Genomic DNA, 57,671 nt, shown 5'->3' on the forward strand with positions numbered 1-57,671 from the left:
ACGACCTCGCCCGAAACCCGCACCCCGGCATTGCGGAATTCGCCGCGCACGAACTCCACCCGCTCGGCCGCCTTCGTCAACTTGGCGCAATCGTGCACCTGTGCACCCGACTTCTGCAGCGCAGGGGCCAGCGCCTTGGCCCGACCGCCCCCGGAGTGCAGCACCACGAGCACCACACCTTCGGGCGGATCCGTGGCGGCGTCGGTGATCACCGCGACCGCCTCCTTACCCGCCTCCGCGGCCGACTCGAGCACGATCACCCGATCCTCGGCGAACAGCGAAGGGCTCAACAACTCCGCTAGCTCCGCGGTACTGGCATCCCCGGCCCGCAGTCGATCAACGGGTACCGCATCGGGGTCCGGCGCATTGGCCCGCACCTGCGCCGCAATCCCCGCGATGGCCCGTTCGATCAACAGCTCTTCATCGCCGAGCACCAGGTGCACTGCCGCAGTCCGTTCGGTCACGACTGCACCTCGCTGGCGCTCGGCTCCGTCGTGCCCGACGGTGCTGTGTCTTTGGTTCGCTCGCTGCGCTCGCTCACACGAGCATCCTACGGTCCGCCACCGACACGTCCGCACACCTCACAGGCACCTCCGATTTGTCACCGTCCGTGTTCGAACTCGGGCCTCCCGGTCGTCTGGCTGTCCTTCCTTCATCCACAACCAGGCGCTGTAGTCGGCAGATAACTGTCCCGACTTCGGCCGGACACGGGTCCAACGAAACCCCGCGCTCGCAAGCTGCCCGGGTCCATCAGCTTTGTCCAGATCGGCGCGCAGACTATCGGGACGGCGATCTGGCTCGTCGAATGGTTACGGTTCGCAGCTGGCGACCTTCACCCAGGACCAGTACGTCGCCTTGTTGATCGGTCCGCGCGACGGCGACTCCCAGCGCGGCCAGATCCGCGAGCACACCGGGGTGCGGATGGCCGAAGGTGTTGTCGGCACCGACGCTGACCAAGGCGAGTCGAGGGTGGACGGCGCCGATGAATTCCTTGGTGGTCGTTCGGGAGCCGTGGTGTGGCAGCTTCAGAACGTCGGCCTGAACAGCAGCACCCGAGTGGAGCAGTCGTTGTTGCGCCGGTGCCTCGATATCGCCGGTGAGCAGAATTCGGCCCGCGGGAGTCGTGGCGGCGATGACAATCGAGCGGTCGTTGGCGTCGTCGGTGCTCGGCGGGCCGGTCGGGCGGTGCGCGAGTGGGGCCGGGGCCAGTACGTTCAGTTCGATAGTGCCGAAACGCAATACCTGTCCCGAGGACAGCTCCAGCACCGGGATGTGAGCCTGCGCTGCGAGACTGGCGACTTGCTCCGGACCACTGACCGATGCGCCCCGATCTCGTGGGGAACGCGGTGCGTTGGACGTGCCCGTCGACTCACCTGAATTCGCCTCGGATCTGGTCGAATTCGATATTCGCACCTCGCCGGTGCTTGCGGATTCGACGTTGACCGTTGTTCCGGACAGCTCGCCAGGCCCGACACCCAGGGCATCGACCTTCCGGCCCTGTAATGCACCGGCCAGACCAGCGATGTGGTCGGCGTGCGGATGTGTCAGCACGAGAAGCGAGATCCGGTTGATACGCAAACGATTCAGACAGGTCCGCATGGTGCGCGGATCCGGACCGACATCGATGACCACCGCCGTGTGATTACCGACAGACAATGCGAGTCCGTCACCCTGTCCGACATCACAGACGGCCAATACCCACCCAGCAGGTGGCCAACCCGGATGCCAGACTCGCACCGGAATCAGCACGACCGCGACGCCGAGCAGAACGGCAGCGGCAAGACGACGCATTACCGCTGACCGCAATGCCAGCACAACGAGAACTACTGCCGCACAGGCGATAGCCCCGCCGGTGAGCCCACCGCGCACGGAGATCTCCGCGCCGGGCACATTCGCCGCATGTTCGGCGACGAACAGCAGCCACCACAGTGGCGGTTGCGCGCAGCGCAGTATCAGTTCGGCCAGCGGAGGCCAGGCCGCGGCGAGCGCGGTGCCGATCGCCCCGAGCACCGTGATCGGTGCGATTACCGGTTCGACCAGGATATTCGCGAGGATCGCGACCAGACTGAGCCGTCCGGTCAGCGCGACCACCAGCGGTGTCGTCACCACAAACGCAGCGGCCGATACCGCGACGATCTCGGCCGGCACGCGCCACCAGCCGCGGGCGCGCAACCAGTCCGCCCAACTCGGCGCCAACAGGATCAGTCCGGCGGTCGCCAGTACCGACAGTCCGAATCCGGCACGCACCGCCAGTTCCGGCCACAGCGCGAGCAGGCCGATGACCGCCGTGCAGAGCGCGGGCAATGCCTGCTTGCGGCGTCCGGTTATCAAGGCGAGCAGGGTAATCGCACCCATTGCCCCCGCCCGCAGCACACTCGGGTCCGGACGTGCCACCACAATGAACATCAGCAGTGCTGCCGCCGCGACCGCTGCACCGACGCGCGGGCCCAGGGTGAGCAGCCGCACCGCACCGAGTACAACCGCCAATAAGATCGTGAAATTGGCCCCGCTGACCACGCATATATGTTCCAGCCCAGCGATTTCGAACTCCGCACGGACTTCGTCGGACAGCGCGGACGTGTCGCCCACCACCAGCGCGGGCAACAGCCCGGCCTGCTGTTCGGGTAGCACGCGTGCGGCCGAGGCGAGGTCGGTGCGCACTGCCGCAGCGACCCGTTGCCACCAGGGCAGCGCGCCGACCACCACCGGCGGTCCCTGGGCACGCAGCGTGGCGACGGTGAGATCGCGGTGCCACGGCAGCTCAGGTTTGGCCCGAAACTCCACCGCCCGTCCGGGCAGCAGCCCGTCCCAATCCGCACCGGACCCGAGAACCACCACGGTGCCACCCGCCCGCACCGTCGAACCGCCTTGGCGGTAATCGCGCAACTGTGCCCGCACCGTCCACCGCTGCTCACCCCCGAATGCGCTGGACCGCACCGGTTTCGGATCATCGATGGGTGTGACGACCACACGCACCGAAGCCGCTGTGTTACGCAATGGATGCGTCGCCACCCGGTGCTCGCGCCACGCCCCGGCCACCGCGAACCCGGCACCCAACAGCAGCGCTGCAAGTGCGGCAACGGCGACCACCCGCCATCGCTCACTGGGATGGGCCACCGCCCGCAACAGCACCACCCAGAGCCCGATCGCCAGCAGCACCAGCACCGACGCCAGCACCAGACCAGCCACCCATCCCACCGTCAGTGCGACAACCGTTGCACCCCAGCAACTCAGTGCCGCGGGCAGCAACCGTGCGTCGAGCACCGGTACCGTCTCCATCGACGGCCCGCCATCCTCGGCAGCCCGGCGATCGATATCGCCCGGTCCGTCCGACACACCCTCGAATGCGGTCATACCGTAACCAGATCGCGCAGACGTGCGAGGCGGGCCGGGCCGATGCCGTCTACCTCACCGAGTTGGGCGACATCGGTGAATCGTCCATTCGTGGTGCGCCAGGTGACGATTGCGCGGGCGGTGACCGGGCCGATGCCGGGGAGGGCGTCGAGTTCGGCTTCGGTGGCGGTATTGAGGTCGACTTTACTCGACGGGCGTTGTGCCGCAGCAGAATTCGAAGCTGAGCCGCCTGGCGGTCGTCCGCCTGCACTGATCGTGGTGCTGCCGAGTTGCGGCCCCACGTTCGGACCACTTGGACCAACGAGAACCTGGTCGCCGTCTTGGAGACGCTGTGCGAGGTTGAGTCCGCTCAGATCCGCGCCGTCCTTGGCACCACCAGCGGCGGCGAGTGCGTCGGCGACCCGTGCCCCGGCGGACAATCGAACCAGGCCGCCGCGATGAACCAGGCCGACCACACTGATCACTAATTCCGTTGTGGGACTGGTGGTTACCGGCACGACCGACGGTCCCGCTCCGGATGATGCCGCCATGCCGACACCGGACAGCCCAGCCGGTACCGTGCCGGTGCTGATGCGTACCGCCGACGGCAGCGGCACCGTCTGCGCGACCGGTCGCTCACGCAAAACCACGACGGCCGCGACGACCACCGCCGCCAGTCCGACCGCGACGAGCGTCACCAGCCCACGCCACCCCGGATCCAGTCGAGTCCCCCGAAATCGTTCCGGCACAAGCCGATCCCGCCAAGCCGAGCGCCGCTGCGGCACATCCAGCCAACTCGGTGTCCGCACCTCGCCGACCCCGTCGTCATCATCCTCGAGATCGGAGCTGGCCGCCTCGGTAGAAACCTCGGGATCGGACTCCACCGCCTCGGATAACTCCTCGTCATCCCACCGCCCACCTCGAACCGGCGGCTTGCTTCGCACCGATCGCTTTCCGGACCTCGACGAACGCGGCGAACTTCGGCACAGCTCAGCGTCGGTACGCGCCGGACTTCCGGCACCGATCGTTCGGTTGGCACCGACTCGCTCGGTCAACACGCTCAGTCGTCGGCGAATCCGCTCGCGCTCGTCATGTCGGGACATGGCGGCGACGCTAGTCCCGCGGCAAGATCGGGAATCAGTGCCGACCAGGCGAAATAAAAAGTCTGTTGATAACTCCGAGCCTGTGGATAACTTCGCCCGCTGGATCAGGTTCGCAAGGCGATGAGTACCGTCGTGGTGAACCGAACCATGAAGGAACCGCCCGCCGCATCAATGGCAGCCCCGACACCTTCCAGCACCTCTTCCTGTGTGGCAGAGGAGAATTGGGCATGGCCGCCGGTCGTCGGCAATTGATCCAGCCACTCGTCCCGGGTGTACGTCCGCTCCCAATCGAACGTCCACTGCTCGGGTTCACCGAAGCCACCCGCCGCCCGAATCCCCTCGATCGCCTTGTCGGACGGCGTCGCATACGTGGTCGTCGCCCCCGCCGCCCAACGGGCAGCGAGCGAGTCGGGGACGACCCGTTGATAAACCGCGGCAAAGGCTTTGGCCAAGTCCGTCGGCGGTTGGCCCGCATTCCAGAACACGGCAAGCCGTCCACCGGGTCGCAGCACTTCAGCGGCCTTCGCGGCGCCCGCGACCGGGTCCACCCAGTGCCAGGTCTGCCCGGAGATGACGGCGTCGAAGATTCGCCGCGCCGGGTCCCAGGCTTCGAAGGCAGACACTTCGACCTCGAAACCGTACTTTCGCGCCCACTCACCCATCCGCGCATCAACCTCCACCCCCAATACATGGCAACCCGCCGCCCGGAACTGCCGGGCCGCGATGCCGGTGCCGATGCCGACATCGACGATCTCAGGTCCGGGGGTGGCGGCGACGATCGCATCAACCATGGCAGCCGGATAGCTGGGACGTGCCCGGTCATAGCGTTCCGGATCCGAGCCGAACGATTCGGCCAGCTCACGGGCTCGATGGGATTCGCGTTGGTCGGAGGACGTAGGCTCCGAAGGTACAGTGGGCATGCGCCCACCATAGTGGGCACATGCCCACTTGCCAACGGGTGCGTCCGAGAAAAGGAGATACCGTGCCGACAGGCGTGGCCATGCGTGATCCGCGCGAGCAGCTATTCGAGGCTGCCGAACGAATCCTGTTGCGAGACGGTCCGAATGCACTGACCAGCCGCGCTGTCACCACCGAGGCAGGCTGCGCCAAGGGCGTCCTGCACCGGCACTTCGCCGATTTCGACGCCTTCCTCGCCGACCTCGTACTCGACCGCATCGGCCGAATCGATCAGCAGTCCGCTGCCCTGCGCGAATCCGCAGGCACCCGCACGGTGACCGACAATCTCACCGACGCCCTGACCACTGTCTTCGAATCGGTCGCGGTAGCCATAGTCAGCCTCGTCACCTTCCGCGACGAACTCCGCACCCGCCTGCGCCAGGTCCGCCCCTCCGGCGTACCCGTACTCACCGAAGCAACCACCATGCTCGCGACCTACCTCACCGCCGAACAGTCGCTGGGCCGCATCACCCCCGAGGCCGACACCGACACCCTCGCCCTGACCCTCATCGGCAGCGCCCACCTCCTCTTCGCCGACCGCAGCAACCCCACACCGACCTCCGAAGCCACCCGCAAAGTCGTAACCACCGTCATCGCAAGCACTCTCAGGTGAGATGGCGGGTGTCACCGAGGCTGACGACCTGGCGGTTGCGGAAGTAGTCATCCTCGCGCAGCTCCGTGATACTTCCCGGAGCAGCATGCAACCGCGCGTAACCGAGTGATTCGATCGGCAACATCGTCCACGCCGCAACGCTGAAAGTGATTGCGCCACCGTGTGTTACGACGATCTGACGATCGCAGTCGCGCTCCCGGATCGCGTCCATCGCCGAATAGACGCGCCGCGCGAATGCGGCAATGGTCTCCGATCCCGGTATGCCTTCATCATGGCCCATTCGCTCCCCGACGGCGGGCGGCCGCACGAATCGCTGATCCAGCCATTGCTGGGGCTTACCCTCGGCCTCGCCATAGGACTTCTCGCGCAATCGCGGATCGAGAATCGGCGGCACATGCAGCAAATTGCCGATCACAGCCGCGGTCTGCGCCGCGCGCTGTAGATCCGATGTGAATAACTCAACGCCGACCTGCGCCGGAATCCTCGAGCGAAGCGCATCGGCGATCGCATCCGCTGCGCGCAAACCGGCAGGCGTGAGCTGCGCGTCGTACCACCCTCCCACCAAGCCCTCAACGTGATGTGTCGACTCCGGATGAGCGATGACATAGATGATTCGCACGAGCCGATCCTCGTCGACGTGGTCGTGACTTCGGCGACCAATCAGCTATCAAGACCAATCGGTACTATTCAACTGATTGTCATCTCCGGCGAAAGGCCAGGCGATGGTGTCGAGGCGAATGTGACAAGGCTGCCCCGGTATGCGGCGATGCTGGCGCTCGCGGCCGACCTCCCCAGCGATGACCAACGCTGGGCATACGAGGTGAAATTCGACGGTATTCGTGCCATTGGGCATGTCGACCGCGACCTGCGCCTGATCTCACGCAACGGCAACGACATCACTCCCGCGTGGCCCGAACTCGCGGATCTCGCCCCGGCAACCCCGCCCTTCGTCATCGATGGCGAAATCGTCACCTTCACCGCCGACGGCCGCAGCTCCTTCGAGGCGCTGCAACCACGCATGCACCAGCGCAATCCCGCAGCGATTCGAAGCCTCGCCAAATCCGTTAAAGCGACTTACCTCATCTTCGATCTACTCCATATCGGCACGCGCTCTCTGATCGATCTGCCTTACGAGCAGCGGCGGCAACTGCTGGAACAACTCGACCTCCATGGCCGGCACTGGCGGGTTCCGCCGCGCCTGCACGGATCCGGCGCCGACGTCCTCGCCGAATCTCGACGGCTCGGCCTCGAAGGGATCGTGTGCAAGCGACTCGACAGCCCCTACCTGCCCGGGCGACGCAGCCCGCTCTGGACCAAGGTCAAGAACGTCAACGACCAGGAAGTCGTCATCATCGGTTGGCGCCCGGGTACCGGCCGCCGGGCCGGGCGCATCGGCTCATTGCTCATGGGCATCTACGACAACGCCGGAAAACTGATCTATATCGGCAACGTCGGCACCGGATTCACCCAGGCGATGCTCGATGAGCTGAAAGCGAGACTCCAACCGCTGCAACGCAAAACACGCACCGTCGACACCAGCGTTCCCGGCGCCATTTGGGTCGAGCCCCAGCTTGTCGGTGAAGTGTCGTTCACCGAATGGACCGGTGACGACCGACTTCGACACCCGTCCTGGCGCGGACTCCGTCTCGACAAGGAACCACGACAAGTGAGACGAGAGTATATTCCTTGACAGTTATATAACTGATGGGGAATAGTCGATCGCGTGACGACGCCGAAGGCATTTCAGGCGCTGGCCGAGCCGAATCGGCTGGCCATCCTCGAGGTACTGCGCGAGGGAGAGCAACCGGTGGGAGTGTTGGCGCAACGGTTGAGCCTGAGCCAGCCCGCAGTGTCGAAACATCTGCGCATGCTCAAGGATGTCGGGCTGGTCGAGGTGCGCTCGGATGCCCAACGTCGCCTCTACCGCATCAGGCTCGAACCGCTGGTCGAACTCGACGACTGGCTCGAGCCCTACCGGCGGTTGTGGAGCGCGCGCCTGGACCGACTGGAAGAACATCTCAACCGACGGAGGCAATCGTGACCGACGCCCAGCTGATTACCGATGGCGCACGACCGGCCGTTCGACTGGAGCGCCAGCTACCCGACCCACCGAAAGTGGTGTGGCAGGCCATCACCCAGCGAGAACAGCTCAAATCCTGGTTCCCCTGCGACGTCATCGTGGATGGCGGGGTCTGGCAAGTTGGCGCCGCGATAACCTTCCGCTTCCCGAGCGATGTCGCCGACATGACGCTCAGCGGCGAGGTGTTGGCCGTGGACGAGCCGAATCTTTTGTCCTTCACCTGGGGCGAAGAGACCCTGCACTTCGAGCTGACCGAGCACGAAGGCGGTACCCGCCTGGTGCTGGTCGACGAACTCCCGCCGGGCGCGGCAGCACGCAATGCCGCGGGTTGGGACGAGTGCCTGGACCGCCTTGTCGGAGTTGCGCCGGCACCCGATGCCTGGAAATCCCGCTTCGCGGTCTACTCGGCGGCATTCGAGTCGGCTCTCGGTCCCCAGGTAGGCCCACCCGCCGATTACAAGGGCTGACCCGAAAGAATGATTCCTCTCCGGATGAGTGGGTCCGGACCGGATCCGGGCCTGCTCAACCGGAGAGGAATCCTGGGCATCCCGAGTTCTGTTGAGTGTCGGCACATGGCATCTACCTCCATTTCATTGCTGGGACCGAATAGACGGATCTAGGTGAACAGCCTGGTGACGAAGGCGTTCATGTTGTCGCGGACCCGCTCGATCTTGGTCTCCTCGGTGATGAGATCTTCGCGGTACCGATTGCCCAGCGCGGGCGTTCGCTTACCGCGCGCGTAGAGCGAACACGCCAGATCGGTGCACATATAGGTACCGACCGAGTTGCCCCGGCGTCCGGATTCGCCCGCCTTGTGCGCGGTCATCAGCGAGACGCCCCCACCGGTGTGCGCGGTCAGGCAGATCGCGCACATCTGGGTCCGGCCGGATCCGCCCGTTTCGTAGCGCAGCGCGACGCCGATGATGCGGTCGTCCTGCGGCACAACAAGATAGCCGCGGCCGGGTAGCGACGGATCGCTCCAGCCGAGAAAATCCAGGTCATCCCAGGGCTGTGCGTCCAGGTCCCGAGGCACCGGCAACTTCTTGGCGGTCGTCTTGGAGCAGTTGATGAACGACGACCTGATGTCGCGTTCGGTGACGGCTTTCATGACGGCATCGACTCCTTCGATCGGTTGACAAACCGAAGGAACGCTACAGCTGGTCATTAGCCCAGGCAACGGAATTTCCAGCTCATACGCGGCGCATTACCGAAACGACCTTCCCCAGCACCACTGCCTCGTCACCGTCGATCACGTCGTAGGCCGGATTGCGCGGTTCCAGATAGACATGGCCGTTGCGACGACGATAGACCTTGACCGTCGCCTCCCCATCGATCATCGCGGCGACGATGTCACCGGAATGCGCCTCGTGTTGTTTGCGGATCACCACCAGGTCGCCGTCGCAGATCGCCGCGTCGATCATCGAATCGCCGCGCACGCGCAGCCCGAAAACCGTTCCGCGCCCGACGAGTTCACGCGGCAGCGTCATCATGTCGTCGGCGTGCTCTTCGGCGAGGATGGGTGTACCCGCCGCGATATCGCCGACGACAGGAACCGCGACCGAATCCTCGGCCTGCTCCGGAGCCACCGATGCTTGCAGGAACATGCGCACATCGATCGGCCGCGACATGGTCTCGCTGCGACGCAGAAATCCCCTGTCCTCCAAGGACTTCAGATGCTTGGAGACCGAGGACGAGGACCGCAGCCCGACGGCATCGCCGATCTCCCTGGTATTCGGCGCGTACCCGTACCGCAGCACCCAGTCCCGGATCGTGGCGAGGATCCGCTGCTGACGCGGCGGCAGGGTCGAGGTGTCGAGGTGCTCGAAGGCATCGTGGTCGTATCCGGTCACCCGGGAATCCTAGGTGCGCGCGGACAATTCTCCGCTTTGTCACATCCGGCCCGCCTGCGTCGTCATACCGGTGAAGAGCAGCACATGGGAACTTTGGAGGAATCATGACGACCATCCTGCTGACCGGCGGCACCGGCACACTCGGCCGCCACGTCACACCACTGCTGGTCGAAGCCGGTTTCAAGATTCGTATGCTCAGCCGCAATGCCCACGAATCGACCGACGGCATCGAGTTCGTGACCGGAGATCTGCTGGCGGGTACCGGCGTCGAGGCCGCAGTCGACGGCGCGGAGATCATCCTGCACCTCGCGGGCGGCCCTAAGGGCGACGACATCGCGACCCGGCATCTGGTCGATGCCGCCGCCAATGCGGGCGTGCAGCACATCGTCTACATCGGCGTGATCGGCGCCGGGAAGCTGCCGATCGGCTACTTCCGGGCCAAGTTCGCCGCCGAACAGGCAATTATCGAATCGGGTGTGCCGTACACCATCCTGCGCGCGGCCCAGTTCCACGACCTCGCCCTGAAGACCGCACAAGCCATGGCGAAGAGCCCGATCGTTCCCGCACCGGGCGCGATCCTGTGGCAGCCGGTCGATTCGCGGGAAGTGGCCGCGCGGCTCGTGGAGTTGACGCGCGGCGCACCGGCCGGGCTGGTAGCCGATCTGGTCGGGCCGACGGTGTACACGATGGCCGAGCTGATCCGCGGATACCTGAAGGCCGAGGGCAAGCGGCGGCTGTTCCTCCCGGTTCCGGTGCCGGGCAAGGTCGGGCGCGCGTATCGCGCGAAGGAGAATCTGACCCTCGATGGTGCGACGGTCGGCAAACTCACCTGGGAGAACTTCCTCGCCGAGCAGATGTGACAGCGAATCTCCTCGCGCAGCCGCAGGAAAAAGTGATGTGCCGGCGCCGCGACTGCTCTGCTACCGTGGCCGACATGAAGCGCGCTGCTGTGACGACGACGCCGGAGACCGTCCCGGCGCGCTGATTGCTGTCATGATCGAAAGCCCCGGGCGAGTGCCCGGGGCTTCGTCTTGTGCTCACTCGCCCGCTGTCCGCGAGGAGACCCCGTGCACGACCACCGCAAACTCGGCCGCGAACTCGGCCTGTTCGATACCGACCCGCTGATCGGATCCGGCCTGCCGTACTGGCTGCCCGACGGCGCCACCGTACGCCACGCACTCGAGGAATTCATCCGCACCGCGGAGCGACGGGCCGGGTACCGGCACGTGTACTCACCGGCGCTCGGGAAGCGGGAGCTCTACGAAATATCCGGGCACTGGTCGCACTATCGCGACGACATGTTCCCGCCCATGCAGTTGGGCGGCGAGCAGATGGTGCTGCGCCCGAGCCTGTGTCCGCATCACGCGGTGATATTTCGCTCCCGCTCGCACAGCTACCGCGAATTGCCTTTGCGGATGGCCGAATTGGGCGGGATGTATCGGTCGGAACTCTCCGGTGTACTCGGCGGACTCACCCGTGTCCGCGCGATCCAGCTCAATGACGCACACATCTTCTGCACCGTGGATCAGGTCGCCGACGAGGTCGCGGGCGCGCTGGAACTGATTCGATCGGCGCACGCGGCCATGGGCATCCAGCCCACCCGATACCGCCTCTCACTGCCTGGACCGGGCGGGAAATACGTTGCTGCCCCAGAACTCTGGCAGCAGTCGATCGCGATGCTCACCGATGTGCTCGACCGTTCCGGCCTGCCCTACGAAGCAGCTGAGGGCGAGGCCGCCTTCTACGGCCCCAAGATCGATATTCAATTCACCGACAGCGCGGGCCGCGAATTCACCCTGTCCACCGTGCAGGTCGACTTCCACCAACCGGAGCAATTCGATCTGCACTACATCGGCGCGGACGGGGTCAAGCATCAGCCGGTCATGGTGCACCGCAGCATTATCGGCAGCGTCGAGCGGGCCGTCGCGCACCTGATCGAGGTGCACGGCGGTGCGTTCCCGGCCTGGCTTGCCCCGACCCAGTTGGTCGTCCTACCGGTTTCGGCGGCCGAGTCGGCACCCGCCGAAGCGCTCGCCGAACGCTGTCTCCAGCTGGGACTGCGCGCCGAAATCGCCGATCAGGGCAGTCTCGGCGCGCGCATTCGCGAAGCTCGCCTGGTCCCCTACCAAGTCGTGATAGGTCCCAAGGAGGTCGCGAATGACCTTGTCGCGGTGCGGCTTCGGGACGGACAACGCCTTGAGCCGTTAAGTGTCGACGAATTGCTCTCCCGCATAACCGAACTCATCGCCGCGCACAGCACCCTGCTCTGACCGTCAATGCTCGGTGACGAAGTGGATCGCCAAGCGGTCACACAGTTCGCCGAGTGCGCACGCATCGATCTGTGGCGTGTTCGGCCACGCATCGGCGTTCGTCCACGGCACCGAGGCGGGGGTGCCATGCGGACGAGCGAATACGTGCTGATGGAAATGCGCGACGCCCAGTCCGGTGATCGCGGAGAACACGAATTCCGGTACCAGCTCGACGTGTAACGCGTGCGCGGCGCGTCGAGCGGCCCAGCCCACCGCCTGGGCCTCGGCGTCGGTCAAGGTGGACAACGTCGGTGCGTGCCGCCGGGTCTCCACGAAGAGGTAGCCCGGCACCGGCGTGCCCTCGGTGAGCGGCCGATGTGTGACCAATACCAGGTCATCCACGTAGATCACCGGACCGACCAGCGCACCGATCCCCCGATGCTTATCGCAGATCGGGCATTCGCTCCCCATATTGTCGCCATAGCTGCCATACACCGTCTCGATATCGAAGTTCCGCCATCCCACTCGATATCGCCGAGCGCCGTTGCGGCACTTGGTGATATCCCGCTGACGAGGTCGGGTCGGGCGGTGCCGCCTGGCGGCACCGGCGCACATTGTGGATCGTGGCATCGGCGATCAGTTCAGTGCCTCAGTGGTCATGCCGCGACGTTAGTCACCTCCGGTGCCGACCGAAGGGGTTGCGATCACGCAGAAATTTTTACGCCCACCACGCCATTCGACCAGAGATGCGGCGCACTCGCGAGTGCTGGACCGTAGCCGATCAGGCGCAGCCGCCGGGGACGACCAACACACCGACCGCACCGAGGCCGAGGTGGACGGCCAGCGTCGGCCCGAATTCCGCGACGATCAATTCGCGTATGCCGGGCAGCAACTCGCGCAGTTGGGTGGCGACGGTATTCGCGGCATCCTCGGCACCAAGGTGTTGTACGGCGACGGCGGCACCGTCGTCACCGGCCGCATCCACCGCTGCCGCAACGAGTTTGGCGTAGGCCTTGGAGCGGGTACGAACCTTTTCGCGCAGTTCCAGGCGACCCTCGACGATCTGCAGCAGCGGTTTGCTCACCAGTTCGCTGCCGAAAAAGGCCGCGGCGCTGCTCAATCGGCCGCCACGCCGCAATTGCTCGGTGCGGTTCACCAGGACGAAGGTGCGTGATCGACTGGCCGCGGCGACGGCGGTGTCATAGACGACATCCAATGTCGCCCCACTGTGCGCGCGGCGCGCGGCGGCGAGCACCGGCAAGCCGGTAGCCAGACCGGCGCCGAGTGAATCTACCAACCGGACCTGATCGGCGGCATCCATATCGCGGACCGCCTGCCGTCCCGCCTCCCAGGTACCGGAGAGTTGGCGCGAAAGGTGCACCGCGACAACGCCGTCCCCATTACTGCGCTCCAGCGCCTGCTCGTAGACGGCACGCAGCTCACCGGGTGAGGCCGCCGAGGTCGTCACGGTATCCGAGCCGTAGTCGATATCGATGGCGTCGACGCCTTCGCGGATGGTGCGGTCGCCGACCAGCACATGCAGTGGGACAACGGCGATGTCCAACTCAGCGACGAGTTCGGCAGGGAGGCTGGCGGACGAATCGGTGACGACCACAACGGCCACGGACTACCGAACCTCCTGCAAGGTCTTCACCATCGAATTCGCCACTGCAGTATGTCCGGCCCACCCCCAGTGGATGCCGTCCGGATTCGCGTCGCCGGAGAAGATGTCCTCGCGCACCGCTTCACCGAGATCGACCAGCGGGACGGAAGTCTTGTCCGACCATGCGCGCAGTGCCTTGACGGCAGGCTCCCGGCCGCTGTGCACATGCCCGTATGCGGCGCAGTTGTGCACGGACGGCAGTACCGCGACGACCGGCAGATCCGGACGCAACTGGGCCAGCGCTTCGCGCGACTGCTCCAGGTAGTCCACGCTCACCTTCGGCGGCAATGCCACGGGGCGACCAAGTTTCGACAGCTTGGGCTGCAGCCAGTTGTAGGTGGCGCGGACCCCGCGACGCAGCACGGGCGGACGCACATAGCGGATCAACTCGCGCAGCGCGGTCGGCAGCGGCGAGGGCAGAGTGTCCATGCCGCCGACCGCGAAGACGACCGCACCCGCGCGCGGTACCGCGGCCCACACCCGGGGGTCGCCGATCAGCGCCCAGTACGCGTCCCGGCAGGTCCAGCCGATCCGCCCGATCAGCTCGACATCCCAATCGAGTTCGGCGCCGACCAGATTCGGCCAGATCTTCGGATGGTCCGCGGGCAGGCCGCCCTTCGGACCGAAGTAGGACAGCGAGTCCGCGATCACCAGCAGCACCGGACGATCCGATTCATCGGTCGAGGCCGGATCGGCCGTAACCTCGTCGCCGGTAACCGATTCGAGCGAGGGATCGTCGACGACCGAATCCACTGCGGATTCGTCACCGCGCGCCGAAACCGCAACCGTGACTTCGGGCGCGGATTCCGCTGCGGGAATTATGGACTCATCTGTGGGAGCAGCGCCGATCACCGACTCATCAGTCGACGCCGCGATATCCGTATCAGAAGCTGCCGCAACACCTTCCGGTGGTTCACTTGCCGGTTCCGCAGGCTCCGCGCCGGTTCCGAACTCGGTCGCGTACGCGGCGGGCTCCTCGTTACCTTCCCCGGAGTCGGCGGCGGCAACAGATTCGTCGCTGTCGGACTCGGCCGACTGAGACTCGGCCGGTTCCTCCGGCTCGACCGTCTTCACCGGGGGAGGTCCGAATAGCGCGTCCGGGATCGCCCGTTCGGGCTTCGCCGAAACCCGACGGAACAATTCATCCGGTACCTGCCGAACCGGTTCTTCAGAGGACATCCGGGGCCACCTTCGCCGCTGCATTCCACACATCCAGGCGCCAACCGGGCTGATCGATGCTCGGACCGTGACTGCTCAGCTGCACCCAGCTGGTATTGGCCAATCCCCCTAGGGCAGGCCAGTTCCGCGGCGGCAGGTCGAGCAGCGCGGCCGTAAGGGCGGCGATCAGCCCGCCGTGCGCCACCAGGATGATAGTCCGGCCTGGCCAATCCTGCCGCTCGGCGAACAATTCTCGAACAACCGGCAGGGACCGTGCGCCGACCTCGAGCTTGCTCTCACCACCGGGCGGGGTATAGGCCGCATCCAAGCGCCACGCGACCCGCGCGCCCGGATAGTCGGCGTCGACCTCCAGATGGGTCAATCCCTCCCAGTCGCCGAGGTTGGTTTCCCGCAGCCGCCGATCCAGGACCACCGGAACATCGGTGTGGTCGGCCAGTGCCGAGGCGGTATCGAAGGCGCGCCGCAGATCAGAGGAGACGATGGCGATCGCATTGCGCGAAACCAGTTCGCGCGCAGCCTCTTTCGCCTGACGACGACCGAGCTCGGTGAGATCGGTGTCGATCTGCCCTTGCATCCGGTCGGAAGCATTCCACTCGGTCTGCCCGTGCCGCAGCAGGATCAGCGTGCGGACGCCGGCATACTTGCTCACTCGCGTTCTTCCCCCGCTTCATCACGCATCACGACACCCTCGGACTCGGCGTGCTTGAACACCTCGGTCCCGGCCGCGATCCCGTCCACCGGAACCGCCGGACAATCCTTCCAGAGCCGTTCCAGCGCATAGAAATTGCGTTCGTCATTGTGCTGGATGTGCACGACGATGTCGACGTAATCCAGCAGTGCCCACCGGCCCTCGCGGGTCCCCTCGCGCCGGACCGGCTTGTGCCCGGCTTCGCGGAGCTTTTCCTCGACATTGTCGACGATGGCATTGACCTGACGCTCGTTCGGCGCGGAGGCGATCACGAAGCAGTCGGTGATCACCAACTGTTCGGAGACGTCGAGCACCACGACGTCGGTGGCCAGCTTCTCGTCCGCCGCGCGCGCGGCGACCTGTGCCATCTCCACCGATTCGACAGATGCGCTCATGCCTCCACCTCGCTGGCGCTCGGCTCCGGCATGACCGCATCAGCGGCTCCGTTATTGGTTCGCTCGCTGCGCTCGCTCACGCCTTATTTACCTTCCACTCCTACGGGCACATATAAATGCCGCTTCGATATGTACTGCACGACGCCGTCGGGCACGAGGTACCACACCGGCCGGTTCTCGGCGGCGCGGCGACGACATTCACTCGATGAGATCGCCAACGCCGGGATCTCGATCATGGTCACCGCATCGACCGGCAGGTCACGCAGATGCTCCTCGAGATGATCGGTGTTCAGCTCATACCCCGGTCGGCTCACCCCGACGAATTTCGCCAGTTCGAACAACTCCGCCCAATCCTGCCACGTCAAGATGTTGGCGAGCGCGTCAGCTCCGGTGATGAAGTACAGCTCGGCGTCTGGATGCTTGGTGCGCATCTCACGCAGGGTGTCGACGGTGTAGGTGACCTTGCCCCGGTCGATATCGGCTCGGCTGACCGAGAATCGGGGATTGGAAGCGGTCGCGATCACAGTCATGAGGTAGCGATCCTCGGCCGGGCTGACCTGCTTATCGGCCTTCTGCCACGGCTGTCCGGTCGGGACGAAGATCACTTCGTCCAGTTCGAACCGGTTCGCGACCTCGCTGGCGGCGACGAGGTGGCCGTGGTGGATGGGGTCGAAAGTGCCACCCATCACCCCCAGCTTGCGTCGACGCCGACCGTTCTCCTGCATGAGAGCCGAGCTTAACCGGTCGGTTCGGTCCGAGCCGGGGCCGGACGGTCAACTGCTGACGACCGCCCGCAGACCCGGCTTCAGCACTGCGTCGAGTTCGGACCACGGGATCGTGATGTCGATATAGCCCAGCGCGTGCGAGGCGATCTCCCCGAGGTAGACCCGCAGACCGTCGGGCATGGCCAGCCAGTCCTTGAAGTTCTCCACGGCCGGTGCGATGCGCTGCTTGTCGTAGGGGTTCGTGCCGATGCGGGACTTGGGGATCTGCACCTCCGCCTGCGCCGACAGTCGATCGAGGGCCTTCGGCAGATCGGTGAACAGATCCGGCAGGGTGAGCGTCTTGCCGGTGTCGATATCCGTCACGTGGGTGCGTTTGAAGGTCGTCGGGTGCACATAGCCGTCGTCGACCTCGATGCCGAGCACACCGCTGAGCACATGGCGGCCGATGTGCGCGACCTCACTTTTGTACCCCTTCACCTTCTGGTTCTCCGCCGCGGCCCGCAGGTACGGATCCAGCTCGGCGCGCAAGCCGTCGTTGAAGTCGGTGCGCGCATCCTCGGTTCCGCCTTCGACCTGCGGCAGGTCGAAGGAGTACCAGGGGCCCTCCAGTCGAATCGAGGTCGCGGTGAAGGGCGGTGCCGGGGGCGAATCGGCCCGGTCGGCGGCCCCGCACGCCGTCAGTACGGCGAACAGGACGCCGACCAGGACAGCGACAGCGGTCTTCCTCATTTCGCCTCCCCGAATAGCTCGCGTTCGTGCCCGAGAACGTACCACCGCGAGCTATCGAGGATCCGTCAGCTGCTGACGACCGCGCGCATCCCCGGCTTCAGCACGCCGTCCAGCGCGGACCACGGCACGGTGACATCGATATTGCCCGCGGCATGCGAGGCGATCTCACCGAGATAGATCCGCATACCCTCCGGCGTGGCGAGCCAAGTCTGGAAGTGCTCGGCGACCGGGGTGAGCAGGCTTTGGCTGTAGCCGGTCGCGCGCGGATTCTGCTGCACCTGGGCCTCGGCCTGAGTCGAGAGCGTGTTCAGGCCCTGCTGCAGATCGGTGAACAGGTCGGACAGGGTGATGGCCTTGCCGGTATCGATGTTGGTGACGTGCGCGGCGTCGAAGCTGTTCGGATGCGCGGCGCCCTCGGAGTACATGATGACGACCAGATGCCCGCTGAGCACCTGCGAACCGATGCGGACGACCTGACTGTCACCGCCGGTGACCGAATCGCCCGGACGGTTGATGCGGCCGATCCACTCCTGCGCCCCGGCCTGCACGGCCGCGTTGAATTCGGCTCTGGCATCGGCCTTTCCACCACTCACCTGAGGCACGTCGATCTTGTACCCGGCGCCCTCGAGATGAACTGTTGTCGCGGTGAAGGTTTCGGCTCGAGGCGATCCGGCGACGGTCGTCGACGCCGCCGGTGTCGCCGTCACCGACACGGCCGGTGTCGCGCTCGCCGACGATCCGCCCCCGGTCGTCGCCGATTCGTCCGGCCCACAGGCCGTGAGTACTGCGGCGCTGGCCAGCGCGCCGATAACAGCAGCGGTCTTCTTCATCCGGAGCTCCGAATCGACAACGCACCGAGCCGATCTCGGTGTCCTCCCAACAATGCCGATGCCACCTAACAGTTTTCTTATCGTGCGCAAATGCACGCTGACAAACGGGGCGTGCGCCCCGTATATTAAACGGGGGGATCACCCCGGTTAGCTGTTGAACAGGAGTATGCACCATGTCCGTTACCGCTCGCGAGACCATCGAACGCCTGCTGGCCTTGACCTCTGGCGGCCCTAGGCCGGAGATGGCCGATGTGTATGCCGTCGACGCGGTGTTCGAGTTGCCGTTTCTGCCGCCGGGTGCGGAGCATCCCGAGGTCGGACGCGAGGCGTTTCGCGCTCATCTGGTGGAGGGTGCTCGGATTCAGCGCTTCGATTCCGTCGACGATGTCCGCATTCACGAGACTGCGGACCCCGAGGTCGTCATCGCCGAGTACCGGATCAAGGGAACGGTGTTGGCCACCGGCAAGCGGTTCGACCTGCTGATCATCAACGTCTCCCGGGTGCGTGACGGGTTGATCGTCTCGACCCGCAGTTACTCGAATCCGCTTGCGGGTGCCATCGCTTTCGACCAGGTGGAGGCGTTGCTCGGCGGGCTGGTCGCTGGGTGATCAGTGGTCGTCGTCGCGCTGCATGTCGGCGAGTTGGGTGCGGGTGTTGAGGAGTTCGGTGGTTATCTCGGGCGTAGGGGACGTTTCGGCGATGTTTTCCAGTTCGGCGAGCAGGTCGCGCATGGTGGTGAGCCAGGGGCGGTCGGATTCCAAGCCGGCGCCGTAGAGCTGTAGCCAGGCGGCGGAGCGCAGGCATTTGGCTCGGGGGCCAATGCGATCGAGGGTGCCCCAGAGGTGGGCGGCGCGGAGGAAGGCGACGACAGCTTGTTCGTCTTCGCCGCAGTAGTCCAGCACCGAGGCCGCCGACCAGGCGAGCTCGGCTTCGAGTTCGACGCGGTCGGGGTCGTTGTGGACCAGACGAGCCGCCTCGACGAATTGATGTGCCGCATCACGGAATCGGTTGAGCTTGCGCAGGGATTCGCCGAATTGGCTGCGCACGATCGCCATTTCGGCGGGCGGATACGGCTGCTCGACGGTCGCGAAGGACTGCTCGAAGAGGGCCGCCGCCTCCCCGTGCCGTCCGGCCCGGTGGCAGGCTCGCGCGGCCACGAAGGTGAGGTGTGTGGCATCCGCCGCCGAAATCGGTTCCCACCGTGCGGCCGCGGTGAGCGCCGCGTCGGCCAGTTCGTATTCCCGGCCCTGCTGTCCGGAGAGCACCATGACGAGCTGAGAACTCAGCCGGGCGAGATGTTCGGCGGGCAGCGCGGTCGCGCCGATCGAAAGTGCTTGGCGCAGGTACTGTTCAGCATCCTTCGGATTGTCGACGAGGCGTACTGCGGCAAGTTCGGCCAGCTGCCGCGCGTCCTCGGCTTGTTCCTCGGTGGTGGCGGTCTTCGCAGGCACTACAGCAGTAACCTTGCGCGGCAACGTGTTTCGCGCACCGAGCGGCAGGTGGTTGACCAGCGGTTGTTGCACGAGCCGGGCCGCGACCCGCTCGCTGACCACCGTATTGCCATTGCGCGCGTCGTAACGTGCGGTGAGCTGGCCGATTTCGACGCTCAGCTTGTCATGTACCGACTCCACCGTGCCCGCATCGACTTCGAGTGCACTGAGATCCAGCTCGGTCAGCCGCCGCAACAGCACGCACACTCCCGATATGAATGCGAGCCGAATGGCGGCGTCGGCGCCGGGATCGGTCAGCCACACCGCGTGTTCGGCCAGTATCTCCAGACCACGTGCCTCGTTCCCGGTCAGCGCGCAGAACTCGATGTGCTCGCCGACCGAGCGCCGCAGATCCGGAAGGTGGCGCACCAGTGGATAACCCGTCAAATGCGCACTGCGCGCCTCGGCGGTGCGCCCGGTGCGCAGCATCGGCAGCAGGGCCTGCCCGAGCACCCGATGCGGCTCTTCGGCACAACTGCGCGCACCGTCGATGACCGGACGCCAGCTCTCCAGTGCGGACTCGTCGTCACCGGCCTGCGCGTAGTTCGCTCCCCACTGGTTGCGTTCACAGGCGTCGCAATCGGACATGCTGTCGCGCGGTGCCGCCCGCGCGGCGTCCAGCAGTTCGGCGGCCAAATCGTCCTGACCCAGTTGCCGCGCCAGGTCGGAGCGCAAAGCGAGCACCGGGCGCGCACTGTATCCCCGCTGCCGGTAACGGCTTTCGAGCTCGTCGAGCCAGCGATAGGTGGTCCGCAGCGGCACCCCGGGATTCTCGATCAAGCCCCACGTCAGCCATTTCAGATACCAGTGCACCGAATGCGTCATAGGACCGAGTTCGGCCGGGAAGTCGTCGTAGATCCGCAACAGCCTGCCGTAGGCGACCGGTGCCAGATCGCGTTCGCCCGCATAGGCATACGCTTGGGCCAGCTCCAGCAGGACACTCCCCTCCAGGGCCCGGTCCGGACCCGACTTCGCCTCGGCGGCAAGCGTTTCCAGTCGTTCGGTGCGGCAGCGTCCGGGTGGCAGCGAACGGCTCTGCGCCAGCGCGGATTGGATCTCGGAGGTATCCATCTCAGGCCTCCTCCGCGGTCTCGCCCGCCACACGCCGGGTCGCCCAGCTGAGGAATTCGCCGAAAGCGCGATTGAGCAGCGCGGTATCGGCCGGTCGCAACGGCCGGTGGGTCATCAATAACGCTTGGCCGTACAGTGATTCGACTGCCGTCCGCAGGAAGGCCGGGTCGTCGATCCGGCTCAAGCGCCGGACCACCGGGCTGTTGTGGTTCAACACCAGTTGAGCACGGGATGCGCTCGCCTCCAGCGCGCCGAGGATTTCGGTCCAGAGCTCATCCGCGCCGACGGTGGTCTCGACCCGTGCTCGCTCATTACGCGCACCCCGGCTGTCCAGATGCAGTGCGGGCACCGAAACCGGATGGAACGCACGCAGAATCACATCGCAGGACAGCGGATCCAGTGCGGTGCGGGCCGCGGCGAGCACCGGAGCCAACAAGAGTTCCTCGGCGGGATCCACCAGGTCGAGGGCGGCCGTAACCGCGGCCGCGTCCAGCTCGGTCACCGTGACACCAGGCAGGATGGTCGGCAGCAGCGCGACGAGTTCCGAATCGTAGGCATAGCCGCCGTTGACGACGCCGATGCCTTGCGCGGCCGCGGTGGCGGCCACTTGACGGAATTCCTCCACCGTCGCCGTCACCCGCACGGTCGGATGGTTACGCGCGAATTCGGTCAGCGGAACCCGGCCATCGGTCGTCTCGAACAGCAAGTGCGGCACCATGATCCGCAGCATGTCCGGCGAATGCCGTGCCATCGCCTTGACCCCGAGTGCGTGCACGGACAGGAATGCGGCGAGCCGCTCGGGCTGTTCGGCGGCGATTTCGGTGAGCCAGTCGCGGATTCGGTCGCCGAGGCTGTCGCGGACGATGGCGAGGCGTTCGTCTTCGTAGAGTCCCTCACGCGAGGCGGTCGGGCGCAGGCTGTCGGTATCGATGACACAGCGCACGAAGAAGGCCCAGTCCGGCAGCAGTCCGCGCACCGCGTCACCGAGCAGCATGCCCTTGAGATACACCCGATGCGCACTGCTTTCGGCGGGATTGCCCGGCTGTGACAGCACGAATGCGACCCCGCTGACCCCCGCCAATTCGGCATCGAGATCGATCACATCCAGCGGCGTGAAGCCGAGGACGCGCTCGCCGTACTCGAACAGCGCCGCACGCCGCTGGGCCGGGGATGCATAGGCGCGCCGCCACACCGGCGGACCATCGGTCGCGCGGAGTCCGGCACCATTCGCCTCGACCGTCACCTCGTAGGGCAGCAGCGAACCATAGTCGCGGACCAAATCCAGCACCCGCCCCGGTGCGAACCACGCCTGCGCACCGGCTCGCGGCGTGAGATGCACCGTGGTGCCCGGCTCTTGCCGCACTACTGGATCGAGCAGACGCAGTGAGTAGGTGCCGTCGGCGGCGGCCAGCCATTCCACGGGCCGTGCGTCCGGATCGAGGGCCGAGCGGGTGACCACGCGGATCGTCTCCGCCACGGTGAAGCACGCCAGCAGCCCGATACCGAACTGCCCGAGGAACTCTCGGCGCGCACCCTCGATATCGTCACGCTTCGACGAATGCCCGATGGTGGCGAGGAAACGGTGCACATCCGCCTCGGTGAGACCGATGCCGTGATCGGTTATCCGCAGTCCCGATTCGTCGACGACCAGCCGAATCGCGGTGGGCGCCAACGCATCGCGCTGCCTGCGCGCGGTGACGGCATCGACCGCGTTCTGCAGTAGCTCACGGATGTAGACCCGGGGACTCGAATACAAGTGGTGCGAGAGCAGATCGACGATTCCGCGCAGATCGACCTGGAACGAATAATCCCCACCACCGCTGCGGCCAGACCCAGCCGGCGCGTTGTTCACCATGGACCGAATCCTGGTGCGCAGCGCCAATAGTTCCCTTAACGAATGCTGATGGTGTTAACGGAGACCGATAATGAGTTCGGTCACAATCGCGTCACACGGGTAGCAGCCGGGACACCACCGCGGTCAATTGTTTGGCCGAGCGACACTCGTGCATCTCGATCACTTCGCGATAACTGTCGGCGGCGGAATCGCCAGTGCCCCAGTTGCTTTCCTTCTCCGGATTGAGCCAATGCGCGTGCTTGGCGGTGCGCACCAGCTCGCGCAGCGTATTCAGATCCGGATCACGGTAATTGGTGCGGGCATCGCCGAGAATCAGCAGCGAGCTGCGCGAGGTCACCGCATCGGGCCACTGCTCGACGAAGGTCGACAGCGCATGGCCGTAGTCGGAGTGCCCGTCCAGGCCGACCACCTTGCCCTCGGTGAAGATGCGGGCCATGGACTGGTCCAGCTGGGTGTGCGGATCGAAGAACCGGGTCACCTCATCGGTCCGGTCCACGAAGGCGAATATCCGAACCCGGGAGAACTGTTCGCGCAGCGAATTGACCAGCAAGAGGGTGAAGTTGCTGAATCCGGCCACCGAGCCGGACACATCGCAGAGCAGCACCAACTCGGGGCGACCCGGTCGCGGTTTGCGATTCACCAGGTCGATGGGCACGCCGCCGGTCGACATGGATTTACGCAGCGTCTTGCGCAGATCGATCTCACCGCGACGAGAATGCCTGCGGCGCACGGCAAGTCGGGACGCCAGAATTCGGGCCAGTCGCTGGGTGCTGCGTCGCATCTCCGCCAGCTCGGTTTCGGAGGCACGCAGGAAATCGACATCCTCGACTTGGCGAGCGACGGCATAGCTCGCGACGCGCTCCTTGCCGATATTCTCGGCCACCCGCCGGTGCGTTTCCGCCTCCACGATGGCGCGGAATCCGGCGATCCGCTGTCGGCCGATACGGCGGGCGATCTCGGTATCGAATTCGCTGGTATCCGGTCCGGCGGCCAGACCCTGCAGAATCCTGGCCAGCAGAGTTTCCGGCTGGACCTCGCGCAGCGTCCGGTACGCGGAGAAGGAGGGGCCGCGCGAAGATTCGTACCGACCGAGCTGTTCGACCAGCTGTGCGGCGATCATTTCCTGCTGCTGCGTCGAATCCTCCCTGGTCAGCAGGTCCGCGAGTAGTCCGCGCAGCGCGGCAATGTCGATCTCCCCGGACGGCGTGCGCGGAACGTCGAGATCATCCGGAGTGCTGCTACGCGCGCCGAGGGCCGCCGGGAACCACAGGTCGAACAGGCCGTCGAAAGTACCGCGATGGGTGGTGCGGCGCAGTAGCGAGCAGGCCAGACCCTCGCGCACGACCTCGCGGTCCATCAGATCCAGCACCGACACCACACGACCGGCGTCCACCGTCTCCGAGGGACCGACCGGGATGCCGTGCGCCCGCAAAGCGTCGACGAAACCGACGAGATGTCCCGAAATCCCGTGCGGCGCTTCGAGTATGGGCTGGGATCCGGCCGCCATGGCTCAGGCCAGCTTCAGCTCGGCCAGCGCGCGCTGGTGGTCGGCCTGGTGCTTGAGCACGACACCGAGGGTGGCGCGCACGGTGGTTTCGTCGAGATCCTGCAGACCCAGCGCGAGCAGGGTGCGTCCCCAGTCGATCGATTCCGCGACGCTCGGCAGCTTCTTCAGCTGCATCCCGCGCAGCACGTGCACGATCCGAACCAACTGGGCGGCAACCGAGGCGGACAGCTCCGGAACACGGCTGGCCAGGATGCGGCGCTCGAGTTCCTCGTCCGGAAAGTCCAGGTGCAGGTAGAGGCAGCGGCGCTTGAGCGCTTCGGACAGTTCACGCGTCGCGTTGGAGGTCAGCACCACGAACGGCTTGCGGCTGGCGACAATCGTGCCGAGTTCGGGAACGGTGACCGCGAAATCGCTGAGCACCTCGAGCAGCAGACCCTCGATCTCGACATCGGCCTTATCGGTTTCATCGATGAGCAGCACGGTCGGATCGGCGCGACGGATCGCGGTCAGCAGCGGGCGCGAGAGCAGGAATTCCTCGGTGAAGACGTCGGCCTTGGTCTCTTCCCAGTCGTTCTCGCTGGACGCCTGGATCCGCAGAATCTGCTTGGCGTGATTCCACTCGTACAGCGCGCGGGCCTCGTCGACGCCCTCGTAGCACTGCAGACGCACCAGTTCCGCATCCGCGGTCTGCGCGACCGCCCTGGCCAGTTCGGTCTTGCCGACACCGGCAGGACCCTCGATCAGCAGCGGCTTACCGAGCCGATCGGCCAGGAATACCGAGGTCGCCGTCGCCTTATCGGCCAGGTACCCGGTCGTGGCCAGCCGCTCGATCACATCGTCGACCGAGGTGAAGATCGGCTCCTGCACTGCGCTTTCGGTACCCACGTAGCGTCCTTCCATTCATTCCCACCCCTAAAGCTACGGGAGTACCCGAAGCAAGCGCTCGGCGGTTCTTACACCGAACGAAATCTAGACCGGCCGGATCTGGCCGTCGCCCCAGACGATCCACTTGGTCGAGGTCAGTTCCGGCAGCGCCATCGGGCCGCGGGCGTGCAGCTTCTGGGTGGAGATGCCGATCTCCGCACCGAAGCCGAACTGCTCACCGTCGGTGAAGGCGGTGGAGGCGTTCACCATGACAGCGGCGGCATCGACGCGGTTAGTGAATTCGCGGGCCGCGGCCAGCTCAGCGGTGACGATCGCCTCGGTGTGGCCGGTGCCCCAGGTATTGATGTGCTCGACCGCCTCGTCGAGATCCTTGACGACCTTGAGCGCGATATCGAGGGTGAGGTACTCCTCGCCCCAGTCCTGATCGTTGGCGGGCACCAGTCCGGGCAAGTCGCCGTGCACGGTGACGCCATGACGTTCCAGCGCCTCGATCAGCCGGGGCACGGCGGTGGTGGCGATCGCGTCATCGATGAGCACCGTCTCGGCGGCATTGCACACGCTGGGACGGCGGGTCTTGGCATTGATCAGGATCTGCTCGGCCATCTCCAGATCGGCGGCTTCGTGCACGTAGACGTGGCAGTTGCCGGTGCCGGTCTCGATGGTTGGCACCTGTGCGTCGCGGACCACGGCATTGATCAGGCCCGCGCCGCCGCGCGGGATGACCACGTCGACCAGACCGCGGGCCTGGATCAGATGGGTCACGCTGGAGCGATCGTGGCTGGGCAACAGCTGGACCGCATCGGCCGGAATGCCCAGTGCGACAAGGGCTTCCCGCAGCACGGTGACCAGTGCGGCATTGGAGTGCGCGGCCGAGGAGGAACCGCGCAGCAGCGCCGCATTGCCGGATTTGAGCGCGAGTCCGAATGCGTCGACGGTGACATTCGGGCGGGCCTCGTAGACCATACCCACCACGCCGAGCGGCACCCGGACCTGACGGATCTCCAGCCCGTTCGGCAGCGTCGACCCGCGCACGACCACACCGACCGGATCCGGCAGCCCGGCCACCTGACGCAGCCCGGACGCGATGCCGTCGATGCGCGCCTTCGTCAGCCGCAGCCGGTCCAGCAGGGACTCCTCGGTCCCCGCCGCCTGCGCGGTCGCGATGTCCTCGGCATTGGCGGCGAGCACGGTATCGGCCGCCGCGAGCAACGCATCCGCGGCCGCATGCAGCGCCTCGTTCTTCTGCGCCGTGGTCAGCTGTGCGAGCGCGCGCGAAGCAACCCGAGCCTTGCGCGCGGCATCGTGCACCGCTTCGCGGATATCCTGGCCGGTCGTCGTCCCTACCGTCATAGGTGACAGCCTACTGACCGGGCGAAGTGGCCTCAGCACCCATTCCCGCGAGTGCCCGGGGACGACCAGCACGTTCGACATCCAACTGCCCGGCACCGAGTTCGCTCAGCAACTGTTCTTGCAGCCGCTGCCAGTCCCCCCGTCCGGATAGGTTGCCGCACCATCAGGTCCGGCTCGCTCGCCGAGCGCAGTCGAAACGCGGCACGACACGCCTCGCGGCACCACCATATGACTGCGCTCGACGGACCTCGATTACCTCAGAAGCTAGCTGGCCGCGGCACTACGTGCGCTTCGGCCAGCAGGCACCGGAGGCTCTGAAAGGCCGGTCGGCAGGTGGTTCCCGCCGAAACACGCTGCGCGGCAGAATAAACCGGCACATCGGCTCGGTCCGGTCCGAGTTCTCAGCCTTGACAAGCCGATACCTTGCGTATCGGACCGACCGGTGTCTGGTCCCGTTAGATACATGAAGGAGACCCCGGGTGAACAAGGCGGCAAGGTGGCTCGCCGATCAGTGGCGGATCTGGATCACGGTGCTGGTCGTGGCCGTGGTGGCGGGGACCGCTGCGGTCGTCTGGGTGAACCGATCGCCTGTGCAGCCACCCGAGGTATCCGCGACTGGCGGCCGGTTCCGGATTTCGCACCGGCTCGACTCCACTCCGGTGCCACAGTGGACATTGCGCGCTGCCGACTTGTCCGACGCGCCCGGTGCGGTTTTGCTGGCCGCGCCGCAGACGCTGGATCGCTATTACGGCTACGGCGCACCGATGGACGCCGGGACGATGATCGTCGCGGCAACCGCGGTGCCCGGCGAGCCCGGGCCGGGCGAAAATGCTGGACTGACCGTCGGACCGATGCGGATGCACGGCATCGATCCGGCCAGCGGCCAGGTGCGATGGACGACCGATGTCGGCGAACTCCTCGGCTGCCGTGAGCAGGTATTCGACGGAAAGATCGCCTGCCACGGCACGCATCGGGTGTTGATCATCGAAGCTGCCACGGGCGCGGTACTCGCGGACCATACGACGGACTTCGAGGTCATGGACGTCGCGGTGCGGGACGGCGTGGTTTCGGTAGTCGGCCGAACCGCGGACTGGATGACCGCCGTCGCCACGCGAGGGACCGTTTCCGCTATCGACGCCACCTGGCGGCGGACGTATCCGACGCCCGTTCCCGGCGACCCGGTCAGGCCCAGGATCACGCAGGACTACTTCCGGGACGGGCACGACCATGACGTTCGCGTCTACGATCTGCGCACCGGCGAGTTGCTGTTCACCGGCCCCGTTGGCTACACGTTCGACGGCGGCGTTGTCGCTTTGCAGGTGTTCGACCGGGGCGGGAGCGCGGGGCGGGTCACGCTTCTCGATCGCAACGGCCACCCGATCACCGAGGTCAGCCACCCGAGCTTCCTCCTCGAGTGGTACCCGACCGCGACCGCGACGCCGCCGCCGATCCTCACCGGCGAAAGTGCCTACGAGCGAACGACAGGCCGAGTCCTCTGGACCAATGCGCAGATCGGCATCGACGAGTACGCCGGCCGCAAGAGCGCGATCGAAGGAGTAGTGGGTAACACTGTGATCGTCGGATCGCTCGATGGATCACAGCTCGCCGGCCTCGATCTCGCTGACGGACACCAAATCTGGCAGCAACCGACGCCGTTCTCGAATGCCTCCCGCTACTCCAGCTACGACGGCATAACCGACGCAAGCCACCTCATCCTGGCCGACGGCACCACCGTGCACGCGATCGATGCCGCAGATGGTTCGACTGCTTGGTCGATGCCGTTACCGCCAAGCGGTAGGCCCAACTTTCGCTCAGTGGTGAAGGCAATGGGCGGCCGTATGGTCACAGTGACCGCACGGGAATTCACCGGATACGCTGCGGCATAACATGTTCGGCATTCAGCCGCAGCCGCATCGGTGAATTCGAATCGAACGCGGCCCAGCGGTCGGTGTCGCCGCCGAAAGCCTTCGATCACCGCCACCAACGCGGTCGCGCGCCGATTGTTGGCGATCGCAAGTGCCCCGAACATCCGGGCCAGCAACTGGCTCCGCCCCACGCCAGCAAGTCCAGTCAGCGATCGCAAACGCCCCCAACAGCGGCCAGCAACTGGCTCCGACCCAGGCCAGCAAGTCCAGTCAGCGATCGCAAACACACCGAACAGCCGGGCCAGCAGCCGGTTCCAACCTATATCCGTGCCGGCTATCCGCGTGACCGATGCCGGTCAGTCGGATCGTGCGCCGTTGCTCCCGGGGCCAAGGGATTCAGCCCAATATTCGTGCCGAATCGCGTCCCACAACCGCGCCAGTTCCGGGAACCGCTCACGGACCTGCACCAAATCCGGCGCGGCCACGACGCTCGACATCGAAATCAGCGTTTCCGCTTCGGATAGCCTGCGCACCAACATCATTCGAATGCAACAATTCTCGATCCGCCAGATCGCCTGCCAGCCGTCCACCTCGGTGCGATGCTCGCTCATCCCGGACCGTTACCTGTGGCCACCGCCGTCCGCGCCAGGGAGCGCTAGTGCGTTGAGTTTGTCGAGCACCTCACGCAGGGTTCGCAACGTCGGCCCACCGTCCGCGCGCACCTGGCTGTCGAGCGGTGGGAACTCGAGGCCCCTCGCGGCAGCGCGCTCACGCGGCGTCAACGACTGCGGCGCAAGGCGACCCGCATCGACCAGGGTGTAATATGCCGCCGCTTTCCACACGCACCGGCCGATCCGACAGGCGCGATGCTCGCGCATCTGCTCGTGCGCCAACTCGATATCGGCATACCCGCAAACACTCGGCAGCGGGATCGTGTCCTCCCCCATCACGCCGCCCCCGTCTCGATGGCTGGGCGTTCGACCCGCGCCCATGTCGATGAAGTTCGGCTTTATCATGAGCTTCACACAGCCATCCAGGATGTATCTCTGGGTGAGGTCGAGAGCAGAAACCTGTTGCGGCAGATAGCGACGGAGCACGAACGTGGTGAACGCTGACCTGTCCAGGGCGAAGTGGTTCAAGAGCAGTCGCAGCGAGAGCGGCGCAAAATGCGTAGAGGTGGCCTGGCTCGACGCAGGCAGAGTCGGCGTCCGCGACTCGAAAAACCCAACCGGCCCAGCACTGGTATTCACTCCCGGCGAGTGGGATACCTTCACCCAGGTAATGAAGGAGCACAAGGGTGGTCAAGGTTGACCTATCCAGGGTGAACTGGTTCAAGAGCAGCTACAGCGAAGGCAGCGGAGAATGCGTCGAGGTTGCCTGGCTCGACGCAGGCAGAGTCGGCGTCCGCGACTCGAAAAACCCAACCGGCCCGGCACTGGTATTCACCCCCAGCGAATGGGATGCCTTCGCAGCGGACGTACAGGGCGGCGAATTCACCCACCCCACCCCATAGCAGCCCCGACCACAGCCAACGGCCTCAGTCCACCCGTAATGGACTGAGGCCGTTACAATTTCAGGACAGCACACCCACCCCCACCCCACGAGAATGCACTAATGGCGGGGCCTTCTCGACATTCGCCTACACCATTACATGGTGACCACCCGTCCAACTCTGGTGCTGCGGCGCCATCCGCCTCCGTCAGCCCGCCGAGCGTAGTGATATGGCGGTCGAATGCGACGTGGGCGACCACCATTCGACTACGTTCGGCGCTTTCTCGGCGGGGTGCGCTCGTCGCAGCCGCGGAAGTCCCAGGGCAGCGCCGAGTTATTCGCCCGCGATGGTGCTCGCAGCCGACATCGCTCACGTCACTTCGGCACCAAAATTGGTCGATACCAACATCTTCCGCGCGAAGTTGGTGTCCAATGCCACTGATCAACGGTGTTGCGGATGACCGATGTAACCAGTCAGGAGTGCCCTCGTGTCACGTGAAATCGATTCGGCTGTCTTCCCACATCTGGATGCGGACTTGGACCGCGTCCGTGAGGTTCTCGGCCCTGTCCGACTGGAGGGCAGGCCTGAACTGAACGCACTCACAGACGAGGGGCCGGACACCTCTCGCCGTCTGGTTCGTCCCACTTTGACCCTGCTGTCGTACTACCTGCTCACCGATCCCGCGACCCCGGCCGACGACCGCGTGGTGCGCGCCGCAGCTGCCGTCGAGTTGCTGCATCTGGGCTCGCTCTACCACGACGACGTCGTCGATCACGCGTACCAGCGTCGCGGCCGCCCCAGTGCCAACGTGGTGTGGGGTTCGCATATGGCGGTACTGGGTGGGGACTCCGTGATGCTCGCGAGCGTGCGCATGCTGGCCGAACTAGGCGGGCGGGAAGTTCTCGCGGGGGCGATCGCGGGTGAGCAGATGTGCGCGGGCATGGTGATCGAGGCCGCCGACCTCTACGTGGCCTCCCGCAGTGAGCAGTCCTACTTGGACGCGATCGACGGTAAAACGGCCGCGGTGCTCTCGCTGGCATGCCGGGTCGGCGCGATGCAGGCCGGACGCGCCGAGGACGCAGAAGAGGCGTTGGCCCTGTTCGGCCGACATTTCGGGCTGGCCTACCAGCTGTATGACGACATCCTCGACCTGACCTCGACCGCCGAGGAAATGGGCAAGCCCGTCAACGCGGATCTGCCCGAGGGCATCTACACACTTCCCGTGATCCGCGCGGCCGCCCGCGACGGGAACCTCGTCCGGCTGCTGCGCAGAGCAATGACGCGTGAGCAAGTCGCGCGGGCCCACGAGCTCGTCATCACCTCCGGTGCCGTCGACGAAGCACAGGCGATGGCTGATGAGTTCATGGACCGGGCTGCCGGTCGACTCGCCGCTGTGCCCATCGACCCACACGCCCGCGACGCGATGATCGCCTACGCCCGATCCATCCTCGACCGGCGAACGCCCGATCCAGCGGTCGCTGCGCGCGCGACGCAGCCGCTAGCCCGCGCTGCCGGGCTCCCGCCGCACGTCGCGCAATGGTTGCGGAACTGGCTGCTGGACACCGGTCTGGCCCGCACCGCTGCCGAGGCCGACTACCACCGGTGGACAGGAGCGATCCAGCTCCCGGCACAGACCTTGACCCCGGCAGCGGACACCGCACGCGAACAGACGACCTATGGCATGGCCGTGCTGACCCTGATGTGGGACGACCTCTTCGAGGATCCGCAGCTGACGGACCCGGAGGCCGTCACCGCGCTGAGGCGCGGCATGGTGGCGATGGTGCGCAAGGACCCGCACGCGCCGTCCCGGCCCGGCGCGATCGCAACGGCCTGGGCGAGTTTGTGGCCGCGTCTGCGCGCGGGCCGGACCACCCGCTGGCAGGAGCGGTTCCTCGACGGACTCGAGGAGTGGTTCGAAGCGGCCGAACGCGAAGCGCACCATCGCATCGACGGCTACATCCCCGCCACAGCCGACTACCTGCCGCTGCGGATCGCGACCAGTGGGATCGAAATCGCCCTCGCCTGCATAGAGGTGTACCAGGACAGCGAACTGCCGTCGAAGCTGCGCAACCACCCCGTGATCCGCCGATTCGAGGAACTCGCCTTCTGGGTGACCTTCGTGGAGAACGACCTGGTGGGGTTGGATCAGGACGAAGCGGACCAAGTCCCCTATAACTTGGTGCGGGCGGTCCGTCACGAAACCGGTTGCACCCGTAGCGAAGCCGTCGGTCAGGTGCAGCGCCAGGTGGCGGAGCATCGTGCCCAGCTCGAGGCGGTGATCCGCTACATCCCCGGACTCATCCGCGTGCTTCCCGGCCTGTCGGGCAGGAGGAAGGACTACGCGCAGATATACGAGAGCATCACGAATGTGGCGCTGTGGGGACGTGAGAGCGATCGATACGTGCCGACCTCCGCTTCCGTAGCGCCGGACTTGGAACGCTTGCGTCGAGAGATCTACTACCCGGCCGACGAACCGGCTCCTATCGCACCGTAAGCCCCGCAGCCGAACAAAGTCAGGTGTGGACCGCTCGGTTCACCGTGGTGTCGCGCGGGCCGCGCCCTCAGTGTTCGGCCAGCTTCGTCCGTCCTGGGAGGCGCGGTCCAGAGATGCGGATCCACATCGCGGGTCGAAGAGAAGAGCGGGTCCGCAAATGGAAAGCGACCAGTCCGACGAGGGCGCTCGCGGTGAACCAGGCCAGTTGCACGGCGAAGCCCGCGAATGGCGTGGTGCCGGAGAAACCGGCCGCGGTCGAAGCCTGCATTGCCCCGTACGAGGGCAGCCAGCGCACCAGATCGCTGTCCGCCCCGGCGCTGGCGATGGGGTTCTGCACGGCCATGTCGACGCAGCTGATCATCGCGATGGCGAACATGCCCTCCACCTCCCGGCGCAGCAGCGCGCCGAGGGCGACACCCAGTGCCCCGTATGTCATCGCCGCGCCGAAAAGGGCCGCGCCGAGTAGGACAGGCTGCCGAGGCGGCCAGTAGCAGCAGATGATCGCGGTGGCATACGTGCAGACAACCGCCGAGGCCACCACCAGGCAGGCAATCTTCGCCAGCCCAAGCGTGGCCCGGGGATACCCGGCCATCGATAATCGCCGATCGAATGCGCCACTGCTGAAAGTCGCCGCGAACATCATGAATCCGATGATCAGTGAGACCGCCATCAGGGCAACGCTGATCTGGGCGAGCTCATTGCCGTTGGCGCGCAACACGAGACCGGTATCCCGGAGCCGGAACGGTACCTCGATGCCGGTGACGGCCACGCGCACAAGGGTGATCAATATGGGGACGAAGGCGGCCACCAACACCATGGCGAACCGGTTACGTGCGTGCTCGATGAGGCCGAAGCGCGTGGCGATCAGAAACAGTCGAAAACCGTTGCGCATCAAGCCTTCTCTTGTCTGTCTTGGAGGACCCCCTCGTGCAACCGCCACACCTGATCCAGCTTGTCGGTGTCGTGGGCCAGATGCGAGACGACCAGAACCGACCGACCGCTGTCACGGAATTCTGTGACCAGATCCCAGAAACGCAAATACGTTTCCCAATCGAATCCCTGATATGGCTCGTCGAGCAGCAGAACCTGCGGGTCGTGCATCACCGCCAACGTCAGGTTGAGCTTCTGCCGGGTGCCGCCGCTCAGCGTCGCGACCCGCTCGCCGATGTACTCGGAGAACCGGAGGATCTCCATGGTCTCCTCGGCCCGCCGCAGATCCGGAACGGCATAAGCCGCAGCGAAGAAGTCGAGGTGCTGACGAACCGTAAAGGCGTCGTTCAGCACTACCTGCTGCGGGCAGTACCCGAACCGCCCACGGTGCCGGATCGTTCCCCGGTCCGGCCGCAGCCCTCCGGAAAGGACCTTCAACAGTGTCGACTTCCCTACCCCGTTCTCACCGACGATGCCCACCAGCGTCCCCGCGGGCAGCACGATGTCGATACCGCGCAGCACCGACCGCCTGCCGTATGAGTGGTGGACGTTCTGCACTTCCATCATCGCTCCTTGCCTGCCGCAGATGCAGTGGCCCGGTATCCGTCCGGATGCTACCAAGCAACGTCGAAAAGCCCTGCCGGGATCGCTAATTCGCGGCACGAGCCGAATCGGCGGCGGGGTAGTACACCTCACGGCGCAAGCGTTCCAAGTCCGGCGCGGCGGAATCCGAGCTCTGCGTGTACCGGTCGGCGTGACGCGCCGTGAACGCGACATCCCTGATGTTCTCGTAGAGCGACATGTACTCCTTCCTTCGGCCGGAGAGACCGGGAAGTACGCGCAGGAGAGCGGGGAGGTAGCGGATCACGGCGTCGATCCGAGCGCGTTTCTCGGTCAGCTGACGCTGCACCTGCTCGATGGCTTCACCACGGGTGCACCCGGTTTCATGCTGGATGGCCCTGACGAGGTTGTAGGGGATATGGTCGGCCTCGTCCCGATCGAATGACACCAGATCGTTCTCCGCCAAAACCACCCAGGAGAGAAGTTCTTCGAGACGGCGGAACACAGGGTGGGTCCGCAGCGTCGACGGCACTTCCCAGTCCTGGTGCACCTCCATAATGGCGGCAGCGATGTCGAACCCACCGGTCGAGTTCCGCAGCGGCAGCCAGTCGGCGATGGTGGGGACGTAGCGGTTGATGCGATGGTGCGCTTCGCGTTCGCAGGCTTCGAACCACGCCTCAACGCTGTCGAGGAACCGCTCCTGCCACTCGACGGTGCGCCCCTCGCGCAGGCGCGGCCACAGACTCGCCCATGCCGTCGCGATCGCGCCGGGCCTGCCTGGTTCCTGCGGATCCTGACGCAGCACAGCCACCAGACCATGCCGCAGCGCGGTGACAGCTGCTGGATCCCTCAACTGCGGATCATCGAACAGGTCATCCCACACGGCAAGCAGCGCGGTCATGGCGGCGAAGAGCTGTTCATGGTCCGCGTCCGCCGGGGCCAAGAAGTGTTGCGGCAGCCGGAACACTCCTGACCACCTGTGATTGTGGTCGAACTCGGCCGGAGAGGAGACAAGGCCAGTATCGGCCATCCAGTTCCTCAGCCATGACATCGCCTGCGGCGAGACCGACTCGCCACCGGCCTCGGACGGCTGTGTCGAGGGCCCCGAAACGACCGGGCGGGAACTTCTCCGATCGAGTACCGACCGGGCATAGCCGGTCATCACGTGGCGAACCCGAGGGTCGACGGGCAGACCGGCAAGCTGATCCTGAGCCTGCTCGATGAATTTCTCGGCGACCGCCTGTGCCTCGTCCACGGCACCTGAGGCGATCACGAGCTCACGGGCGCGCGCGGCGTCTTCGCGCGTCATTCGCCGCCCCAGCAGGCGGGCAAGATGTTGGTCGCGAACAGCCGCACGGATCACGGGCAACGTGTAGATGCCCTCGAACAGATCCGTGTTGACCGGCTTACCCATTTCTTCGGCGGTCGAGGTCAAATCGAGAATGTCATCACACAATTGGTATGCCAGCCCGAAATATCGACCGAACTCGGCCAACGCTTCTACGTGCTCGTCCGGACAGCCAGCCTGCATCGCGCCCACCCGGCACGCCAACGACAACAACGCCGCGGTCTTACCGCCGATCGACTCCAGATAGGACTGCTCACTGCGAGAGGCCACATACTCATCGGCCGCCTCGAGCACCATGCCCGCGCACATCTGCTCACTCACGATCACCGCCGCGGCAACCTCGCGATGGCCGAGTTCGACCAGCACGCGCGTGCCCGAGGTCGTCACGCAGTCCCCAGCCAGGACGGCCATGTGCGAACCCCACACCGCGTTGGTGCTGGGGCGGCCGCGGCGCTGGTCGGCGTGATCGATGACATCGTCGTGATACAGCGACCCCAGATGTAGCAACTCCACCCCGGCGGCGGCGCGCACCGCCCGGTCATCGGCCGGGTTCGCGGGATCGGCGAGCAGGTAGTACGACAGCAACGTCAACGTCGGACGCACCAGCCGACGAGATGTGTCCGGCCCCTCCTCGGTGAGTGCGGTCAGCTCGGGGCGGCCGCGAAACTGTACCGGCCCGAGAACGTCACGGACACGGTCCAGGTCCGCATCCAGGTGCGGGAAGACAGCGGAATCTATCTCACGAGGCACGCGCGCTCTCCTGACTCATGGCATCGGCCATCTACACCGTTGATACAGTTGAAATTTGACACCATAGCGCGCGAAAAATGTTGGTATCAGCGCATTTTGACGCCACCGTTACAAACGGTACGTCGTCTGCGCCTCAGCGGCCTGTCTCGGCCTCAGGGGCTTCGCATTTCGGCCGTGAGACACGATCAGGTTCCGTCGATCTCGTTCAGGATTTGTCGCAGGAAAGGCCGGGGTGGCCGGTCGGGTGCGTCCGGGGCGGCGAGCAGGGCTTCCACGATCGGGGCGATGGCGGGGGCGCTGTCCACGGCCATCCGGACGAGACCGAGTTCGGCGCACCGGGAAAGTGCCGGGGTCAGGCAGGCGATCGCCTGATCGGTGCGTCCGGCGACGGAAAGGCAACCGCCATATAGCAATTGAGCCTGCAGAAGAGCGCGGGGGCGGGGCTGCGTTCGGATTTCGGCGACCATCTGTTCGGCGGCGGCGACGCAGCGTTCGGCGGCGGCCGGTGACTGTTGGGCGAGCAGGAGACGAATGGCCGACTCGTGGGTGAGTTCGGCGGTGACCGCGAGTGGGTGGTTCGGTTGCCGCTGGTACGCGGGCAGGTGCTCGAGCGTGTGCCGGTCTGCGTCGGTGATCGGCAGGCCCAGTCGTACCCGCTCGTTCACAATGCGGGCGGTCAGCCGTGGCAGGGCGATATGCTCCGCGACCATTTGCCCCTCGTCCAACCATCTTCGTGCGGCATCGAGATCGCCGTGCATAGCCACCAGCCTGGCACCGGTCCCGTAGGTGGCGACCAGGAATTCCATGGCGCCGGCCGCGACGCCGGGGCCGAATGCCAGCAGCTCGGCGGCTTCGTCGCATTGCCCTTTCTGGTAGAGCAATTCACCGAGCAGCCCGCTGGCCATCCGAGTCGCGTGGGATTGGCTGCCGGTATTCCGGGCGAGGGTGAGCGCGGAGCGGAAGAGCGCCTCGGCGCCGGCGATGTCGAGTTCTTCGGCGGCGGCTTGGCCCGCGATGCAGGTGCCATAGACCACGCCGGCCGGGCCATTGATGCGCGTCCGGTAGGGCTCGGCCCATGCGTGCCAGCGGCGGGCGTCGGCGAAGTCGAAACGATAGAAGGCGGCCGCTTCCGCGGTGGTGGCCGCGACGCTGGCGAAGAACGGTCGTACCGGCTGCTGCAGCCATGCCTCGGCGGCATCCGGGAAGTCCTTGAACCGGTCCGTCACAAGGTATTCCGCGGCTCGCGTCACGTCGGCCTGGATGCGCAGATCCGCGGTCCCGGGATCGTCCGGCGCGGCGGTTGCCAGTGCAGCGTCCACGCGATCCAGCGCGGTCCGGGTGGCGGCGGGGCGCTGCAGCGAGATGTTGGCCCAGGCCACCGACAGCTGCAGTTGTGGATCGGCAACCGTGATCGCCGCGGGCAGCTTCTTCACCAGGCCTAGGAAGGTGGCCATGCGGGAATCTTCGATGAGCGTGTCGGCGTGTTCTTGCACCAGTAGTTTCGCCCGCTCGGCCGCGCCGGCCGCGAGTGCGTGATCCACAGCTTCGGTGAGCATCTCGTGCTCGGCGAACCAGGTCGACGCGATCAGATGGAGCTGTTCGAGCAAGCCGGGGTGCTGCTGGATCAGTCTGCGGCGCAAGAAGTCCGCGAAGAGCGCGTGATAGCGGAACCACCGCAGCTCGTCATCGACGCTGCGCAGGAACAGGTCTCGGCGCCGGACCTCCTCGAGCTGTTCCTGCCCGGACCGCACTCCGGTCAGCGCCTCGGCGAGATCTCCACAGATGGTGTCGGTGACGGCGGTCCGCATGACGAACTCGAGCATCGTCGGTTCGAGCTCGGCGACGACGTTTTCCATCAGGTATTCGCCGATGGCGTAGTGCTGCCCCGTGATCTGGTCCAGGTAGCCACCGGGATCCTCCTTGCCGCGCAGTGACAGTGAGGCGAGTTGCAGAGCTGCCACCCAGCCCTCCGTCGACTCGCGCAGCCGGTCGACGTCGGCGTCGGAAAGGTGCAATCTCTTCGCACCGACCAGGAAATCGGTCGCCTCCCCGGAATCGAAGCGCAGTGCGGTCTCGTCGATTTCCACCAGTTCGTCCTGAACGCTCATGCGCCCCAACGGAAGACCGGTGCGAGTGCGGCTGGTGACGATCAATCGCAGGTAGTCGCCCCCGTTGTCGAGCAAAAACTCCATCGCGGCGAGGGTCGCCGGACTGGTCACCTGGTGCCAATCGTCGATCACGACGGCAACGGGCTCCGCACTGTCGTGGATCTCGTTGATCAGGGCCGTCATCACCTGCTGCGCCGCGGCGGCGGAATGCTCCTCGAGAATCTGTGTCAGCTCGATCGCCAGCGTGGGACGAACCTGGCGAATCGCCTCCACCAAATGGCTCAGGAACCACACGACATTGTTGTCGTCCTCCGCGATCGCCAACCAGGCCGCCCGGACGCCGTCCGCGTCGAGCGCGTGTGCCCATTGTGCGGCCAGGCTGCTCTTGCCGAAACCGGCCGGGCCATGAATGAGGACCAGCCGCCTGGACTGTCCCTCCCGTAAGGTTTCCAGCAACCGCGGGCGATTCACCAGCCGGCGCAGCGTCGTCGGTGGACGGAACCGGGTCTTCGGGGCCGATTGCGGCGGCAACGCGATTGCGGCGGCCGACATTGTCGACGAGATCGGCCGAACGCCCGCGACCGACACGGTTTGAACGGATCCGTCATGCTCCGGGGCAGCCATCGTGTCCACCGGCAACCCGCAGGAGAACTGCGCGTTCCGCAACCGCTCACCGAAGTCCCGGGCAGTGGCCGGGCGCAGAGCAGGGTCGGCGGCCATCGCGGCCTCCAGGATGGCGCACACCATTGCCGGTACGCCAGCGGATCGCAGGTCGGGGACGGGTTCGGAGGTGATGCGCACGAACTGCGCCACCATCGACTCGCCCGCCTGGCGCTCGAACGCGGCGTGGCCGGTGAGAGCCGTGAACAGCGTCGCGCCCAGCCCATACATATCGGAGCGAACCGTCGGAGGTTCGCCGCGGATCACCTCCGGAGCCGTGTAGGCCGGGGTCCCCGCGACGAGCCCGGCCGCTGTCTCGAACGCGCCGCCGACGCGCGCGATACCGAAGTCCGCCAGCTGCGGTTCGCCGTAGTCGCTGATCAGCACGTTAGCGGGATTGACGTCGCGATGGATGACGCCGCTGGCGTGCGCGGTCGCCAGCGCGCCCGCCAGCTTGACGCCCACGGCCAATACCTCCTGCCACGGCAACGGTCCGTCCGCGCGAATCCGCGCGTCGAGTGAGCCTCTGGGGTGGAAGGGCATCACGATGAACGGCCGGCCGGCCGGGGTGACGTCGGTCGTCAGCACCTGGACGATGTTCGGGTGGGTCGAGAACTTCCCCAGGGCTCGTTGTTCGCGCAGGAAGCGGGTCCGGTCCTCGTCGTCGACCGTGGATCCGAGCACCTTGACCGCCACGTCCCGATCGAGTGCGGACTCGGTGCATCGGTACACGATGCCGAATGCGCCGCGGCCGATCTCTTGGGCATCGGCGAACCCGGCCGCAGCCAGTTCCGCTGCGATGCCGATAGTCAGGTCGCGTTGCGTCCCCTCGGCCTTACCGTCGGACATCGACCGCTCACCCGATCACAGGCGCAGACTTCTTGGAAATTCGCGCGTTTGCGGCTGCCTGGTACTCCGACCGCACCGCGAGCGACTCATGTACTTACCTCTCGAGTCGAAAACCAGCTGGTCCCGATAGGTCGATCATAAGCCGCGACGACGGGTGCAGCGTGCCTGCCATCGAACTGGCCGCGATGAGGTGGGCCGAGTCCGTCCCGAAGCGGGCGAGGGCGGATTATCTTGGGACTCATGCCCACCATGCCGGATCGGATACCGGCCGAGGGTGCCCACGATGCGTTGATCGGGCACCTCGAGGCCCATATGGTTGCCCTGACTTTTGTGGACAATGCGGGGATAACCAGGGTGAAGGCGGTGCCGAAGGGGCGGTTGGCGCATGCCGCCAAATTCGGCATCGGAGTGTCGCCCTGTTTCGAGACGTTCACCTTCGATGATCTGATGTCCGTCGGGCGATATCTCGGCGGACCCGACGGTGATCTGCGGCTGATTCCCGATCTGTCGCGATTGACCGAACTCGCCTGTCAGCCGGGGTGGGCCTGGGCGCCCGCCGATAAGTACACCCAGGACGGCACCCGCTTCGTCGCCTGTCAGCGCGCCTTCGCGACCCGGCAGGCGCAGGCGGCGCAGAACGCCGGGCTGCGGATTTCGATGGCCTTCGAGACGGAGTGGTCGGTCGGGCGCGGGGATGTCGAAAACGATTTCGTCCCAGCGGTATTCGGACCCGCCTACAGCTTGATCCGGTTGAGTCAGGTGGGCGAGTACGCCAGTGATCTCGTCGCGGCGCTGGAGCGTCAGGAGGTCGCCGTCGATCAGTTCCATCCGGAGTACGCGCTGTCGCAACTGGAATTGTCGGTCGCACCCAACGATCCGGTCGCTGCCGCGGATGACGCGATCCTGGTGCGGCACACCATCCGGCAGGTGAGCGCACAATACGGTTGGCGTGCGCTGCTCGCGCCGTGTATCGAGCCCAGCGGTGCGGGTTCCGGTGCGCACCTGCATTTTTCGCTGCACGATGACGAAGGACCACTCTTGGCGCAGGGCGAGGGACCGCACGGAATGCGCCACGCGGGCGAAGCGTTCCTGGCCGGTGTGCTGCGGGAACTGCCCGCATTGGTCGCGATCGGCGCGGGCAATCCGGCGAGTTTCCTGCGGCTGCAACCCTCGCGCTGGGCCGGGGTCTGGCAGTGCTGGGGCCGGGAGACGCGGGAGGCGGCGCTGCGCTTCATCACCGGCGTGCAGGGCACCGAGGAATGGGCAGCCAATGCCGAGATCAAATGTTTCGACGCTACCGGTAATCCATATCTGATCGTCGGCACGGTCATTGCCGCCGGACTCGCCGGTATTGCCGAAGAACTGCGGTTGCCCGCCGAAATCACCGGCGATCCAATGGGATTCGACGCGGAACAGCTCATGCTCTCCGGTGTGCGGCGGTTGCCGACCAGTTCGATGGAGGCCGCCGACGCACTCGCGGACTCCAAGGTGCTCGCCGAGGCACTCGGCGTCGAACTGCACGATGCGCTGCTCACGGTGCGCCGCGCGGAGGCCGAACGCTATCGGGATATCAGCCCGGCCAAGGTGATCGAGATGACCCGCTGGCGGTTCTAGCGTGCTCACCGATGGTGTCGCACTGACCGATCACCATTGTCACGGCGTCGTCGCCGCGGATCTGGACCGCCCCGGCTTCGAGCGACTGCTCGGTGAAGGGCCGCGCGGCACCTTCGATTCCGCTATCGGCCTTGCCGTAAGACGTTGGTGCGCACCGATTCTCGACCTGGAGGCGCATGCCGATCCGGAAAGGTATCTGGCGCGCCGGGCCGAACTCGGTTGGCGTGAAGCGACCACCCGACTACTGCGCGCCTCCGGCACCACGCGGTGGTTTCTCGATACCGGATTCGGTGGTGGTCGAGCGGAATTCGCCGCGGTCGCCCCTGGCGAGGTGCGCGAGATCATCCGGCTCGAACAGATAGCCGAACAGGTGATCGCCGAAGTCAGCATCGCGACAATGCCTTTCGAGGACATCGAAACCACATTGCGCGGTCGGGCCCGAAATGCCGTCGGCCTCAAGACAATCGTGGCCTACCGCTACGGTCTGAACTTTCCTGTCACCGATACCCTGCCATCGACGATCATCCACGAACTGCGCCTCACCGATCCGGCGACGCTCGGCTGGCTGGTCGGACTCGGCGCTCGCATCGGCGCGGAATTCGGCCTGCCGCTGCAGTTCCACACCGGATTCGGCGATACGGATCTGCGGCTCCAGCACACCGATCCGCTGCTGCTCACCGACTTCCTGCACGCCACCTCGGGCTCCGGATTATCGGTCATGCTGCTGCATTGCTGGCCCTTCCACCGCAATGCCGCCTACCTCGCGCACGCCTTCGACCATGTGCACCTTGACCTCGGCCTGACAATCCCCTACGTGGGACAACGAGCCGCGGCGGTACTCGGCGAAGCGCTCGAACTCGCGCCGTTCCGGTCGATGCTCTACTCCTCCGACGGCTACGGACTCCCCGAGCTGCACTACCTCGGCGCACGGCTGTGGCGGCGCGGTCTCGGCCGCCTGCTGGACGAATGGATCGCCGACGACGCCATCACCCTCGCTGATGCCGAAGGGCTCGTCATCGCGATCGCCCGTGGAAACGCCGTGCGCACCTACCCCTAGCGTGCGGCGGCGATGGCGGCGTCGAGTCCGTTGGACAGTTGGCTGGAGTCGAGTTTCTTACCGTTGACGAAAACGGTCGGAGTGGCGTTGACGTCGCCGTTGAGGACCTGCTCGGTCTTGTCACGGAGATAGGTGTCGTACTTACGATCGGTAATGCATTGGGCAACCGACGGGTCGGTGTAGCCCGCAGTCTTGGCGATCTCGACGAGTTTGCTGTCGGGCAGGCCACTGCCGCCCTCGGCGGGCTGCTGTTCGAACATCGCGGCGAACCAGCCCTGATACTTCGAATGGTCTTGTCCGGCAACACAATACGAAGCGTTCGCGGCGCGCGAGGAGTACTGGGTGCTGGAGGCGCGGTCCAAGAACGAGATGACGTCGTACTCGATGATTGCCGTGCCGTTCTCGGCGGCGTCTTCGAGTGTCTTGGCGTTGCGTTTCTCGAATTGCTTACATGCCGGGCACTGCAGGTCCGCGACCACGCGAACGACGACCTTCGCATTCGAATCGCCGACGCGGACCGCACCGGTGGCGGTCACGCCCGCCGGGGTCGTCCCGGAACCGGCGCCCGCTGCCGTCGCGGCACCCGAAATGACGTTGCTCTTCTGCACCACAACGACGCCGATCACGCCCACGACGACGAACAGCACTGCGGCGACCGCCACCAGAATGACGACAGCACGGTTGCTGGACCGCGACGCCGTCGGTGGACCCGCCCATCCACCCTGAGGGATGCTCACCGTAGTTTCACCATGCTTTCGCTCGCCGAAATTTCCGCCCCCGCACGATAGCGGTTGCGACGCGCGGCGTGCTCGTCCGGTAACTGGCCATCGATAATGAAGTGCGCATGGACCTGCGGGAATCTAGCGTTGATGGGGAACAGACCAAAATCGGAAAGGACGCTTCCCATGTTTCCCGTCGAGCTGCGTGGCACCAGGGCGCAGACGCTCATGTGGGCCAACGAGCACGAAATCGAGCAGTCCGCGCTGCGGCAGCTGCGGAATATCGCGCAACTGCCATGGGTCCACGGCGTCCGCGTCATGCCCGACGTGCACCTCGGCAAGGGGGCGACCGTCGGCTCGGTGATCGCCATGCGCGATGCCGTCGCACCTGCGGCCGTCGGCGTGGATATCGGCTGCGGCATGGAGAGCGTGAAGACCGACCTCACCGCCGCCGACCTGCCGGACAATCTGCATTCGCTGCGCTCGCGCATCGAGGCGGCGGTGCCGGTGGGGTTCCAGTCCCATAAGAATGCGGTCGACGTTGCGAAGCTGGGCGCGCAGTTCGCCGCCTCTCATGGCGAGCTGGCCAAGCATGTCAGTGGCTGGGCACGTTTCTGGTCCGAGTTCGGCTCGCTGAATCCGGGCGTGCAGACACTGGAATCCAAGGCGCACAAGCAGATCGGCTCGCTAGGCGGCGGCAACCACTTCATCGAAGTCTGCCTGGACGAGCACGATTCGGTGTGGATCCTGCTGCACTCCGGTAGCCGCAATATCGGCAAGGAACTCGCCGAGCGGCATATGACCGTCGCGCGCGCGCTGCCGCACAACCAGGACCTACCCGATCGCGATCTGGCCGTATTCCTTTCCGGCACACCGGAAATGGAAGCCTACCGGCGCGATCTGACCTGGGCGCAGGAATACGCCGCGCGCAACCGCGCGGTCATGCTGTCGCTGGTGTGCGGTGCCGTGCGCGCGGAATTCGCCGGGCGCGAGGTGCTTTTCGACGACCCGATCAGCTGTCATCACAATTATGTGGCGGAGGAGGAGATCGACGGTGTGCCGATGCTGGTCACCCGAAAGGGCGCGGTGCGGGCGGGCGCAGGCGATCTGGCGTTGATTCCGGGTTCGATGGGCACACGCTCATATGTGGTGCGCGGCAAGGGAAATCCGGCCTCGTTCCAGTCGGCATCGCACGGTGCGGGTCGGCGGATGAGCCGGAACGCGGCGAAGAAGCAGTTCACCGTTGCGGATCTGATCGCGCAGACCGAGGGCGTGGAATCGCGCAAGGACGCGGGTGTGGTCGACGAGATCCCGGCCGCGTACAAGGATATCGACGAGGTCATTGCCGCGCAGAGCGATCTGGTCGATATCGTGGCGACTCTGCGTCAGGTGCTGTGTGTGAAGGGGTGATGCCACTCTCGAGCATCCGTCGCACGTAGGTGTGTCGAAGATCGTTGAGCAGCAGTGTATTCGGTTCGCGCGCGGCTGAAGTGGACGCGCATCACGTCGACGAGCCCGACCCGCGGCGTCCGCTGATTCGGAATCCGCCGGAATGTCAGCATGGCGGTGAACGCGCGAGTACGGTCGGATCCGGGTTGTAGGCCACGGAGGAGGCTCGGATCGTGTTCGGTCGGAAAAAGGACGCTGTCGGTGCGGAGCAGGTCGTTCTCGGAATGAGTGAGGCAGAACTCGTCGCTTTGCTGGGACAGACGAAGCGACAGTCGAGTACCGACGACGTCCTTGCGAGTTACAAGTCCGTCGCAGGCGGTTCGAAGTTGCCTCGTCAAAAATTCTTGGTTTACCTCAACAAGCCGCGTGGCTATGACACCTACCTGGTGGTGCAGGACGGGCGGGTCGTTCGGGTGCGGCAGACGTCGAGGCGATCGGGTGAGGTCATACGTGATGAAGAGGAGTAGGTCCGGCAAGATACCGAGCCAACCTGACCGGACAAGGATCTAGCGACCGAATTGCAATGGGAACAAACGCAATTCGGCCGCTCAGCGCCGCCGCAACGTCCCTGCCACGCCCGCCCCGAGCAGCAGCACGCCGAGGATGAAGGGGAACCCGCTGGTCACCCAGGTGATCAGCGCGAAGCGCATCTCATCGGATAGCACCGGCAGGTCGTCGTGAATGATCCGCCAGGTGTCATCCGGGAAAAGGAAATACACGAAGCCCGGTACCACGCCCCAGACCAGTCCGGCCAGCACCGTTCCCGCCGGTGCGTACGCGGCGAGCGCGGCAACCAAGAGCAACAACAGCGCCCCACCGACGATCTGGAACGTCGATCCGGCCCGATTGGCCGCGGATCCGAGAATGACCCACTGCCGGGTATCGAGTGCCGCATGCGCGGCTAGTCCGATGCCGACCGGCGTCACGACCAGACCGGTCAGTATGCCGAAGACGGTCCGCCCGAATCCACCGGTACTGCGGAATTGAGCACCGGGTGGCGCCCATCCCGGCGGCGGCTCGTAGTTGGTCATGGCTGCCTCCTGCGCGGTCCCACGGTGCGGAGCAATGATCTCACTCTATTGTCCGTTGCCCAGGGATATTTCGCCGCTTCGGCTGCGGTGCCGGTCGCCGGTGAGTCGTAACCCGCTGCCCCGCACTCGCCCGTAACTATCGCGGGCATTCCCGTCGACGTCGAAACGTTTCGTCGCGAATCCACAGGGTGCGCCGCCCTGGCGAGGCCGGAGATATCGGTGTCTACCGGTAGCGCGGAGGGACCTTCGATCCGCCGAGCCCTTCGTCGAACCGATACCGCGCGGCACGGTCGTCAGCAGTGCTGTCGGTGGCATCAGGCACGATGGAGCGCATGACCACCGCGGCCGGTACTTCAGCGATCGACCTCACCGCACCCGATCTGCGGGAGCGGGCCGAAGAGCTGCTGCGCGACCTCGCGGGACCGCAGGCGAGACTGCGCGAGGATCAGTGGACGGCGATCGAGGCGCTGATAGTGCAGCGGCGGCGGGCCCTCGTGGTCCAGCGCACCGGTTGGGGTAAGTCCGCGGTGTATTTCATCGCGGCCAAGTTGCTGCGGCGGGCGGGGCGCGGGCCGACGGTGATCGTGTCGCCGCTGCTGGCGCTGATGCGCAACCAGGTCGCGGCCGCCGAGCGGGCGGGCGTCGTCGCGGCGACCATCAACTCGGGCAATGTCACCGAATGGGATGAGATCCACGATCGGGTGGCCGCGGGCGAGGTGGATGTGCTGCTGGTCAGCCCGGAGCGGCTGAACAATCCGGACTTCCGCGACCAGGTATTGCCCAAGCTGGCCGCCGACGCCGGGCTGGTCGTGATCGATGAGGCGCACTGCGTCTCGGACTGGGGGCACGACTTCCGGCCCGACTACCGCCGCATCCGCACCCTGATCGCCGATCTCGGCTCCGATGTGCCGGTGCTGGCCACCACCGCGACCGCCAACGATCGGGTGGTCACCGATGTCGCCACCCAGATCGGTACCGACACTGCGTCTACCCACCCCGCCGACTCCGTCGGCTTGCCACCCCCGTTGGTGCTGCGCGGCACCCTGGATCGCGAATCGCTGCACCTGTCGGTGGTGCGTTTCGACGACGCCGTCGAGCGCACCGCATGGCTCAGCGGACACCTCGACAAGCTGGCAGGCTCCGGCATTGTCTACACCCTGACCGTCGCCGCCGCGCACGACCTCGCCGACGTGCTGAATTCGCACGGACACAATGTCGCCGCCTACACCGGGCAGACCGATACCGCCGAACGCGAGGCGCTGGAGGCGGCGCTGCTGAACAACGAGGTGAAGGCGCTCATCGCCACCTCGGCGCTCGGTATGGGCTTCGACAAACCCGATCTGGGTTTCGTGGTGCACGTCGGCGCACCGTCCTCCCCCATCGCCTACTACCAGCAGGTGGGTCGTGCCGGTCGTGGCACCGATCGCGCCGAGGTGGTGCTGCTGCCCGGTCCGGAGGATGCCAGGATCTGGAGTTACTTTGCCTCCGTTGCCTTTCCGCGCGAACACATCGTGCGCTCGGTACTCGACGCGCTGGATTTCGACCGGGCCATGTCGACCGTCGCGCTCGAGCCCATGGTCGAGCTGAACCGCTCGCGCCTGGAAATGGTGCTCAAGGTGCTCGATGTGGACGGCGCGGTGCGGCGGGTCCGCGGTGGCTGGATCGCCACCGGACAGCCGTGGGTCTACGACACCGAGCGCTACGAACGTCTCGCCGCGGCCCGCGAGGTCGAACAGCAGGCGATGATCGACTATCAGCGCACCACCGGCTGCCGGATGCAATTCCTGCGCCGCCAACTCGACGATCCCGGCCTGCCCGCACTCGAGGCCGACGCGCCCGGCTGCGGCCGCTGCGACAACTGCACCGGCACCCGCCTCGATACCACCATCGACTCCTCGGCCATCGCCGCGACCCGCGCCCGGCTGGATCGTCCCGGCCTCGATCTCGCCCCGCGCAAGCAGTGGCCGACCGGGATGGCAAAACTCGGTATTCCGTTGTCCGGCAAGATCACCAACGGTGCGCAGACCGGCCGTGCGCTGGGTCGCCTCACCGATCTCGGCTGGGGTCAGCGCCTGCGCGCCCTGCTGGACGCGCCCGACGATCCGGTTCCGGATGCGGTCTTCGACGCCTGCATCGCGGTGCTGCGCGAATGGAATTGGACGACGCGCCCGACCGCGGTCATGGCCCTCGAATCGCACCGCTATCCGGTGCTCACCGCCACCCTCGCCGCCCGCCTCGCCGAAGTCGGCCGTTTGCGTGACCTCGGTACCTTGCAATTGCGTCCGGACCGGCCGCCGGTGTCCGCCGCGAACTCGGCACATCGGGTGGCGGGATTGTTCGACTCCTGGCTGATCCCGGATCTGAGTTCGGTGGACGGTCCGATCCTGCTCGTCGACGCACTCTCCGATACCGGATGGACGCTGACCGTGGCCGCTCATGCGCTGCGCAACGCCGGGGCACCAGCAGTGCTGCCGTTCGCACTCGCCAGTCAGACGTAGTCGGATTCGCTCGTAGTCTGCACATGCTCGCGGACTACGAGAGCCCCGGCCAGGAGGTTATCCGCCCACCTCCGCGAACCCGCTGTTTGCCGATCGGTAACTAACAAACTGGCGAATATTTGGCTAACTATAGTTTCGGACCGGAATCATCGGTCACGATATGCGTATGTACTCGAACCTTGCCGCAAAACGGCTGTTGAAGGAGGTCAAAGCGCGCTATGGCTCAGCCGAGGCATTCTTCGAATCCTTGGACAACCTGCGCATCGACCCGATAGCTGACACCACTGAGCTACCGCCCATGCCGGAGCTGCGCGGGCTCGACTGAGCCTGCGTCGGTGACTACCGGACACGCCCTACTGGCGCGCGTCAGGTAGTCGAAGCGTCGGCGGGTCCGGCTCGATCCGCAAGGTGTCGCTCAGGCTGTTGTCCGGTGGTATCGGCCTGCGCGGCTCACGGACGCCGGCGGCACCGCCACCGGCCTCACCTGGCCCCTGACCACCGCCGGCGGGCACCGCGCCCCGGCCGAACAGTCGACGAATCGCTCGCATCAGCTTGGTCATCATCTCGCCAGTGTGCGCCCGTTCGCTCCGGATGGCATCGGTGTTCACAACCGGCGAAGCCGCGGGTCAGCGGGTCGCGGCGAGCAGTTCGACGATCTCGGCGGTGCTGCCGGTTTCACCGAGGCGGGGGAAGATCTTGCTGATGCTGTGCTGGTGGGCCTCGGCGTCCGAGTCGGTCATGGCGTCGACGGCGAGGGTGATGTGGTAGCCGTGTTCGTGCGCGGCGCGGGCGGTGGATTCGACGCCGATACTGGTGGCGATTCCGACGAGCACGATCTGGGTGATGCCGCGGCGACGCAGTTGCAGATCGAGGTCGGTGCCGTAGAAGGCGCCCCAGTTGCGCTTGGTGACGTGGATATCCTCCGGATGGCCGGTGAGCTCGTCCACGATCCGGTCCCAGCCCTCGGGCGGATTTCCGCCCGGATACGGAAATTCATTGCGCCCCTTCACCTGATCGGCACCATCGAGCGCGAACGAGACGCGGACGAGGACGACCGGCAGGCCGTGCTCCCGGAACGCGTGGGCGAGTGCGGCGGAATTCTCGATGACCGCGGCGGCCGAATGCGGTTGGCGCGGTGCGGCGACAATGCCTTGCTGGAGGTCGATGACGACCAGGGCGGTGCGCTCGTCGAGTGTGGTGACCGGCATGAATTACCCTTTCTGAGCTGAATTATCTTGAGACATAAGAAGATCAGGCGCAGCGCGTCCCACCCGCGCGAGCGAGCGGTCGGCGAGCGTGACGATGACCAGCAGCACCGAGACGACGAGCAGCAACAGTGCCAGCTCGTGCACTCCGGCACTGTCCGCGACGTGCGGGAATACCGCGGCATTTGCCGCCGCCGCGATCAGCGCACCGAGATACGTTCCGGTGCGCAATAATCCGGCCGACGACGCCATCCGCGCCGGATCGGCCTGGTGGTACAGGGCGTTCTGATTGGCGAGTCCGTTGAGTCCCTGCGGCAGACCGCTCAGCACACCGACCACCACGAGCAGCCAGATCCCGGTGTGCGGACCGAGTAACAGCAGGCACGCACACGCCGCGACCTGTAGTAGACCACCGGCGACCAGCTTGCCGCGCGCCTGGCGACGCCGCCCGGTGATCGCGGTAATCGCGATGGCGCTCAACGACATCGGCAAAAGCACCAGTCCGGCCACGGACGCGCTCAGCGACCGTCCCTCCTCCAGCCATTGCGTAAATCCGTACAGGAAGGCATAAGCCGTGACGAACGCGAGCACCTGACGGCCATAGGTGGCCAGCAACGGCGCATTGCCGCCGAGCACTCGCAGATCGATGAACGGCTGGCCGGCGCGCAACTCCCGCAGCACGAATGCGATACCCACCACACCGGCGAGCACGAGCAGATACCAGTGCGCGACAGCCGGTTTCATCAGAAACAGCATCGAGGCGACCAGAGTTCCCGCGAACAACCCCATGCCGGTGATATCCACGCCACCGCCCTGCCGTGCCCGCACGCTGGCGGGCAGCTCGGCCAACTCGGGCAAACTCATCCGCCCGAGCACCAGACAGGCCAGCGATAACGGCACATTGACGGTGAAGATCAGATGCCAACCGCCGACACCGATCAGCGCCCCACCCAGCGTCGGCCCGACCACCGCCATCACCTGATTGGCGATCGACAACATGGCGAGCACCCCGGCCGGGCTCTGCGACCCGGTGCGCTCGGATTCGCTGCGCAACAAGAACATCGAGGCCGGATACGCCGCCGAGGTGCCGAAGCCGAGCAGTACTCTGGACAGGATCAGGGCACCGAGCCCCGGTGCGAAGGCACCGAGTATGCCCGCGATACCGACCAAAGCCGTACCGAGCAGATAGAGCGTGCGCGGCCCGTATCGGTCGACGAGCCGCCCGACCACCGGCTGCCCGACCGCGGTGGCCAGATACAGCGCCGACACCAGCCAGATGGTTTCCGATGGCGGGGCGCCGAAGGCCTTGCCGATGGGCACCAGGGCCACCGCCAGCATCGAGGAGTTGATCGGATTCAGAATCGAGCCGAGAATCATCGGCGCGATCAGCCTGCGATCGAATCCCCTTACATCAGTGGATGATTCGGAGCGCTCTTCGACGGCCGTCATGATTGCGCCACATCGTCGAGCAGTGCGAGCGCCTCGAGGATGGTGCGCCGCTGCGCCTCCGTGTACCGCTCGTGCAGCGTGCGCGCCAACCACTCCTGACGCACCTGCCGGTCGCCCTTCAGTCGCTCGCGCCCCGCAGCAGTCAGGGACAGCAATTGCCTGCGCCCGTCCGTGGGATCCGGACGGCGCTCCACGAATCCGTAGCGATCCAGCGCCGCGACGGTCATCGCCATCGACTGCGGCCGCACCCGTTCGGCCGCCGCCAGATCACTGGTGGATGCCGCGCCGTCCCGATCCAAGCGACTCAGTACCGCCGCCTGCGATGGGGTGAGGTCGTCATCGGCGGCCAGTTCACGCAGGCGTCGCCGCAGCCTGCCGACGACAACCCGCACCTCACTCGCGGCTCGGACGGCCGATTCGGAGATCTTCTCGTCCATGCCATCGACTCTAATTTATTCAGTCTCAACTGTACAGTTTTAACTGCCAAGTTTGGCTGCATATCACGCGGGATGCGGGCGGCGGACCCACCGAGCCGTTATCGTCGGACAGGTGGCCAGTAAGTCCGCGTCGCCCGCTGTCGAACTCGATGTCGGCGACCGCACCGTCCGCATCTCCAACCCGGACCGGATCTACTTCCCGGAGTCCGGCGCGACCAAGCTCGACCTGGTGGAGTACTACCTGAGCGTCGGGGACGGCATCGTCCGTGCGCTGCGGGATAGGCCGTGCATGCTGCACCGGTTCCCCAAGGGGCTCGCGGGCGACAAGGTGCATCAGAAGCGGCTGCCCGCCGGCGCGCCGGACTGGATTCCCACCGTGCGCGTCTTCTTTCCGCGCTACAGCCGACATGCGGATGAACTCTGCGTGGACAAGCTGGCCGATGTCATCTGGGCGGTGCAGATGTCCACGGTCGAATTCCATCCGTGGAACTCGCGCCGCGATGACACCGAGCGCCCCGACGAATGGCGCATCGACCTGGACCCGATGCCGGATTGCCCGTGGTCGCGGGTGCAGCGAGTCGCGGGCGTCGCGCGGGAAGTACTCGACGAGCTGGGCGCGGTCGGCTGGCCGAAAACCTCCGGCGGCAAGGGCATGCACATCTATGTACGCATCGCGCCGGAGTGGGGCTTCACCGAAGTTCGCCGCGCGGCACTGGCCTTCGCGCACGAGGTCGAGCGCCGCGCACCCGACGATGCGACCACCACCTGGTGGCGCAAGGACCGCGATCCGAAACTGTTGTTCGTCGACTACAACCAGAACGCCCGCGACCACACCATCGCCGCCGCCTATTCGGTGCGCGGCGTCCCGGAGGCGACCGTCTCGACGCCTATCCGCTGGGACGAGATACCCGACGTCGACCCGCGCGACTTCACCATGAAGACGGTCCCCGCCCGCTTCGCCGAATTCGGCGATCTGCACGAGGGCATCGACGAGGCGGTGTTCCGCATCGACCAACTGCTGGAGTGGGCCGAACGCGACAATCTGGACGTCGACCTCGACGAGGACTGACCGCCCACACAACCGTTTGTCGCGGCAACACACCCGATACGCGGGTGCGCGGTTGACAGGCTGCTTTGTTGTCAGCTGGAGGGAACGATCGTCACGCAGGGTGGCGGCTGGAACCGGACAAAGGGCACCGGTGCTACGGTTCGCTTCGGAGACAGCCGCGGGCGCCGTGCCAGTGGTTTTGCCGCGACAGGAGGTCGTCATGAGCCCCGCCGAGGTTCCGGTGCCGGTCGCGATCGGCCCGTCGACGCCCGCGCCGACGCTGCTGCGCAAGGCCGTCGTAGAAGGCGGCGCGACCGTCGCGGATCTGCCGCAGGCTCGCGCCTTGATCTGGGCGGGCGGGCCAGGCGAATTCCCGGACGAGTTGCCGCCGTCCGTCGAATGGGTGCAGTTGCCCGCGGCCGGTGTCGAGGACTGGTTCACCGCGGGCATTCTCGCTCGGCATCCGGAGGTTCGATTCACTTCCGCCGCAGGCGCTTTCGCCGCGAGTGTGGCCGAGCACGCACTGATGCTGCTGCTCGCGGGGGTGCGCTATCTGCCGGAGCACCTGCGGGCGGGGAGTTGGCGACAGTACGATTTCTTCCCGCATGTCGGCACACTGCACGGCAAGACGGTGACCATTGTCGGCGCGGGCGGGATCGGGCGCGCTCTGATTCCCATGCTCGTCCCGCTCGGCGCGCACATCGTCGCCGTCAATCGTTCCGGTCGCCCGGTGACCGGTCCCGGCATTCCGGACACGGTCGAGACCCTTCCGGCCGAACATCTCGCCCGCATCTGGCCGCGCACCGATCACGTGGTGATCGCCGCCCCGGCGACGCCCGAGACGAAACACCTGGTCGGAGCCGAGGAACTGGCCCGGCTGAAGCCGTCTTCCTGGGTGATCAATGTGGCGCGCGGCAGCCTCATCGATACCGACGCACTGGTGGCCGCACTGGCCTCCGGCGCGATCGGCGGCGCCGGTCTCGATGTCACCGATCCCGAACCGCTGCCGGACGGCCACCCGCTCTGGGTGCTGCCGAATGCCATTGTCACACCGCATGATTCGAATCCCCCGCAGCTGCGACTCGCGGCTTTCGCGGACCATGTCGGGGCGAATGTGCAGCGCTTCATCACCGGGCGCGATCTGCTCGCTCCGATCGATACCGAACGGGGTTACTGACCCACCCAGGCCCCGGGTCGGTGCCGGCTTCGGCTACGCGCACTGGTGATCCACCGCGGCGCGCTTCAGGACCCTGCCGCGAAGGCTGACGGTCAGCGCCGCATTCCCTCGGACTTGATCGAGACCTGGCTCATAATGGCCGCGCCGTAAACAGCCTGTTTTAAATGTGCCATTGACAACTGGCACATTCATGCCTGACGCTTAGGTCATGACAAGGTCAACGAGGACCTCGGTCCCCGGCGTTCCGACGGTGCCGTCGGCACGGTCCAGACTCGCTGCCGCGGCATGCGAGATCGGGCTGCGGCCGCTGAACAATGCGGTACCCATGAACGCACCGGGAGTCTGGTTCGCACGCAAGCTGATCGCGACGATCATGGCCACGGCGGGTCCGACCCCGCGTGATATATCCGTCGTCCAGGTCCGGTCCGGCGCTGTCCGCGGCGAATGGGTCCGCGCACCCGGCGTGGACTTCGGACAGCGCGCCATCTACTACATTCACGGCAGCGGCTACGTCCTCTGCTCGGCCCGCACGCACCGCGGCTTGGCCGCGCAACTGTCCAGGAAGACCGGACTGCCGGTCTTCCTCACCGACTACCGGCTCGCGCCGGAGCATCGGTTTCCGGCCGCCGCCGATGATGTCGAGGCCGGATACCGCTGGCTGCTCGACCGCGGTTTCGCCGCAGAAGACCTGGTGATCGCCTGCGACTCCGCGGGTGGGCATCTGGCATTGGATCTGCTGATCGAGAACGCCCGCCACGCCCGGCCGCAACCCGCCGCCGTCGCGATGTTCTCCCCGCTGATCGATCTCACCCTCGGTTTGGCCGCCGAACAGGAACGGCGGCAACGGGATCCGGTCATCTCGGCCCGCGCGGCCGGTCGGCTCCCGCACGCCTACACCCGCGACCTGCCCACCGACGCACCGCGCCTGCGGCTACGAATTCCGCCGGGCATGGTCATGCCGCCGCTGCTGATCCAGGCGGGCGGCGCCGAAATGCTCTGCGCCGACGCTCGACACCTGCACGCGATGGTGCGCGATGCGGGCGGCGACTGCGCACTCGAGATCTGGCCGGGCCAGGTGCACGTCTTCCAGGCGCTGCCGCTGCTGGTGCCGGAGGCGGACAGGGCATTGGACCGGGCCGCCGAATTCCTGCGTACCGCACTGATTTCCCAGACCGTCACGAAGAAGGTGAGCTGAGATGTTCGGACTGGAAAGGCTCATTCCGATCGGTATCCGACCGCGGCGCAGCCACGGCGCCCGCGCGGTGGTGACCGGCGCGGGCAGCGGCATCGGCCGGGCCTTCGCACTCGAAATCGCAGAACGCGGTGGACAAGTGATCTGCGCCGATATCGATGAATCCCGCGCCGATGAGACCGTCGCCCTCATCGAGCGCAGCCATCCGGGTGCCGCGCATGCGTTCCGCTGCGATGTTTCGCGCCGCGAAGAGGTGGAAGTGCTTGCGCGCTTCGCCGAATCGCTGTTCGAACGCCCGGTCACGCTGGTGGTCAACAATGCCGGAGTCGGCATCGGCGGAAAGCCCGTCGGTGAAATCGGTTTCGACGACTGGGAGTGGGCGCTCGGCATCAACCTGTGGGGTGTGGTGCACGGATGCGAGATCTTCGCACCGCAACTGCGCGCCGCCTCCCGTGGCGGCATCATCAATGTCGCCTCCGCGGCCGCCTTCGCCGCCGCACCATCGATGGCGGTCTACAACGCGTCCAAGGCCGCGGTGCTTTCGCTTTCGGAGACCATGGCCGCCGAGATGAGCGGCACCGGCGTAGCGATCACCGTGCTGTGCCCGACCTTCGTCAAGACGAATGTGGCTCGCGACGGCCGCATTACACCGCAATCGGCCCGATTGGCCGACACCCTCATGCGCCTGACCGGCTTCTCCCCCGACAGCGTCGCGCGCACCACCCTCGACGCCCACGACCGCGGGCAACTGTATGTGCTGCCACAACTGGACGCGCACCTCATCTGGCTGCTCAAGCGCTACTTCCCCGCGCAGTACACCTATGCCCTCGGACTCCTGGATCGGCTGCTGCCACAGGAGAACTCGACCACCTCGGACCGGTCCCCGGTCTCCGATAAGACGGGAGTCTGATCATGGCCAACGGTATGGACTTCGACGATATGCTCCGCAAAATCAAGGATCGCCAATGGGCGCTGGCCGATATCGACTGGGATGCCCCCGGCGCAGAGACAATTTCGCCCGAACTGCACGCGAAACTCAAGCCGTTCATGGCCGATCTGATGTGGATCGAGAATGTCGGCGCGCGCGGCTTCGCCGCCATGGCGAAGAAGGCGCCGACCGAGACGCTGCGCGAGATCTACCGCTACTTCCACGCCGAGGAGCAGAAGCACGCCAATGCCGAACTCGCGCTGATGCGGCGCTGGGGCATGCTCGACGGCGATGAGATTCCGCAGCCGAATGTGAACGTCAAGCTGGTCATCGACTTCCTGGACCAGTACTCCGACGATATGTCGCTGTCGTTCCTGGGCACGGTGATTCCGATGCTGGAGGTCGCCCTCGATGGTGCGCTGATCAAGTTCATCATGGACGAGATCGAGGATCCGATCTGCCAGGAGGCCTTCAAGAAGATCAATGCCGACGAATCCCGGCATCTGGCCGTGGATTTCGCGGTGATGGATCTGCTCGGTCACGCACAGATGCGCAAGCTGCTCATCGATCTGGTCGGCGGATGGGCCAAGCCGACGTTCATCATCGGTGTGCTGAGCTATGTGCCGCTGCTGAACAAGATGCGCGACAACATCGTCGAGATGGGCGTCGACGAGGAGAAGTTGTACGCGGCGCTGAAGCGTTACGCGAATGTCGGCGAGCGCAGTGAATTCGCGCGCAGGCTGCCGATGTATCAGATCGTGAAGATGCACGGCGGCTGGGTGATCAACCGCGGCCACCCCTACCACCTGCTGGCCGACGCGCTGGTCAAGATCACCGCCCGGGTGCCGAAGCGGCTACTGCGCCCGCAGCCGACCTGGTCCAAGGAACTCACCTACGAGCCCGCGGCATGACGAAGGACGAGATGAATACAGCATCGCGCAGCGATTCGATGAGGGGCGGCGGCCGGGCGACGGGTGGGCAAACCTTGGATGTCGCCATTATCGGCGGTGGTTTTGCCGGTATCGGCGCCGCGATTCGCCTGAAGCAAAAGGGAATCGGCGATTTCGCGATCTTCGAACGCGGCACCGCGATCGGCGGGACCTGGCGAGACAACACCTACCCCGGTGCGGCGTGCGATATTCCGTCGCGGCTGTACTCCTACAGTTTCGCGCCGAACCCGAATTGGTCGCACACCTACTCCGGCAGCAGCGAAATCCTCGGCTATATCGAGTCGATGGCCGCGAAGTTCGGACTACACGAGCACTTCCGCTTCGGCCACAACGTCGCCGGAATCGCGTTCGACGAGGACACCGGGGTCTGGCACATCACGATCGAGGACCGCGCGGAGGCCATCCGCGCCAGAGCGGTCGTATTGGCCTCCGGGCCATTAGCCAATGCGAGTCTGCCGAACATTCCAGGCATCGAAGACTACCGGGGGCACAAGATCCACAGTGCCCGTTGGGATCACGACTACGACTTCACCGGGAAGAAGGTGGCGGTCGTCGGTACCGGGGCCAGTGCGGTGCAGATCATTCCGGAGCTGGTGGAGCGGGCGGCCTCGGTCAAGGTGTTCCAGCGGACGCCGGGATGGGTGCTGCCTCGGGTCAATCGGCGCACCACCCCGCTGACCAAACAGCTCTACCGGCGGGTGCCCGCCGCCGAATCCCTCTCGCGTCTGGCCTGGTTCTACGGGCACGAATCCGTCGCGCTCGGCGTGGTCTGGAATACCCCGCTGACCAGGGTGGTCGAGCTGGTCGGACGGGCCCAATTGCGCAGGCAGGTGAAGGATCCGTGGTTGCGCCGCCAGCTCACCCCGGACTTCCGGGCCGGATGCAAGCGGCTGCTGATGACCGACGACTACTACCCAGCCCTGCAACGCGACAACTGCAAGCTGGTCACCTGGCCGATCGCACGCATCGCCGAACACGGCATCCGCACCGCGGAAGGTATTGAGCACCAAGCTGATTGCATCGTCTTCGCCACCGGATTCGATGTCTCCAAGACGGGCACGCCCATCCCGGTCGTCGGCCGGGACGGGCGGGTACTCGGCGAGGAGTGGAACCACGGCGCGTATGCGTACAAGAGCATCGCGGTTTCCGGGTACCCGAATCTGTTCTTCACCTTCGGGCCGAATTCGGGGCCGGGACACAATTCGGCGCTGGTGTACATGGAGGCCCAGATCGACTATCTGGTGAGCGCCATCGGCACCATCCTGGACCGGAATCTGCGCATGCTCGATGTGCGCAAGGACCGGCAGG

General features: G+C 65.8%; 55 protein-coding genes (2 of these 55 cut by a window edge). 23 read left to right on the forward strand and 32 right to left on the reverse strand.

Annotated features, from left to right (window positions below):
• From holA to ACZ60G_RS04805, 4 genes are all read right to left on the reverse strand, one after another.
• A protein-coding gene (gene holA / locus ACZ60G_RS04790) for a DNA polymerase III subunit delta (protein ID WP_465807320.1) crosses the window boundary here: on the reverse strand, window positions 1-464 show its beginning. 508 nt of this gene lie to the left of the window's left edge; 464 of the gene's 972 nt are visible here — the first part of the coding sequence; its start codon is at window positions 462-464; its stop codon lies off the left edge, out of view.
• A 313-nt stretch (window positions 465-777) separates the two neighbouring features.
• Complete coding sequence (locus ACZ60G_RS04795; RefSeq protein WP_465807322.1) at window positions 778-3,354, reverse strand: ComEC/Rec2 family competence protein; 2,577 nt, start codon at window positions 3,352-3,354, stop codon at window positions 778-780.
• Entirely contained in the window at window positions 3,351-4,277 is a 927-nt protein-coding gene (locus ACZ60G_RS04800) for a ComEA family DNA-binding protein (RefSeq protein WP_465807324.1), read from the reverse strand. The genes ACZ60G_RS04795 and ACZ60G_RS04800 overlap by 4 nt, the downstream gene beginning before the upstream one ends.
• A 263-nt stretch (window positions 4,278-4,540) precedes the next feature.
• On the reverse strand, window positions 4,541-5,356 hold the full coding sequence (locus ACZ60G_RS04805) for a class I SAM-dependent methyltransferase (RefSeq protein ID WP_465807325.1): 816 nt from the start codon (window positions 5,354-5,356) through the stop codon (window positions 4,541-4,543).
• A gap of 62 nt (window positions 5,357-5,418) precedes the next feature.
• Here ACZ60G_RS04805 and ACZ60G_RS04810 point away from each other — a divergent pair, with 62 nt between their 5' ends.
• Window positions 5,419-6,006, forward strand: coding sequence for a TetR/AcrR family transcriptional regulator (locus ACZ60G_RS04810; protein ID WP_465807326.1), 588 nt, complete (start codon window positions 5,419-5,421; stop codon window positions 6,004-6,006).
• Here ACZ60G_RS04810 and ACZ60G_RS04815 read toward each other — a convergent pair.
• Window positions 5,999-6,625, reverse strand: coding sequence for a histidine phosphatase family protein (locus tag ACZ60G_RS04815; RefSeq protein WP_465807327.1), 627 nt, complete (start codon window positions 6,623-6,625; stop codon window positions 5,999-6,001). The genes ACZ60G_RS04810 and ACZ60G_RS04815 overlap by 8 nt on opposite strands.
• Window positions 6,626-6,745: 120 nt before the next feature.
• Between ACZ60G_RS04815 and ligD (ACZ60G_RS04820) the strand changes: the two genes are divergently transcribed.
• From ligD (ACZ60G_RS04820) to ACZ60G_RS04830, 3 genes are read left to right on the forward strand one after another with little or no spacing between them, the layout of a single operon-like run.
• Window positions 6,746-7,696, forward strand: coding sequence for a non-homologous end-joining DNA ligase (gene ligD / locus ACZ60G_RS04820; protein WP_465807329.1), 951 nt, complete (start codon window positions 6,746-6,748; stop codon window positions 7,694-7,696).
• 33 nt (window positions 7,697-7,729) lie between these two features.
• Entirely contained in the window at window positions 7,730-8,047 is a 318-nt protein-coding gene (locus ACZ60G_RS04825) for an ArsR/SmtB family transcription factor (protein WP_465807331.1), read from the forward strand.
• Entirely contained in the window at window positions 8,044-8,553 is a 510-nt protein-coding gene (locus ACZ60G_RS04830) for an SRPBCC domain-containing protein (protein WP_465807333.1), read from the forward strand. Before ACZ60G_RS04825 ends, ACZ60G_RS04830 begins: the two co-directional genes overlap by 4 nt.
• Window positions 8,554-8,702: 149 nt before the next feature.
• Here the strand turns inward: ACZ60G_RS04830 and ACZ60G_RS04835 are convergent, their stop codons facing one another.
• A complete protein-coding gene (locus ACZ60G_RS04835; RefSeq protein WP_465807335.1) occupies window positions 8,703-9,194 on the reverse strand; it encodes an FBP domain-containing protein in 492 nt (163 codons plus the stop codon).
• A gap of 82 nt (window positions 9,195-9,276) precedes the next feature.
• A complete protein-coding gene (lexA, locus tag ACZ60G_RS04840) occupies window positions 9,277-9,936 on the reverse strand; it encodes a transcriptional repressor LexA (RefSeq protein WP_465807337.1) in 660 nt (219 codons plus the stop codon).
• 101 nt (window positions 9,937-10,037) lie between these two features.
• Between lexA and ACZ60G_RS04845 the strand changes: the two genes are divergently transcribed.
• On the forward strand, window positions 10,038-10,796 hold the full coding sequence (locus ACZ60G_RS04845; protein WP_465807622.1) for an SDR family oxidoreductase: 759 nt from the start codon (window positions 10,038-10,040) through the stop codon (window positions 10,794-10,796).
• Between the two features lie 207 nt (window positions 10,797-11,003).
• Window positions 11,004-12,206 (forward strand): threonine--tRNA ligase, encoded by a 1,203-nt coding sequence (gene thrS, locus ACZ60G_RS04850; protein WP_465807339.1) that lies wholly within the window; start codon window positions 11,004-11,006, stop codon window positions 12,204-12,206.
• Window positions 12,207-12,209: 3 nt separating this feature from the next.
• Here thrS and ACZ60G_RS04855 read toward each other — a convergent pair whose 3' ends face one another.
• The 8 genes from ACZ60G_RS04855 to ACZ60G_RS04890 all read right to left on the reverse strand — a co-directional run bounded on the left by ACZ60G_RS04855 (window position 12,210) and on the right by ACZ60G_RS04890 (window position 18,394).
• Entirely contained in the window at window positions 12,210-12,710 is a 501-nt protein-coding gene (locus ACZ60G_RS04855) for a hypothetical protein (protein WP_465807340.1), read from the reverse strand.
• 256 nt (window positions 12,711-12,966) lie between these two features.
• Window positions 12,967-13,809, reverse strand: a complete 843-nt coding sequence (locus ACZ60G_RS04860) for a DegV family protein (RefSeq protein WP_465807342.1) — start codon at window positions 13,807-13,809, stop codon at window positions 12,967-12,969.
• Window positions 13,810-13,812: 3 nt separating this feature from the next.
• Window positions 13,813-14,508, reverse strand: coding sequence for a diglucosylglycerate octanoyltransferase (octT, locus tag ACZ60G_RS04865; protein ID WP_387291419.1), 696 nt, complete (start codon window positions 14,506-14,508; stop codon window positions 13,813-13,815).
• A 508-nt stretch (window positions 14,509-15,016) separates the two neighbouring features.
• Entirely contained in the window at window positions 15,017-15,676 is a 660-nt protein-coding gene (locus tag ACZ60G_RS04870; RefSeq protein ID WP_465807344.1) for a histidine phosphatase family protein, read from the reverse strand.
• Complete coding sequence (gene rsfS / locus ACZ60G_RS04875) at window positions 15,673-16,110, reverse strand: ribosome silencing factor (protein ID WP_465807345.1); 438 nt, start codon at window positions 16,108-16,110, stop codon at window positions 15,673-15,675. Before rsfS ends, ACZ60G_RS04870 begins: the two co-directional genes overlap by 4 nt.
• 83 nt (window positions 16,111-16,193) lie before the next feature.
• Window positions 16,194-16,835, reverse strand: a complete 642-nt coding sequence (nadD, locus tag ACZ60G_RS04880; RefSeq protein ID WP_330253267.1) for a nicotinate-nucleotide adenylyltransferase — start codon at window positions 16,833-16,835, stop codon at window positions 16,194-16,196.
• A gap of 48 nt (window positions 16,836-16,883) precedes the next feature.
• Window positions 16,884-17,564: an RsiV family protein gene (locus ACZ60G_RS04885; RefSeq protein ID WP_465807348.1), complete on the reverse strand. Its 681-nt coding sequence runs from the start codon at window positions 17,562-17,564 to the stop codon at window positions 16,884-16,886.
• Between the two features lie 65 nt (window positions 17,565-17,629).
• On the reverse strand, window positions 17,630-18,394 hold the full coding sequence (locus ACZ60G_RS04890) for an RsiV family protein (protein WP_465807350.1): 765 nt from the start codon (window positions 18,392-18,394) through the stop codon (window positions 17,630-17,632).
• Between the two features lie 173 nt (window positions 18,395-18,567).
• Here ACZ60G_RS04890 and ACZ60G_RS04895 point away from each other — a divergent pair, with 173 nt between their 5' ends.
• On the forward strand, window positions 18,568-19,002 hold the full coding sequence (locus ACZ60G_RS04895; RefSeq protein ID WP_465807352.1) for a nuclear transport factor 2 family protein: 435 nt from the start codon (window positions 18,568-18,570) through the stop codon (window positions 19,000-19,002).
• On the opposite strand, the gene ACZ60G_RS04900 is transcribed toward ACZ60G_RS04895, so the two are convergent.
• The 5 genes from ACZ60G_RS04900 to ACZ60G_RS04920 all read right to left on the reverse strand — a co-directional run bounded on the left by ACZ60G_RS04900 (window position 19,003) and on the right by ACZ60G_RS04920 (window position 26,552).
• On the reverse strand, window positions 19,003-20,955 hold the full coding sequence (locus ACZ60G_RS04900) for a hypothetical protein (RefSeq protein WP_465807354.1): 1,953 nt from the start codon (window positions 20,953-20,955) through the stop codon (window positions 19,003-19,005).
• Window position 20,956: 1 nt separating this feature from the next.
• Window positions 20,957-22,810 carry an HSP90 family protein gene (locus ACZ60G_RS04905; protein WP_465807355.1) on the reverse strand — a complete coding sequence of 618 codons (1,854 nt, stop codon included), beginning with the start codon at window positions 22,808-22,810 and terminating at the stop codon, window positions 20,957-20,959.
• A gap of 91 nt (window positions 22,811-22,901) precedes the next feature.
• A complete protein-coding gene (locus tag ACZ60G_RS04910; RefSeq protein WP_465807357.1) occupies window positions 22,902-24,317 on the reverse strand; it encodes a vWA domain-containing protein in 1,416 nt (471 codons plus the stop codon).
• Between the two features lie 3 nt (window positions 24,318-24,320).
• Window positions 24,321-25,202 (reverse strand): AAA family ATPase, encoded by an 882-nt coding sequence (locus ACZ60G_RS04915; RefSeq protein ID WP_465807358.1) that lies wholly within the window; start codon window positions 25,200-25,202, stop codon window positions 24,321-24,323.
• Between the two features lie 84 nt (window positions 25,203-25,286).
• Window positions 25,287-26,552 carry a glutamate-5-semialdehyde dehydrogenase gene (locus ACZ60G_RS04920; protein WP_465807360.1) on the reverse strand — a complete coding sequence of 422 codons (1,266 nt, stop codon included), beginning with the start codon at window positions 26,550-26,552 and terminating at the stop codon, window positions 25,287-25,289.
• Between the two features lie 479 nt (window positions 26,553-27,031).
• Between ACZ60G_RS04920 and ACZ60G_RS04925 the strand changes: the two genes are divergently transcribed.
• Entirely contained in the window at window positions 27,032-28,438 is a 1,407-nt protein-coding gene (locus ACZ60G_RS04925) for an outer membrane protein assembly factor BamB family protein (RefSeq protein ID WP_465807362.1), read from the forward strand.
• A 335-nt stretch (window positions 28,439-28,773) separates the two neighbouring features.
• On the opposite strand, the gene ACZ60G_RS04930 is transcribed toward ACZ60G_RS04925, so the two are convergent.
• Both ACZ60G_RS04930 and ACZ60G_RS04935 read right to left on the reverse strand, forming a co-directional pair.
• On the reverse strand, window positions 28,774-29,028 hold the full coding sequence (locus ACZ60G_RS04930) for a hypothetical protein (protein ID WP_465807363.1): 255 nt from the start codon (window positions 29,026-29,028) through the stop codon (window positions 28,774-28,776).
• Window positions 29,029-29,037: 9 nt separating this feature from the next.
• Window positions 29,038-29,442 (reverse strand): hypothetical protein, encoded by a 405-nt coding sequence (locus tag ACZ60G_RS04935; protein ID WP_465807365.1) that lies wholly within the window; start codon window positions 29,440-29,442, stop codon window positions 29,038-29,040.
• Between the two features lie 76 nt (window positions 29,443-29,518).
• Between ACZ60G_RS04935 and ACZ60G_RS04940 the strand changes: the two genes are divergently transcribed.
• The 3 genes from ACZ60G_RS04940 (at window position 29,519) to ACZ60G_RS04950 (ending at window position 32,403) form a co-directional block, all read left to right on the forward strand.
• Entirely contained in the window at window positions 29,519-29,728 is a 210-nt protein-coding gene (locus tag ACZ60G_RS04940; RefSeq protein ID WP_465807367.1) for a DUF397 domain-containing protein, read from the forward strand.
• Window positions 29,715-29,930, forward strand: a complete 216-nt coding sequence (locus ACZ60G_RS04945) for a DUF397 domain-containing protein (protein ID WP_465807369.1) — start codon at window positions 29,715-29,717, stop codon at window positions 29,928-29,930. Before ACZ60G_RS04940 ends, ACZ60G_RS04945 begins: the two co-directional genes overlap by 14 nt.
• Window positions 29,931-30,396: 466 nt before the next feature.
• A complete protein-coding gene (locus ACZ60G_RS04950; RefSeq protein ID WP_465807371.1) occupies window positions 30,397-32,403 on the forward strand; it encodes a polyprenyl synthetase family protein in 2,007 nt (668 codons plus the stop codon).
• Between the two features lie 67 nt (window positions 32,404-32,470).
• Here ACZ60G_RS04950 and ACZ60G_RS04955 read toward each other — a convergent pair whose 3' ends face one another.
• The 4 genes from ACZ60G_RS04955 to ACZ60G_RS04970 all read right to left on the reverse strand — a co-directional run bounded on the left by ACZ60G_RS04955 (window position 32,471) and on the right by ACZ60G_RS04970 (window position 39,609).
• Window positions 32,471-33,295, reverse strand: a complete 825-nt coding sequence (locus ACZ60G_RS04955; protein WP_465807373.1) for an ABC transporter permease — start codon at window positions 33,293-33,295, stop codon at window positions 32,471-32,473.
• Window positions 33,295-33,897 (reverse strand): ABC transporter ATP-binding protein, encoded by a 603-nt coding sequence (locus tag ACZ60G_RS04960; RefSeq protein ID WP_465807375.1) that lies wholly within the window; start codon window positions 33,895-33,897, stop codon window positions 33,295-33,297. The genes ACZ60G_RS04955 and ACZ60G_RS04960 overlap by 1 nt, the downstream gene beginning before the upstream one ends.
• Before the next feature lie 85 nt (window positions 33,898-33,982).
• Window positions 33,983-35,992, reverse strand: coding sequence for a polyprenyl synthetase family protein (locus ACZ60G_RS04965; protein WP_465807376.1), 2,010 nt, complete (start codon window positions 35,990-35,992; stop codon window positions 33,983-33,985).
• A 185-nt stretch (window positions 35,993-36,177) separates the two neighbouring features.
• Complete coding sequence (locus ACZ60G_RS04970) at window positions 36,178-39,609, reverse strand: protein kinase domain-containing protein (RefSeq protein ID WP_465807378.1); 3,432 nt, start codon at window positions 39,607-39,609, stop codon at window positions 36,178-36,180.
• A 240-nt stretch (window positions 39,610-39,849) separates the two neighbouring features.
• Here ACZ60G_RS04970 and ACZ60G_RS04975 point away from each other — a divergent pair, with 240 nt between their 5' ends.
• Window positions 39,850-41,223 (forward strand): type I glutamate--ammonia ligase, encoded by a 1,374-nt coding sequence (locus ACZ60G_RS04975; protein WP_465807380.1) that lies wholly within the window; start codon window positions 39,850-39,852, stop codon window positions 41,221-41,223.
• A 1-nt stretch (window position 41,224) separates the two neighbouring features.
• Window positions 41,225-42,280: an amidohydrolase family protein gene (locus ACZ60G_RS04980; RefSeq protein ID WP_465807382.1), complete on the forward strand. Its 1,056-nt coding sequence runs from the start codon at window positions 41,225-41,227 to the stop codon at window positions 42,278-42,280.
• Here the strand turns inward: ACZ60G_RS04980 and ACZ60G_RS04985 are convergent.
• Window positions 42,277-43,017 carry a DsbA family protein gene (locus ACZ60G_RS04985; RefSeq protein ID WP_465807384.1) on the reverse strand — a complete coding sequence of 247 codons (741 nt, stop codon included), beginning with the start codon at window positions 43,015-43,017 and terminating at the stop codon, window positions 42,277-42,279. The two genes, ACZ60G_RS04980 and ACZ60G_RS04985, sit on opposite strands and share 4 nt — an antisense overlap.
• A 168-nt stretch (window positions 43,018-43,185) precedes the next feature.
• On the opposite strand from ACZ60G_RS04985, the gene ACZ60G_RS04990 reads away from it, so the two are divergent.
• The gene (locus ACZ60G_RS04990; protein WP_465807386.1) at window positions 43,186-44,409 is read left to right on the forward strand and encodes an RtcB family protein; all 1,224 of its coding nucleotides are present in this window, start codon (window positions 43,186-43,188) and stop codon (window positions 44,407-44,409) included.
• Between the two features lie 212 nt (window positions 44,410-44,621).
• Window positions 44,622-44,915, forward strand: coding sequence for a hypothetical protein (locus ACZ60G_RS04995; RefSeq protein WP_465807387.1), 294 nt, complete (start codon window positions 44,622-44,624; stop codon window positions 44,913-44,915).
• A gap of 81 nt (window positions 44,916-44,996) precedes the next feature.
• On the opposite strand, the gene ACZ60G_RS05000 is transcribed toward ACZ60G_RS04995, so the two are convergent.
• Window positions 44,997-45,479: a hypothetical protein gene (locus ACZ60G_RS05000; protein WP_465807389.1), complete on the reverse strand. Its 483-nt coding sequence runs from the start codon at window positions 45,477-45,479 to the stop codon at window positions 44,997-44,999.
• Window positions 45,480-45,802: 323 nt separating this feature from the next.
• Between ACZ60G_RS05000 and ACZ60G_RS05005 the strand changes: the two genes are divergently transcribed.
• Together ACZ60G_RS05005 and ACZ60G_RS05010 are read left to right on the forward strand one after the other, a co-directional pair.
• Window positions 45,803-47,977 carry a RecQ family ATP-dependent DNA helicase gene (locus ACZ60G_RS05005; protein ID WP_465807624.1) on the forward strand — a complete coding sequence of 725 codons (2,175 nt, stop codon included), beginning with the start codon at window positions 45,803-45,805 and terminating at the stop codon, window positions 47,975-47,977.
• 166 nt (window positions 47,978-48,143) lie between these two features.
• Window positions 48,144-48,302, forward strand: a complete 159-nt coding sequence (locus ACZ60G_RS05010; protein WP_465807391.1) for a hypothetical protein — start codon at window positions 48,144-48,146, stop codon at window positions 48,300-48,302.
• A gap of 28 nt (window positions 48,303-48,330) precedes the next feature.
• On the opposite strand, the gene ACZ60G_RS05015 is transcribed toward ACZ60G_RS05010, so the two are convergent.
• From ACZ60G_RS05015 to ACZ60G_RS05030, 4 genes are all read right to left on the reverse strand, one after another.
• A complete protein-coding gene (locus tag ACZ60G_RS05015) occupies window positions 48,331-48,540 on the reverse strand; it encodes a hypothetical protein (RefSeq protein ID WP_465807393.1) in 210 nt (69 codons plus the stop codon).
• A gap of 63 nt (window positions 48,541-48,603) precedes the next feature.
• Window positions 48,604-49,185 carry a hydrolase gene (locus ACZ60G_RS05020; RefSeq protein WP_433623226.1) on the reverse strand — a complete coding sequence of 194 codons (582 nt, stop codon included), beginning with the start codon at window positions 49,183-49,185 and terminating at the stop codon, window positions 48,604-48,606.
• Window positions 49,186-49,188: 3 nt separating this feature from the next.
• Window positions 49,189-50,631, reverse strand: a complete 1,443-nt coding sequence (locus ACZ60G_RS05025; protein WP_465807395.1) for an MFS transporter — start codon at window positions 50,629-50,631, stop codon at window positions 49,189-49,191.
• Window positions 50,628-51,068, reverse strand: a complete 441-nt coding sequence (locus ACZ60G_RS05030; protein ID WP_465807396.1) for a MarR family winged helix-turn-helix transcriptional regulator — start codon at window positions 51,066-51,068, stop codon at window positions 50,628-50,630. Before ACZ60G_RS05030 ends, ACZ60G_RS05025 begins: the two co-directional genes overlap by 4 nt.
• 112 nt (window positions 51,069-51,180) lie before the next feature.
• Here ACZ60G_RS05030 and ligD (ACZ60G_RS05035) point away from each other — a divergent pair, with 112 nt between their 5' ends.
• The 6 genes from ligD (ACZ60G_RS05035) to ACZ60G_RS05060 all read left to right on the forward strand — a co-directional run.
• Window positions 51,181-52,137, forward strand: a complete 957-nt coding sequence (gene ligD, locus ACZ60G_RS05035; protein ID WP_465807398.1) for a non-homologous end-joining DNA ligase — start codon at window positions 51,181-51,183, stop codon at window positions 52,135-52,137.
• 199 nt (window positions 52,138-52,336) lie between these two features.
• Entirely contained in the window at window positions 52,337-53,293 is a 957-nt protein-coding gene (locus ACZ60G_RS05040) for a D-isomer specific 2-hydroxyacid dehydrogenase family protein (RefSeq protein ID WP_465807400.1), read from the forward strand.
• A 208-nt stretch (window positions 53,294-53,501) separates the two neighbouring features.
• Window positions 53,502-54,488: an alpha/beta hydrolase gene (locus ACZ60G_RS05045; protein ID WP_465807401.1), complete on the forward strand. Its 987-nt coding sequence runs from the start codon at window positions 53,502-53,504 to the stop codon at window positions 54,486-54,488.
• A gap of 1 nt (window position 54,489) precedes the next feature.
• Window positions 54,490-55,395, forward strand: a complete 906-nt coding sequence (locus tag ACZ60G_RS05050; RefSeq protein ID WP_465807403.1) for an SDR family NAD(P)-dependent oxidoreductase — start codon at window positions 54,490-54,492, stop codon at window positions 55,393-55,395.
• Between the two features lie 2 nt (window positions 55,396-55,397).
• The gene (locus tag ACZ60G_RS05055) at window positions 55,398-56,324 is read left to right on the forward strand and encodes a ferritin-like domain-containing protein (protein WP_433522466.1); all 927 of its coding nucleotides are present in this window, start codon (window positions 55,398-55,400) and stop codon (window positions 56,322-56,324) included.
• 38 nt (window positions 56,325-56,362) lie between these two features.
• A protein-coding gene (locus ACZ60G_RS05060; protein WP_465807626.1) for a flavin-containing monooxygenase crosses the window boundary here: on the forward strand, window positions 56,363-57,671 show its 5' portion. It continues 215 nt past the right edge of the window; 1,309 of the gene's 1,524 nt are visible here — the first part of the coding sequence; the start codon lies at window positions 56,363-56,365; the stop codon falls past the right edge of the window.

The sequence above is a fragment of the Nocardia sp. NPDC102475 genome (assembly GCF_055584605.1).

Coding starts and splice junctions, on each gene's coding strand:
- ACZ60G_RS04795 (WP_465807322.1), bottom strand. CDS start 3,354: ATGACCGCATTCGAGGGTGTGTCGGACGGACCGGGCGATATCGATCGC.
- ACZ60G_RS04805 (WP_465807325.1), bottom strand. CDS start 5,356: ATGCCCACTGTACCTTCGGAGCCTACGTCCTCCGACCAACGCGAATCC.
- ACZ60G_RS04835 (WP_465807335.1), bottom strand. CDS start 9,194: ATGAAAGCCGTCACCGAACGCGACATCAGGTCGTCGTTCATCAACTGC.
- rsfS (WP_465807345.1), bottom strand. CDS start 16,110: ATGAGCGCATCTGTCGAATCGGTGGAGATGGCACAGGTCGCCGCGCGC.
- nadD (WP_330253267.1), bottom strand. CDS start 16,835: ATGCAGGAGAACGGTCGGCGTCGACGCAAGCTGGGGGTGATGGGTGGC.
- ACZ60G_RS04885 (WP_465807348.1), bottom strand. CDS start 17,564: ATGAGGAAGACCGCTGTCGCTGTCCTGGTCGGCGTCCTGTTCGCCGTA.
- ACZ60G_RS04890 (WP_465807350.1), bottom strand. CDS start 18,394: ATGAAGAAGACCGCTGCTGTTATCGGCGCGCTGGCCAGCGCCGCAGTA.
- ACZ60G_RS04895 (WP_465807352.1), top strand. CDS start 18,568: ATGTCCGTTACCGCTCGCGAGACCATCGAACGCCTGCTGGCCTTGACC.
- ACZ60G_RS04900 (WP_465807354.1), bottom strand. CDS start 20,955: ATGGATACCTCCGAGATCCAATCCGCGCTGGCGCAGAGCCGTTCGCTG.
- ACZ60G_RS04905 (WP_465807355.1), bottom strand. CDS start 22,810: ATGGTGAACAACGCGCCGGCTGGGTCTGGCCGCAGCGGTGGTGGGGAT.
- ACZ60G_RS04910 (WP_465807357.1), bottom strand. CDS start 24,317: ATGGCGGCCGGATCCCAGCCCATACTCGAAGCGCCGCACGGGATTTCG.
- ACZ60G_RS04920 (WP_465807360.1), bottom strand. CDS start 26,552: ATGACGGTAGGGACGACGACCGGCCAGGATATCCGCGAAGCGGTGCAC.
- ACZ60G_RS04930 (WP_465807363.1), bottom strand. CDS start 29,028: ATGAGCGAGCATCGCACCGAGGTGGACGGCTGGCAGGCGATCTGGCGG.
- ACZ60G_RS04955 (WP_465807373.1), bottom strand. CDS start 33,295: ATGCGCAACGGTTTTCGACTGTTTCTGATCGCCACGCGCTTCGGCCTC.
- ACZ60G_RS04960 (WP_465807375.1), bottom strand. CDS start 33,897: ATGGAAGTGCAGAACGTCCACCACTCATACGGCAGGCGGTCGGTGCTG.
- ACZ60G_RS04970 (WP_465807378.1), bottom strand. CDS start 39,609: ATGTCCGACGGTAAGGCCGAGGGGACGCAACGCGACCTGACTATCGGC.
- ACZ60G_RS04975 (WP_465807380.1), top strand. CDS start 39,850: ATGCCCACCATGCCGGATCGGATACCGGCCGAGGGTGCCCACGATGCG.
- ACZ60G_RS04990 (WP_465807386.1), top strand. CDS start 43,186: ATGTTTCCCGTCGAGCTGCGTGGCACCAGGGCGCAGACGCTCATGTGG.
- ACZ60G_RS05000 (WP_465807389.1), bottom strand. CDS start 45,479: ATGACCAACTACGAGCCGCCGCCGGGATGGGCGCCACCCGGTGCTCAA.
- ACZ60G_RS05005 (WP_465807624.1), top strand. CDS start 45,803: ATGGAGCGCATGACCACCGCGGCCGGTACTTCAGCGATCGACCTCACC.
- ACZ60G_RS05010 (WP_465807391.1), top strand. CDS start 48,144: ATGTACTCGAACCTTGCCGCAAAACGGCTGTTGAAGGAGGTCAAAGCG.
- ACZ60G_RS05015 (WP_465807393.1), bottom strand. CDS start 48,540: ATGATGACCAAGCTGATGCGAGCGATTCGTCGACTGTTCGGCCGGGGC.
- ACZ60G_RS05020 (WP_433623226.1), bottom strand. CDS start 49,185: ATGCCGGTCACCACACTCGACGAGCGCACCGCCCTGGTCGTCATCGAC.
- ACZ60G_RS05025 (WP_465807395.1), bottom strand. CDS start 50,631: ATGACGGCCGTCGAAGAGCGCTCCGAATCATCCACTGATGTAAGGGGA.
- ACZ60G_RS05030 (WP_465807396.1), bottom strand. CDS start 51,068: ATGGACGAGAAGATCTCCGAATCGGCCGTCCGAGCCGCGAGTGAGGTG.
- ACZ60G_RS05040 (WP_465807400.1), top strand. CDS start 52,337: ATGAGCCCCGCCGAGGTTCCGGTGCCGGTCGCGATCGGCCCGTCGACG.
- ACZ60G_RS05045 (WP_465807401.1), top strand. CDS start 53,502: ATGACAAGGTCAACGAGGACCTCGGTCCCCGGCGTTCCGACGGTGCCG.
- ACZ60G_RS05050 (WP_465807403.1), top strand. CDS start 54,490: ATGTTCGGACTGGAAAGGCTCATTCCGATCGGTATCCGACCGCGGCGC.
- ACZ60G_RS05055 (WP_433522466.1), top strand. CDS start 55,398: ATGGCCAACGGTATGGACTTCGACGATATGCTCCGCAAAATCAAGGAT.